This window comes from Pseudomonas sp. P4795 (assembly GCF_048822895.1).
Classification (GTDB): Bacteria; Pseudomonadota; Gammaproteobacteria; order Pseudomonadales; family Pseudomonadaceae; genus Aquipseudomonas.
The window spans coordinates 616823-674493 of the sequence record NZ_JBMFBT010000002.1 but is presented as its reverse complement, the minus strand read 5'-3'; the positions used below and the strand labels follow the sequence as shown (position 1 = coordinate 674493).

Below are 57671 nucleotides of genomic sequence, written 5' to 3'. Positions count from 1 at the left end.
ACATCATCACTGCCACCAACAGATCAAGGATTCGCCAGGTGCTCGGACGTGCCAGCCACGGCGCCAGCCACGCTGCGCCCAATGCCAGGGTGAAAAACCACAACAGCGAAGCACTCGCAGCACCGACAACATAAGCGCCGGGTACCGATTGTTGCGCGCCGAGCGAGCCAATCAACAGCACCGTGTCCAGATAGACGTGCGGATTGAGCAGGGTCACCGCCAGCGCGCTGAGCATCACTGCGCGCAGCGAACGCACGGTCTGATTCTCGCCCTGCTCAAGACTCTGTTGCGAAAACGCCCGACGCAACGCCTGACTGCCGTACCAGATCAAGAACACCGCGCCGCCCCAACGCGCGACCGCGAGTAATGTCGGGTTTTGCGCCAGCACCGTGGCGAGGCCAAATACTCCGGCGGCGACCAGCAGCGCATCGCACACCACGCACAACGCCGCGACTGGCAGGTGATGCTCCCGGCGCAGGCTCTGCGCCAGGACAAAAGCGTTCTGGGTGCCAATCGCCATGATCAGCCCCAAGGCCACCAGCAGGCCGTTCACATAGCTTTGCCACATAAAAGTGATCCTTGATAAAGAGTGCTTGCTGGCTATTCTGCGGTTTGGCGCGGTATAAGAAAAACCAATAGTGCTGATCGCTCATTAGGAAAACTGATGTTCGACTATAAATTACTTTCTGCCTTGGCCGCCGTGGTCGAGCAGGCCGGATTCGAACGGGCCGCGCAGGTGCTTGGGTTGTCGCAATCGGCGATCTCGCAGCGGATCAAACTGCTGGAAGCGCGGGTCGGTCAGCCGGTGCTGGTGCGCGCCACGCCGCCGGCGCCGACCGAGATTGGCCGGCGCCTGCTCAACCATGTGCAGCAGGTGCGTTTGCTCGAACGTGACCTGCAGAGTCTGGTGCCGGCGCTGGATGAGGAGGGCATGCCGGAACGTCTGCGCATTGCGCTGAACGCCGACAGCCTGGCGACTTGGTGGGCCGGCGCCGTGGCGGATTTTTGCGCCGAACAACATCTGTTGCTCGATCTGGTCGTCGAAGACCAGACCGTCGGCCTCAAACGCATGCGTGCCGGCGAAGTTGCCGCGTGTTTGTGCGCGAGCGAACGACCGGTAGCCGGGGCGCGAAGCGTGTTGCTCGGCGCGATGCGCTATCGGGCGCTGGCCAGCCCGGCGTTCATCGAGCGGCATTTCCCCGACGGGGTTCGCGCCGAACAACTGCCGCGCACCCCGGCGCTGGTGTTTGGTCCGGACGATTTCCTGCAGCATCGCTACCTGGCATCCCTCGGGGTCGACGGCGGTTTCGAGCATCACCTGTGCCCGTCGTCCGAAGGTTTTATCCGCCTGATTGAAGCGGGAATTGGCTGGGGACTGGTACCTGAACTGCAAGTGCGCGATCAGTTGCACAGCGGCTCGCTGCGTGAACTGTTGCCAGATAAACCGATCGACGTGCCGTTGTACTGGCATCATTGGCGCAATGGCGGTCAGTTGCTCGGGTTGTTGACCGAGCAATTGTTGCGTTCATCGGCACAATGGCTGGTGCCCTGGAAGCAGCCATAAGCGTCAAGCTGCAAGCGGCAAGTAAAGCGCTTGCACACTGTTTTTAACTTGCAGCTTGAAACTTGAAACTTGCTGCTGCGTTTGTTGGAGCTCTACATGAAAATTCTGGTCACCGGCGCGAGCGGCTTCATTGGCGGACGCTTTGCGCGATTCGCTCTGGAGCAAGGCCTGGACGTGCGGGTCAACGGTCGCCGGGCCGAAGGCGTCGAACATCTGGTGCGCCGTGGTGCGGAATTCGTGCAGGGCGATCTCAGCGATCCTGAACTGGTGCGTGACCTGTGCGCCGATGTCGAAGCCGTGGTGCACTGCGCCGGCGCGGTCGGCTTGTGGGGCCGCTATCAGGACTTTCATCAGGGCAATGTGCAGGTCACGGAAAACGTGGTTGAGGCTTGCCTGAAACAGCGGGTGCGGCGTCTGGTGCATTTGTCGTCGCCGTCGATCTACTTCGACGGCCGTGATCACCTCGGCCTGACCGAAGAGCAAGTGCCCAAGCGCTTCAAGCACCACTACGCCGCGACCAAATATCTGGCCGAGCAGAAAGTCTTCGGCGCCCAGGAATTCGGCCTCGAAACCATCGCCCTGCGCCCGCGCTTCGTGACTGGGGCCGGCGACATGAGCATCTTCCCGCGCCTGCTGAGAATGCAACGCAAGGGCCGTCTGGCGATCATCGGCAACGGTCTGAACAAGGTCGATTTCACCAGCGTGCACAACCTTAATGAGGCCTTGCTCAGCAGCCTGCTGGCGGCCGGTTCCGCGCTGGGCCAGGCCTACAACATCAGCAACGGCAACCCCGTGCCGTTGTGGGATGTGGTCAATTATGTGATGCGCAAAATGGAAGTCCCACAGGTCACCAAGTACCGTTCCTACGGACTGGCGTACAGCGCGGCGGCGATCAATGAAGGCGTGTGCAAGCTCTGGCCCGGTCGTCCCGAGCCGACCCTGTCGCGCCTTGGCATGCAAGTCATGAAGAAAAACTTCACCCTCGACATCAGCCGCGCCCGGCACTATCTGGATTACGATCCGAAAGTCAGTCTGTGGACTGCCCTCGATGAATTCTGTGGCTGGTGGAAAGCCCAGGACATACGTTGACACCATCAGTCAGCCGGCAATGAACCGGGTGGCGGGTTGAGGGTCAATGCCTGCGGCGGTTGGGGTTTATACTTCGCCGCAATCTGCCACCACCGTGTTTTACAAAGGTTGCCTCAATGTCCATGCGTAACGATGCCCACGACGATTTCGATGATGTACCGAGCTTGCGTGCCGACCCTCTCGATGACGACGACTTTCCGACCACCGCGCGCACCGCTGTGCACTCGCGCACGCCGCCGGTGGTCAAGGTCAAATCCGCCAGCACCGGGCCTTTGTGGGCGCTGGTCGGTGCGCTGTTCTTCGCTTTCATTGGTCTGGCTTGGTGGAGTTTTCAACAGATCTCGCTGATGGAGCAGCAACTGGTGGCAACCCAGGAAAGCTTCGCGCGGATCAGTGAGGAAGCAGCCGGGCGCTTGCAGGACATTTCCGGCAAGGTCGTGGCCAGTCAAAGCAACGTCAGCAGCGACAGCGAAGCCTTGAAGCTGCAAATCAAGCAACTGCAAAGCGCTCTGCAAGACCAGAGCAAACAGCAGCAGGGCGTAGCGGGGCAGGCAACTGATCTGGACAAGCGCCTGGCGCAGATGACCGCGCAGACCAGCGAGCAGCAGAAAGCCAACAGCGAATTGCAGGCGCAGCTCAAAGCCTTGAGCACTGAGCTTGCGACACTGAAAAGCGCACCGGCCGACACCAGCAAGGTCGACGCTCAGCTCAAAGCCTTTGACGCCCAGTTCAAGAGCCTCGGCGCTGACATCGCTGCGCTGAAAAAACAGGGCAACCCGAGCGCTGCGATTGATCGTCTGGAGCAGGATATCGTCGTGCTCAAAAGCCAGCAGGACAACCGCCCGGCCGCGCCGCAGGGTGGCACCAACACCGCCGAGTTCGACGCGTTCCGTGGCCAGATGACGCGCAACATCAACACACTGCAAGCGCAGATCCAGAACCTGCAACAACAGCTCAACGCCCGGCCGTAACTCATACTCACCCTGAGACGCGCTCCCTTGTGGCGAGGGGATTCATCCCCGTTGGGTGGCGAAGCCGCCCCAATCCAGACAACACGGTTTGACTGATTCATCGCGCTGGATGGATTTGGGGCTGCTCCGCAGCCCAACGGGGATGAATCCCCTCGCCACAAGAACTGTGCAATATCCAGAACCAACCTGAATATCCATACATAGCCCCAGGCCGTCTACGCTCTTGAAACATCAACAAGAACGAGGGATGCGTCATGGGGTTTTTGCATAAGCTGGCCTGGCTCGGCGCGGTACTGCTGTTGACTCTCGGCCAAGCCAGCGCCGCTACGGAGAAGGATGACAGCAAGGCCGCGATTGCCCTGCTGGAGAAAGCTCTGGCCTTTTACCACGACAATGGCGACAAGGCGTTCGCGGCGTTCAGTCGTCAGGGCGAGTTCGTCGACAAGGATCGCTACGTGTTCGTGGTCGACACCAAAGGCGTGATGCTCGCCAGCGGCGGGCCGTCGTCGGCGCTGATCGGTCGCGATGTCACAGAGGTGCTCGGGCCGGATCTGCAAAAGGCCTTCAAGGACGCCTTGAAAGTGCCGGAGGGCAACGGCATCCAGCAGGCCGAGTACCGCTGGCAGAATCAGGCCGACGGCAAGGTCGAGCGCAAACATGTGTTCTACCAACGCATCGGCCAGCGGATTCTGGCGGTCGGGTATTACTTGCCGCGCGCGTCTGCTGAACAGGCCAAATCCTTGCTCGACAAGGCTGCGACCGATCTCACCAAAGACGAGAAGGGCACGCTGACCGCAATCAATTCGCTGAAGGGCGGTTACTTGCAGGATGACCTGTATGTGTTCGTGGTCGATCTGGACACCCGGCGCTATGTCGCCCACGGCACCAACCTGCGGTTGATCAATACCGATTTCGGCAAGGTCAAGGACCCGGAAGGCAAACCGGTGGGCGAGCCGATTCTGGCGCTGATCGGCAAGCAGGATGAAGGCGAATACGAATACCGCTGGAAAAACCCGGTGACCGGCAAGGTCGAGGACAAACATGCGTACCTGAAAAAGGTCGGGCATTTTCTGGTGGCTGTCGGGTATTACAGTCCTTGAAGATTTTTGCTGCTAGCGGGCGGTGTGTTCCCGCCCGCGCAACAGTTGATTGGGCATCGCAATCGCCGCCGCCAGCCCCAGCAACGAAACCGCCGCGCTGACCATCAGCAAATGCCGGAACGTCACCAGCAACTCCGCGCGCAGTGCGTTCTGTGCGTCACCGGGCGCCGCATTCAAACCATCCAGCAACACATTCCCCGAATGCCCTTCGCTCATCAGCGAACTGCCCGCCAGATGCGCGAAATTCGAATCCTGCAATAACGCCAGCAACAGTGCCGACATCAACGCCACGCCGACTGCGCCGCCCAGCGAGCGGAACAGATTGGTGGTGCTGGTGGCGACGCCGATGTCCTTCTGCTCCACCGAATTCTGCGTACCCACCAGCGAAGTCGGGAACTGCATGCCGCCAGCGATACCACTGAGCAACATGCACAGACCGCTGACCAGCGTCGCATCAGGCGGGCTGAAGGCCATGCCGAGAATCGATATCGGCATCAGGATTGCGCCGGTGAGAATCTGCGGTTTGTAGCGCCCGGTGATCGAAGTACGACGCCCGGCGAAAAAGGCACCAATCGGCAGCCCCATTGCCAGTGGCAGCAAGTGCAGCGCAGCGCTATCGGCACCGGCGCCAGTGACAGTCTGGAAGCGCAGCGGCATAAGCACGATCAGCGAAATCGCCTGAAAACTGCAAAAGAAAATCGTGCACCAGCACAGCAATGCGCTGCGGTTGGCGAACAGGTGCATCGGCAGCAACGGCTCGCGGGTACGTCGCTCATGCCAGACAAATATCGCCAGTACAACGACCGCGCAAGCCAACAATCCCAGCACTTCGGTGCTGCGCCACGCATGGCCCTGGCCAACCTGAGTAATACCGAGCAACAACGCGGTCAGGCCAACGATCATCAGCACCGTGCCGAGGTAGTCGATCACCGGTTTGCGCTGCGGAATCGGCAGCCCGCGCAGATTGCGTCGCGCCACCCAGTACGCGCCAAGGCCCAGCGGCAGATTGATCAGGAACACCCAGCGCCACGACAAATATTCGGTCATGTAGCCACCGAGCACCGGCCCGGCGACGCTGGCCATCGCGTACATGCTGCTGAAGTAACCCTGATAACGCCCGCGTTCACGCGGCGGCACGATGTCGCCGATGATCGCCTGACTCACCGAAATCATCCCGCCAGCGCCAATGCCCTGAATGATCCGCGCCAGCACCAGTTGCTCCATGCTTTGCGCCATGCCGCACAACAGCGACGCCAGCGTAAACAGGCCCATGCCGAACAGCATCAGTTTGCGCCGCCCGTACAGATCGCCGAGCTTGCCGTAGATCGGCACCGCCACGGTCATCGCCACCATGTAGCCGGAAATCACCCAGGCCAGCAGGCTGACGTCCTTGAATTGTGCGGAGATCGCCGGCATCGACACGGCGACGATGGTTTGATCCAGTGCACCGAGAAAAATCGCCAGCATCAGCGCGACCAACACGCTGCGGATGGCCGGCTTGGAGGTTTCAGGCTGGTTGAGATTGGTCACGGGCGAACCTGCGGGCAGAGATGAATCCCGCCATGGCGAGCGGGTAAGTGCTCGCCAGTGTAAGTCGATAGCAAGCTATTCGATAGCCTCGTACGGGAGACCGACGTAATTTTCTGCAATGGTTTTTTGCCCGGCCTCCGAGCTGACAAAGTAGTCGAGTTCCGACGCGCAAATCCGCTGGCTGAAGTCGTCGTGCTCATCGAAACGGTGCAGCATCGACGTCATCCACCAGGAAAAGCGCTCGGCTTTCCAAACCCGACGCAGGCAGATTTCCGAGTACTTTTCCAACAGGTCGGTGCGCCCTTCGCGGTAAACCTTGAGCAGAATGCGGAACAGCGTGCTGACATCGCTGGCGGCCAGGTTCAACCCCTTGGCACCGGTCGGCGGCACAATGTGTGCGGCGTCGCCGACCAGAAACATCCGCCCGTATTGCATGGGTTCGACGACAAAACTGCGCAGCGGCGCGATGCTTTTTTCAATCGACGGGCCGGTCACCAGCTTGTCGGCGAGGCTCGCGGGCAGACGGCTTTTCAGTTCGTCCCAGAAGCGCTGATCGGACCAATCCTCGACGTTCGCCTCGGCCGGCACTTGCAGGTAATACCGCGTGCGCGTCGCCGAACGCATGCTGCACAGGGCGAAGCCACGTGCGTGGCGGGCGTAGACCAGTTCATCGTGGACCGGCGGGGTGTCGGCGAGAATACCCAGCCAGCCGAATGGATAAACCCGTTCAAAGACTTTCAGGCAGTCGGCAGGAATCGATTGCCGGGCCACGCCGTGGAAGCCGTCGCAACCGGCAATGTAATCGCAATCGACGCGCCAGGTTTCGCCGTCCTTTTCGAAGGTGACGAAAGCTTCGTCGCTTTTCATGCCGTGAGGAACGACATCGCTCGCGCCGTAAATCGTCTTTGCTCCAGTCTCCCGACGAGCGGCCATCAGGTCGCGGGTGACTTCGGTCTGGCCATAGACCATTACGGTTTTGCCGCCGGTCAAACCCTGCAGATCGATGTGCACCAGACGCCCGTCGAGCGCCAGTTCGAAACCACCATGCACCAGCCCTTCGGCATCCATGCGCTGACCCACGCCAGCCTCACGCAACAGCTCTGCCATGCCTTGTTCAAGCACACCGGCGCGGATGCGCCCGAGGACATAATCGGGTGTCTGGCGCTCGACAATCAGGGTGTCGACGCCGGCGTTGTGCAGCAGTTGACCGAGGAGCAATCCGGACGGACCGGCGCCAATGATGGCGACTTGGGTTTTCAGCGTTTTCATTGTTTTTATGACTCGCAAGCTTCACGCGAAACAGCTCGGTGAAAAATTTAAAGGATTCGAGTGCTTGCATTTTTCCCTTGCGGGTCTGTCAATTGAAGGTGAAAACTGAGCTGATACCTGTACATTCTGCCAATCGGTGCGATTATCGCCCGCAACCCCAGAGGCCTGGATTGAAGTGATGAACAAGCCTGACCTGCCTTCGATTCCGGTGTTCAAGCTCTACGGTGAAAGCCTGGACTGGCCGACCCCTGACTTGCTGCACTGTGAAACCATTTCCAAACGCAGCCGCGAACATCAATGGGAGATCAAACCCCACCGCCACGCCGATTTGTGCCAGTTGCTCTTCGTCTTCAAAGGTCAGGCAGAGCTTGAAATCGAAGGTCAACGCACAGAGCTCAACGAAGCAGCGATTCAGATCCTGCCGCCGTTATCGGTGCATGGTTTCCGTTTTTCCGAGGACGTCGAAGGGTTCGTCGTCACGCTGGCGACTCCGCTGATCAACCATTTGCAGGCGCAGCTGGGCAGCGCCGTGCATGCACTGGCGCAGGCCGGAAGTTATCCGGCGGGGAAGGACGCGGAGTACCTGAACAGTCTGTTTACCGCGTTGCAGGCCGAGTACACCGGCCATCAACCGGCGCGGGAAATGCTCATGCATTCGCTGGCCAGCGTGATCATGGTCTGGGTCAGCCGTCAGGCGATTCAGCGCCATAGCGCGTCGCAGCGTCCGCAACGTCAGCGCGAATACCTCAACGGCTTCATTCAACTGGTGGAGGAGACGTACCGCCAGCACGTCAAGGTCGAGGACCTGGCGCATCGGCTAGGGATTTCAGTGTCGCACCTCAACGGCACGTGCCGCGAACTGGCGGGGCAGCCGGCGTTGCAGATCATGCACGAGCGGCAGTTGCTGGAAGCCAAGCGTTTGCTGACCTACACCAGCATGACGATTTATGAGATGTCGGAAGTGTTGGGGTTTTCCGATCCGACCAACTTCACGCGGCTGTTCCGACGCCGAGTGGGGATATCGCCGAAGGCGTTTCGCGATCGACTCAAAACCGAGCAATAAGCCAACCCATGTGGGAGCAAGTCTGCTCCCACATTTTTTATGCCGGCTCAGCGCAATGCGTTGAGCGTGGCGTTATGCGGAATGCAGCGTTCGTAGTTGCAGCTCGCATATTCGCGTGGCAATTGTCGCGCCTGTTCGACCCGCCAGGCCGCGGTGCCGTAGAGCGCCAGCGTCGCTGCGCAGGTGATGAAAATCGCGAAATATCTTCTTGTTTTGATGTTCATGGCGTTGACCTCTGAACGAATACCCGTGGGTACTACATTCAGCATAGAACAAGATCAAAACTTGGCATCCCACTGCGGGTCTTCGGGAAATCTCAGCACCAGAAAATCCAGCATGCAGCGCAACGCCGCCGGCATGTGCTTGCGCGAGGCGTACACCGCGTAGATGTTCATCTGCCGAGGCTCGGCGTGCGGCAGCAAACGCACCAGCTCCCCGGCGTGAACATGCACTCCGGCCTGATAGGTCGGCAGCATCGCCACTCCGGCACCGGCCAAAGTCGCACGTAACAGGGTGCTAGCCTCATTGGCGCTGATGTTGCCCTGCACCGGCACCGAAACCGGCTCGCCGTCCTCCTCGAAATGCCACAGGCTCTTGCCGAAATACGAGTGGGTCAGGCAGTTGTGCCGGCTCAGATCTTCCACCCGTTTTGGCGCCGGGTACTCTTGCAGATACGCAGGCGCAGCACAGACCACAGAACGACACACGGTCAGGCGTCGGGCGATCAGATTCGGGTCGAGGTCGTTGCTGGTGCGGATCGCCAGATCGATCCGTTCATCCACCAGATTCACCGTGCGATCGAGCATTTGCATGTCGATGCTGACCCCTGGATACACTTTGACGAACGCCGCCATCGCATCAGCCAGTTGCGCCTGGCCAAACGAGGTGCTGACGCTGATGCGCAGTAAGCCGCGCGGTGCATCGGCCGGTTCACTGACCGCAGCCTGCATGTCGCCGGACAGTTCCAGCATCTGCCGACAGCGCGGGAGGATTTCGTTGCCAGCGGTGGTCAGGCTCAATTTACGCGTGGTGCGATGCATCAGGCGCGCGCCGATCCAGTCTTCCAGTTCCGCCAGATAGCGCGAAACTACTGGCCGCGACAGGTCCAGATGATCGGCCGCCGCCGACTGGCTGCCCAGATCTACCACGGTGACAAACACCCGCATTGCTTGGAGACGATCCATGATTTGCCCGCTTTCAGAAACAAACTATGTTCAAGCATCGCATTTTTTGTACTGAGTCTGGCAACTAAGCTCTGTCTCATCGCCAGACATGGCATTCAAACAGCGGAGCAACACATGATCGGCTTCACCACCCTCAAACGCGTTTTACTCGCCACCGCCACCCTCGGCTTTGCGGCCCACGCCGCTGCGGCCAATCTGACGCTGGATGTCTACAACCCAGGCACCCAGGCAATCTTCCCAGTGACCTCGGTGCTGGTCAGCGGCGAGAAAGAGGCAATTCTGGTCGATGCGCAATTTGGCAAATCCCAAGCCGAACAAGTCGTGGAAAAGATCCGCGCCAGCGGCAAGCAACTGACCACCATCTACATCAGCCACGGTGACCCGGATTACTACTTCGGCCTCGACACCCTGACCCAGGCCTTCCCCAACGCCAAGGTGCTGGCCTCGCAGCCGACCGTTGATCACATCAAAAAAACCGTTGAAGGAAAACTGGCGTTCTGGGGTCCAAAAATGGGCGCTGACGTGCCGGCCAAAACCATCGTGCCGGGCGTGCTCAAGGGCGACAGCCTGATGCTGGAAGGGCAGAAATTGCAGGTCGTCGGTCTGGACGGCAAGCAGCCGGATCGCAGCTTTGTGTGGATCCCGTCGATCAAAGCCGTGGTCGGTGGTGTAGTCGTCGCCGAGAACATCCATGTGTGGATGGCCGACACCCAGACTGCGCAATCGCATGCCGACTGGATCGAAACCCTGCACTCGATCGAGACCCTGAAACCGCAAACCGTGGTGCCGGGTCATTACCTCGGCGAGAGTGCGCGTTCCCTCGCAGCCGTGAAATTCACCGCCGACTACATCAAGGCGTTCGACGCAGAAACTGCAAAAGCCAAGGACTCTGCCGCACTGATCACAGCCATGAAAAAACGCTACCCGCAACTCGGCGAAGAAAGCTCGCTGGAACTGAGCGCCAAAGTCGCCAAGGGTGAGATGAAGTGGTAACCCGAATCTGAAGTCGCAACATTCTCAAGCCAACTGGAGAACGTCATGAGCAAGATCGCAATCATTGGTGCCACCGGTCGTGCCGGCAGCCAACTGCTGGAAGAAGCCCTGCGTCGCGGGCATAGCGTTACGGCCATTGCGCGGGATACGTCGAAGATCGGCGCGCGTGCCGGGGTGGTCAGCAAGAATGTCGACGTGCTGGATGCTGCGGCATTGCACGACGCGGTGGCCGGTCACGATGTGGTGATCAGCGCCGCGCATTTCGCCACAGTGCCGGCAGCGGCTGTGGTCGCTCCGCTGAAGCAGGCCGGGGTCAAGCGCTTGCTGGTGGTGGGTGGTGCAGGGTCGTTGTTGCTGCCCGATGGCACGCGGGTGATCGACAGTGCCGGGTTCCCGGACGAGTACAAAGCCGAGGCGAGTGCGGGGGCGGCGTTTCTTGATGCGTTGCGTCAGGAGCAGAATTTGGACTGGACGTTTGTTTCGCCGTCGGCAGAGTTTGTCGAGGGCGAGCGCAGTGGCTCGTTTCGCGTCGGCAAGGATGATTTGCTGGTGAGTGCAGAAGGCCGCAGCTGGATCACGTTTGCTGATTACGCGATTGCGATGATTGACGAAGTGGAAACGCCGAAGCATTCGCGGCAGAGATTTGCTGTGGGGTATTAAGTCAAAAGCCCCTCACCCTAGCCCTCCCGAAACGTCGGACCGCCCGAAGGGAGAGGGAGCAGACCGGGGTGTCTTGTGTCTGACATCGACCTGAAAGACCGAATCGATTATGGATACACTCAAAAACTTTCAGGTCGGCGTCATTTTCAAGCATCCCCGGATCGGTCCCCTCTCCCTTGGGAGAGGGCTAGGGTGAGGGGCAAAGCCTCACCGCCGATGAGCCTGCCCAACCAGCCAATCCATCAACTCCCGCAATTTCCCGGTAGGTTCAGAAGTCTGCGGCGTCACCAGGTAATACCCCAACCCCGTCCCGACCTTCAACTCAAACGGCATCACCAGCCGCCCCGCCTCCAGATCATCGCCAATCAACGACCAATCCCCAATCGCCACCCCCGTACCGTGCGACGCCATCGACATCGCCTGATCCAGCGTCTCGAAATGCTGACCGCTGGCGATATTGCTCAGCTGTAAATCCGCCGCCCTGAGCCACACCGTCCAGTCCTGAGCATCATGCGTGGGGTGCAGCAACAAATGCTGCTGCAGATCGGCCGGCGCCAGCAGCCCGGGCGACCCCTCAAGCAGTGAAGGCGAACACACCGGCGTCAGCTGTTCATCAAACAAATGCAGAGCACCCGCTGAATCCTCCGGCGCCGCACCATAAATCACCGCCGCATCAAACTGTTCGCGCGCAAAGTCCACCCCATGCGCCAGCGAGGTGGTGAGTTTCACCGGTACGTCCGGGCGTTCGCGTTGCCACTGCAACAGACGCGGCAGCAACCAGCGCATCACGCAACTTGGCGCCTTGAGTTGCAGGGTTTCGCGCTTGGCGCCGATCTGCTCCACCGAGTCACCAATCAGCGCAAATACCTGCTGCACCCGTGGCAACCACTCGCGCCCCTCGGCAGTGAGATCCAGACCGCGGGCCTGACGCATGAACAGCGGATAACCCAAATGCTCTTCCAGCCCGGCGATCTGCCGACTGACCGCGCCTTGAGTGATGTGCAACTGTTCGGCCGCGCGGGTGAAGTTGCAGCACTGCGCGGTGATCAGAAAAGTGTGCAGGGCGGGCAGGGGCGGCAGTCGTTTCATGTGGATCCAAGGTATGACGTAGGGACATGGCTAGTATGACTTTTTATCGATTGTTGCGGCTACACGCCGGCCGTTCCAATGGGCGCAAGCAAGTGTCTGATTTGAAGAACAAGAGGCGAACAACATGGCGACGTGTGGCGAAGTATTGGTCAAGTTACTCGAGGCTTATGGCGTCGAGCAGGTGTTCGGCATTCCCGGCGTGCACACCGTGGAGTTGTATCGCGGACTGGCGCGTTCGAGCATCCGCCATGTCACGCCGAGGCATGAGCAGGGCGCCGGTTTCATGGCCGACGGCTACGCGCGCACCCGCGGCAAACCCGGTGTGTGCTTCATCATCACCGGCCCGGGCATGACCAACATCACCACCGCCATGGGCCAGGCTTACGCCGATTCGATCCCGATGCTGGTGATCTCCAGCGTGCAATCGCGCAGCCAGTTGGGCGGTGGGCGCGGGCGGCTGCATGAACTGCCGAATCAGAGCGCTTTGGTCGGCGGTGTTGCGGCGTTCTCGCATACTTTGATGTCGGCGGCTGAGTTGCCAGCGGTGTTGGCGCGCGCGTTTGCGTTGTTCCAGGCCGGCCGACCGCGTCCGGTGCACATCGAGATTCCGCTGGATGTGCTGGTGGAAAATGCCGATGACTTGCTCGCCAGTGTGCCGGTGAAGATTGATCGCGCCGGCGCATCGCCGAGTGCGGTGAAACGCATGAGCGACCTGCTCGCTGAGGCCAAACGTCCGCTGATCCTCGCGGGTGGCGGCGCGATCGACGCAGCGCCTGAACTGACCAAACTGGCTGAACTGCTCGACGCTCCGGTGGCGCTCACGATCAATGCCAAAGGCATGCTGGCGTCGCACCATCCGCTGCTGATCGGCTCGACTCAAACGCTGGTCGCCACTCGCGCATTGGTGGCTGTTGCCGACGTGGTGCTGGCCATCGGCACCGAACTGGCGGAGACCGATTACGACGTTACGTTTGCTGGTGGTTTTGAAATTCCCGGCAAGCTGCTGCGCATCGATATCGACGCCGATCAGACCGTGCGCAACTACCCGCCGCACCTCGCGTTGGTGGCCGATTCGCGTAACGCCGCGCAAGCGTTGCTCAGTGCTTTGTCGCAACACAAACTCGCCGAGCGCAGCTGCGATTGGGGCAAGACACGTGCTGCAAGTCTGCGCACTGAACTGGCCGCAAGCTGGGACGCGCCGACTCTGGCGCAAACACTTTTTCTCGAAACAGTGCTCGATGAACTGCCGCAAGCCGTGTTCGTCGGCGATTCCACGCAGCCGGTGTACACCGGCAACCTGACCTTCAATCCGGACCATCCGCGCCGCTGGTTCAACGCCTCGACCGGCTACGGCACGCTCGGCTATGCCTTGCCAGCGGCAATTGGCGCGTGGCTTGGCGGCAGCGTTGCAGACGGCGCGCGACCGCCAGTGGTGTGTCTGATCGGCGACGGCGGCCTGCAATTCACCCTGCCGGAACTGGCCAGCGCCGTCGAAGCGCGGGTGCCGGTGATCGTGCTGTTGTGGAATAACCAGGGTTATGAAGAGATCAAGAAATACATGGTCAACCGCGCCATCGAACCGGTCGGCGTCGACATTTACACCCCGGACTTCATTGCGGTAGCCAAGGGCCTAGGTTGCGCCGCCGAAGCGATCAACAGCGTCGAGCAACTGCGCACAGCGTTACGTTGCGCGACCGATCGTCAGGGCCCGACCTTGATTGAAATCGACCAGAACCAGTGGATGCAGGCGGTGGCCCAATGAGCTTTGTAATGACGTTCCCTACCACGCTCGACGGCTTGTATATCAATGGCCAATGGTCTGCCGGTCGCGAACATCTGCGGGTGATCAACCCGGCAACCGAAGCGCTGCTGACCACGGTCAATGGCGGTGACGAACAGGCAGTCGATCAGGCCGTAGCGGCGGCCACCGATGCATTCAAAACCTGGTCAAAAACCACCGGTACCGAGCGCGGCGTGATCCTGCGCAACATCGCTAACGGAGTGCGCGCTGGTCGCGATCACTTGATGAAATTGCAGTCGAGCAACAACGGCAAACCTTTGTTCGAAGCGGCGATAGACGTCGACGATGTGATCGCCACGTTCGAGTATTACGCGGAACTCGCCGAAGGCCTCGACGCCAGCAACGACAGCAATGTGCCGCTGCCAAGCGACGATTTCAGTGCGCGTTTGCGCCGGGAACCGTGCGGCGTAGTTGGGCTGATCGTGCCGTGGAATTTCCCGATGGTCACCACCGCCTGGAAGCTTGCCCCGGCGCTGGCGGCCGGCTGCTGCGTGGTGCTCAAACCATCTGAAGTCACGCCGCTGCCGGAGCTGGAACTCGCGGCGATCATTGCTGAATCCGGGTTGCCGGATGGCGTGTTCAATCTGGTTTGCGGCACGGGTTTGGCAGTTGGCGCGCCGTTGTCGGCTGATCCGCGCATCGCGAAGATTTCCTTCACCGGCAGCAATGCTGTCGGCGTGCAAGTGATGCAGCGCGCGGCTGAAACCGTGAAGGGTGTGAGCCTGGAACTCGGCGGCAAATCCTCGCTGCTGGTACTGCAAGATGCCGACCTCGATCTGGCGGTGGAGCTGGCCTGCGGCGGTGGTTTTTTCAATGCCGGGCAGATGTGTTCAGCGACCAGTCGGGTGTTGGTGGCCGACGAAATCGCTGATGAATTCCTGATTCGCTTGAAGGCGCGCGCGGAAAAAATCCGCGTGGCGGAACCCTTCGATCCTGAAGTGGAAATGGGTGCGCTGGTCAATCAGGCGCAGTACCAGCGGGTGCTCGGTCACATTGATCGCGGCTTGAGTGCCGGGGCGAAACTGGTCTGCGGCGGCAATCGTCCGGCAGATCTGCCGCGCGGGTATTTCTTGCAGCCGACGGTATTTACCGAAGTACCGCTGGACAGCGCGTTGTGGTGCGAAGAGATTTTCGGCCCGGTGATTTGCGTGCGCAGTTTTGCTTCTGAAGCTGAGGCGATTGCGCTGGCCAATGACAGTCAGTTTGGGCTGGTGGCGAGCGTGGTGACGCGCGATGCCGTGAAGGCGGATCGCGTGGCCAATGCGTTGCAGGCGGGGCTGGTGTGGATCAATGCACCGCAAGTGATTTTCCCGCAGGCGGCCTGGGGTGGGTACAAACAGAGCAGTGTCGGGCGCGAGTTGGGTCCTTGGGGGATGGCGGCGTTTCAGGAGATCAAGCATGTGATTCGGGCAGTCTGAAGCTTAAGGTCAAGAGCCTACCCTCACCCCAGCCCTCCCGAAACGTCGGACCGCCCGGAGGGAGAGGGGGCCGACCGAGTTGTTTGTTCGAGATACATCGACCTGAAATTCCGCGTCAAACTCAGGTTCTGAAAAGCGTGAAGATCGGCTCCCTTTCCCCCTCGCCCCCTTGGGGGAGAGGGCTGGGGTGAGGGGGTGCTTTTAGACACTCAACCGCAACCGCGCCAGATCCCGCAGCGGCGGCGCCCCGAACAGCCGGCTATATTCGCGGCTGAACTGCGACGGACTCTCATACCCGACCCGATACCCCGCCGCCGAAGCCTCCAGTCCCTCAGCCAGCATCAAGCGCCGCGCCTCCTGCAAGCGCAGTTGCTTCTGATACTGCAACGGACTCATCGCCGTCATCGCCTTGAAGCGGTGATGCAAGGTCGACACACTCAGATTCACTTCCCTGGCCAAGTCATCAATGCGCAGCGGCTGCTCGAAATTGCCGTTAAGCCATTTGATCGCCTGGCTGATGCGATGGCTCTGACTGTTGGCAATCGCAATCTCATACAAGCGATGCCCCTGTGGACGGCGCAGCAGACGATAGAGAATCTCGCGGCGAATCAGCGGGGCGAGCATGGCGATGTCTTTTGGTGCGTCGAGCAGGCGTGCCAGGCGCAACACCGCGTCAAGCATGGCGCTGTCGATGCGTTCGACATACAAGCCACGCCCGGTCGGCCGGGTCGGCACGCCGAGTGGACCGGCGTCGGCGATCAGCGCGGTAATTTCTGCCGGATCAATGTCCAGGCGGATGGCGAGAATCGGCTCCTCGGGCGAGACATTCACCACCCGCCCGCTGAGCGGCATCGAAACCGAGACCACCAGATAATTCAGCGGATCGTAGTTGAAGAACTCATCGGCCAACCGCACTTCTTTGCGCCCCTGCGCCATGATGCAAAGCGCCGGTTGCGCGAGCACCGAGGCAAAATCATGCGACTGGGTGTGACGCGACATGACCAGCGAATCGATGGCAGTGGCGTAACTGCCATCCTCCGAGGTGTTGCGGCGGATAATCGTCGCCAGTTCTGCGCGCTGCTTTTCCATCTCGGCATCGGGCGGGGCTTGGGAGTGATCGAGTGACGGCATGCACGGCTTCCTCAGGGGAGGTGGAGTGGGGCAGAGCATATGTTTGTGCAAGCCGCAGCGGTAGACACATCCTGCGAGATGCTTGCCTGATTCTGCACGGCCGCCGTTTCCGCCCCGTCACCACTGTCACGTCGCAAACCCTGTAGGAGCTGCCGCAGGCTGCGATCTTTTGATCTTAAAGGCAAAATCAAAAGATCGCAGCCTGCGGCAGCTCCTACACAATGCTCGTATTACAGACGTGTTACCGGAGTTGCAGGATTTGGCAGCGCGTGAAACCACTCTCGCAGGATTGTGCAACGCACCGGCAGGAATCGACTAACGCCGCGTCGTGCCCGGCCCTTAACCTTGGATCCTGTCGCAGCCCGTCCCCCGGCTGCCACGCGACTCCCTGGGAGGGTTGAACAATGTCCAAGCAGATTCCCGTCAGTCATATGGCCTTCGTTCGTGCACGCGCCGGGCGCTCGGCGGAACTCGGTGTGCGCCTCAGCGCGCTGATCGAGCCATCGCGCGCCGCGGCCGGTTGCCTGAGCTTTGCCTTGCAGCATTCGCAGTGCGATTCCGAGTTGTGGCTGGTCTGCGGATTCTGGAGCAACCAGCAAGCGATGACCGCCTACTTCAACAGTCCGGCGATGCAGGTGTTCGGCGAACTGGTGCAAGAGCTGGTGGTTAACAGCCTCGATTTCCACACGTTTAAAGACGTGTCGGCGGCACAGGCACTGGGTCAATGCACGGCAGCGGTACACAAACTCGCCGGTTGAGGGTTTAATGGCCAGCCTATCTGACTGAGCCAGGAACTAAAAACATGGCACGTAAAGAGTTCGAACACTTCGAAGCGGTTTCTGCTGTAGTCCCCGTCGAGCTGGGCGGCAACAAGGGTTACCACGCGGCAATCGCCGTCAAAGCCCTGGTCGATGGCGGCGCACCACGGTTTCACAAACTGTTCGATGATCAGGTGTTCCCCGGTGCCATCGCCGCCGACGAAGCAGCGATCAATCAACTGGACAATCTCAAGGGCGTCACCGAAGACGCCGATCTGATCTGGTAAAGACTATTTCACAGCACCGGGGCGCCACATCTTGAACAGTGCCTCCGGCCCCAGCTGGAAATAATCCGCCGGCCCGCCGCCACGCAGAATCGGTTCTGCGGCGGCGGTGTCGTAGATGCCGTCCTTCAACAGCCACTTGGCGATATGCACGGCGACCACTTCGCCGAGGATCAGCCAGCTCGGCACCGTCTCGCCATCCGCGCGCTGCAACTGAATGATCTGCGTGACCTTGCATTCAAAGGACACCGGGCTTTCGGCGACCCGTGGTACGGCAATCACTTTCGACGCCACCGTGGTCAGCCCCGCCAGTTCAAACTCGTTGACCTCGGGCGCGACCATCGCGCAGCTCTGGTTCATCTGCTCGGCCAGCGGGCGGGTGGCGAGGTTCCAGACGAACTCGCCGGTCTGCTCGATGTTGTTCAGGCTGTCTTTGCGCCCGACACTGGAGAAACCAATGATCGGCGGAATGTAGTTGAACGCGTTGAAAAAGCTGTAGGGCGCCAGGTTTAACCGGCCCTCGGCATCCTGCGAAGAAATCCAGCCGATGGGGCGCGGGCCGACGATCGCGTTGAACGGATCGTGGGGCAGGCCGTGGCCGTTGGCGGGTTCGTAGAAATGGATGTCATCGGGCATGGCGGGTGATCCTGGCGGGCGGTTATAGACGCCCAATAGTGCAAGCGCGGCGCGGCAATTTCCAGTCTCCAGGAACAACTAAGCCCGGCCGAAGCCGGGCTGTGCGCTATGCGTCAGGCGATTAACTGATGGAGGCGGACTGAGTACGATCGTAGCCGTCTTCGGCAACGGTAGCGGAACCGGTGCGGTCATAGCCGTCAGCGGCGAAAGTAGCCGAGTTGGTACGGTCAAAACCATCCTCAGCGACAGTTGCGGAACCGGTGCGGTCGTAGCCATCAGCGGCAACTGTGGCAGAACCGGTGCGGTCATAACCATCAGCGGCGACCGCCGAACCGGTGCGGTCGAAACCGTCGGCAGCGAATGTGTTGGCGGCCAGTACGGACAGGGCGAAGGCGAGGATCAGTTTGGTTTTCATGGTGTGTACTCCGAATGGGTTGGCGTGTGTGTCTTGCATGGGTTTAATGCTACGCCAACTAAATTGATTAAAAAGCGCAAATTAATGTTGATAAGTATCGATTAAGTCGATGTTAAGGGCCGCAGGTTTAAGCTCAATTGGCATTCGGCGGGGCGTTCAACCTTGGTCGATTCAGACAGCTGCAGGATCGCGTCAGCCAATTAACCGGTGATTAATCAAATGACCGCTGATCGGCAGCCAACGAAAAAAGGGGCAGACCTTGCACAGGTCTGCCCCTTTTTCGTAAAGCGAGGAGCGAATCAGTCAGTGACGATTCGCGAGTGTTTCTGCGTGTCTTTCATGGTGATGTACACCAGCAACGACACCGCGATGCACGCGGTCACGTACCAGTAGTAACCGGTTTCCATGCCGATGCTCTTGAACCACAGCGCGATGTATTCGGCGGTGCCGCCGAAGATCGACACGGTCAGTGCGTACGGCAGGCCGACGCCCAGCGCGCGGATCTCGGTCGGGAACAGCTCGGCTTTGACCACGGCGTTGATCGAGGTGTAGCCGCTGACGATGATCAGCGCCGCCATGATCAGGAAGAACGCGCCCCACCAGCTCTGGATGGTGTGCAGGGTCATCAGGATCGGCACGGTGAAAATCGTCCCCAGCACGCCGAAGGCGATCAGGATCGGACGACGACCAATCTTGTCCGACAGGCCACCGATGATCGGTTGCAGGCACATGAACAGGAACAGCGTGGCCGCAGAAATGGTGGTCGAGTCGGAGATGCTCATGCCGACCGTGTTCACCAGGTATTTCTGCATGTAGGTGGTGTAGGTGTAGAACGCCAGCGTACCGCCCATGGTCAGGCCGACCACCGTTGCCAGCTCTTTCGGGTGACGCATCAAGGTGCGCATCGCGCTTTCCTTGGACTTCTCTTTCTTGGTGAACGACTCGGTTTCTTCCATGCCGCGACGCAAGTACAGCGCGACCACTGCGCACAGCGCGCCGATGGCAAACGGAATACGCCAGCCCCACGCGTACAACTGCTCGGTGGTGAGCGTCTGTTGCAGCACGATCAATACGCCAAGCGCTATGAGCTGGCCGGAGATCAGGGTCACGTACTGGAAACTGGAGAAGAAACCGCGACGTTCCTTGGTGGCCATTTCCGACAGATACGTGGCGGAGGTGCCGTACTCGCCGCCGACCGACAGACCTTGCAGCAAACGGGCGAAGATCAGCAGGATCGGTGCGCCGATGCCGATGGTGGCGTAGTTCGGGCTGAGGGCGATGATCAGAGAGCCGAAGCACATCAGATACACCGAAGCCATCAAGGCTTTCTTGCGCCCGACCTTGTCAGCGTACAAGCCCATCAGCCAGCCACCGATCGGACGCATCAAAAAGCCCACGGCGAAGATCGCGGCGGTGTTCATCAATTGTGCGGTGGAGGAACCGGCAGGGAAAAAACTCTTGGCGAAGTACAGCGAGAAGGCGGCGTAGACGTACCAGTCGTACCACTCGACCATGTTGCCGACGGAGCCGCTGAAGATCGATTTGATCCGGCTCGCGGTGGTTCTTTGTTTGACCGGCGCGGCGGCCGACCCAAGCGGCAGGGTATTGGAGTTATCCATTGAAGGATCCTTCGTTTAATTGTTTTTGTGGAGCGCGTTGAAACGCAGCCTGTGGGGGCTGTAGCAGGAGCTGTGCCAACGGGGGGAGGGGCGGTTTAGAGGGGGTAGCGCAAAGAGTTGAGCGGAAATCCGCTTATGAATTAGTAGTGGTGAGCGGAAAATTGCTTATGAGGGCGCAGATCAAGAGCCCCTCACCCTAGCCCTCTCCCGGAGGGAGAGGGGACTGACCGAGGTGTATGGCCTTAAGACATTGACCTGAAAGTTTTGAGTCGAGCTCAGGATCTGAAAAGCATGAAGAACGGCCCCCTTTCCCCCTCGCCCCCCTTGGGGGGAGAGGGTTGGGGTGAGGGGGGAAAAAATTTCAGCCACCCCAAAAATCTCCAGCCGAGCTCAATCAACCAAAAACATCTCCCGACTCAACCCATGCCGCTGCATCTTTTCATTAAACGTCCTGCGCGGCAGTTGCAGTTCTTCAAGCACCGCTTTCACATCACCCTTGTGCCGAGTCAACGCCGCACGCAAACACTGCGCCTCAAACGCTTCCTGCTGCGCCGCCAGCGACTGCCCCGGATCAATCCCCGGCGCCGGTTCATCCAGCCCCAGCACCTGGCGTTCAGCAGCGTTGGCCAACTCGCGCACATTGCCCGGCCAATCATGGCTGAGCAGGTGGCTCAACTGCGCACCACTCAACGGTGGGAAACTGCGTCCCAGGCGTTCGGCTGCATTGCGCGCAAAGGTCTCGAACAACAAAGGAATGTCCTCGCGGCGATCACGCAGCGGCGGCAGTCGCAGTTCGGCAACGTTCAGGCGATACGCCAGATCCTCACGAAAACGCCCGGCCCGCGCCTCGTCCAGCAGATCCGGTTTGGTCGCCGCGACGATGCGCAAGTCCACGCGAATGCTCTGGTTTGAACCGAGGCGCTCCAGCTTCTGCTCCTGCAACACGCGCAGCAGTTTCGCCTGTTGGGCCAGCGGCATGCTTTCGATTTCATCGAGAAACAGCGTGCCGCCGTCGGCGTATTCCAACTTGCCGATGCGCTTGCCGGATGCTCCGGTGAAGGCGCCGCTTTCATGCCCGAACAACTCGGCTTCAAACAGTTGCTCGGGGATCGCCGCGCAGTTCAGCGCCACGAAAGGCTTGTCTGCGCGCGGACCGAAATCGTGCAGACAACGCGCGACCAGTTCCTTGCCACTGCCGGTTTCGCCACGGATCAGCACGTTGACGGGCAGCGACGCCAGATCCAGCACTTGCCGGCGCAAGGTCTGCAAACCGCGCGACACACCGAGCAGCGTTGCATCCAGTTTGGCGCGGTTGTCAGCCTGTTCGTGCAACGCGCGGTTCTCCAACACCAGCCGACGCTTGTCCAGCGCGCGACGCAGGCTGCCGAGCAGGGTCTCGGGGCTGAAGGGTTTTTCCAGAAAATCGTAAGCACCGTCGCGCATCGCTTCGACCGCCATTGGCACATCGCCGTGGCCGGTCAGCAGAATCACTGGCAAGTCAGCATCGCGGCGTTGCACTTCGGCCAGCAACGCCAAGCCACTCAGTCCCGGCATACGCACGTCGCTGACGATCACCCCGGCAAAGTGCGCCGGCAGCGCGGCCAGACATTCTTCGGCACGACTGAACAGTTGCACCTCGAACCCGGACAGGCTCAGCCACTGTTCAACGGCAATGCGGATACTGCTTTCGTCATCGACCACCATCACCGAATTGAGCATCACAGGTGCGCCTCCAGATCGATCGGCAAAGTCAGGCTGAACACCGCGCCACTGGCACCGTTTTCCGCGCTCAGGCGGCCGCCGGATTCATGCACGATGGCGAACGATACCGCCAGTCCCAGGCCCAGACCATCGCCCACCGGTTTGGTGGTGAAGAACGGGTCGAACACTTGGCTCAAATGTTCTTCGGCTATCCCGCCGCCGTTGTCGCTGACGCTCAGGCACCACAATTGTTCATCGGCTTCGAGACGAATTTCCAGACGCTTGCACGGTTTGCCCTGCATCGCATCAAGGGCGTTGCGCAGCAGGTTGATCAGCACTTGCTCCAGACGAATCGCGTCCCCTCGCACCCACGCCGGCCGTGACAGATGCAACACCAGACTGACCTGTTCGTCACGCAGTCGCGCATCGAGCAACTGCAACGCCTGATCGACCACCGTCGCCAGGTCCAGCCGTTCGCGCAAGCCGCTGGGGCTTTTGCGCGCGAAGGTTTTCAGGTGGCCGGTGAGGGCGGCCATGCGCGTGAGCATGTCGTCCACCGGTTTCAACGCCTTGTACGCATCGTCGACGCGGCCGTGATCGAGCAGCAGACGCAGGGTCGCGAGTTGCATGCGCTGGGCTGTCAGTGGCTGATTGATTTCGTGAGCCAGCGCCGCCGACATTTGCCCGAGCGCCGCAAGTTTGGCTGACTGCACCAGACCGTCCTGCGCAGTGCGCAAGTCGCGGGTGCGTTCTTGTACCAGTTGTTCGAGTTCTTCGCGGCTGCGCTGGCGCAGTCTGGCCAGGCGCCAGCGCTGATTGAGGAACAGCAGCAGAAACACCAGCGCCAGCCACACTCCGGCAGCCGCCAACCCGGCGTTGCGCAGGTCTTCGAACGCCACTTGTGGATGTCGCAGCAGATGCAACGTCCAGCCTTCGGCGCTCAGCGGCAGCGATTCCCACAGATAATCCGCCGTGCCTTGCGGGCCTTCGACCCGGCGCAGGTCGCTGTTCTCATCGAAATTACGCACTGGCAAGTAAGTGAGCGGCACCAGCGTTTGTTTGTCGTACTGACGGGTGGTTTTGATTTCCGCGTGATCGCTGGCGCTCAGTGGTCGGAGCAGGCGATAACGCCAGCCGGGCTGATTGGCGATAAAGATGATCCCGCGCGCATCGCTGACCAGCAGGGTGTCGCTGCCCTGACTCCACTCGCGTTCAAGCTCGGGGAATTCCAGCTTGACCACCATCGCGCCGAGGAACTGGTTGTTGTCACCGAGCACCGCGCTGGAAAGGAAATAACCGGGAATGCCGCTGGTCACGCCGACCGCGTAAAAACGCCCCGTGCCTTGAATTCGGGTCTGGCTGAAGTACGGGCGAAAACCGTAATTGTGGCCGACATAACTGCTCGGCAAACGCCAGTTGCTGGCGGCCACCGCGAGGCCGGTGTGATCGAGCAGTTCAAGGGTCGAGGACTGTGCCGCGCCGTTGATTCTTTCCAGTTTCAGATTCAGCGCGGTTTGCTGTTCTGCGCTTACCGGACCTGCCAGCGCCGAACGCAACTGCGGGTCCAGCGCGAGCACGGCGGGCAGGGCGCGGTAGCGGTCGATCAGGGTGTGCAGCGACGTGGCGTACAGTGCCAGTTGTTGATTGGCGCGCGCGGCGTCTTCTTCCAGTGCCTGACGCTCGGCATGGCGAATCGCAAGCGTCGCGGCGAGGGCGGCGCCGGCGATGATCAGCAGGGTGTACAACGACAGACGCAAGGTACGGGAAGTCGCGAGCATTTGAAGTATCAGAGCAGGACGGGGCGAGCACGATAGCACGCACACTCACAGTTCTTGCTACGTGGCGCCTAGCGCACACGTCTGATCAAGGATTGGGTATGCCTCAACTGGGTGATGGTTGTGTCGGTAGCGCGTCTCACCGTTTCACGTGTGTCGCCTGCAGGTGCGCTGAAGATCTGGTTCGTAATCTTGCTGAGTGGCCTGTAAGTGTGGATTGAGTCGCGTCCAGCGGCGGCGAAATTCCGGTCCAGCTCACTGACCGAATCATTAAGCACGCCGATCATTGCCTCGATGTGCGCGTCAGCGTCATTGAGTTTCTTCTCGGTCAGATCGTCGCCCGCACCCGCGATTTCATGGAGTATTTCGACGGTGCCGGTCACGGTGCTCAACACTGCGCCGATTTCGCTGGAAAACGGGGTGTTAGCTGCTTTCATGCCTATGCCAGCTCCCACACTCACCACCTCCTTGCCTCCTTTGAGCCAACCTTTCTTGTTCATTTCAATGACACCCACGACGATTCCCCTGAATTTCTGGTAGGCATACGCGCCATAGTCCATGGACTTGTATTCCCCCCGAGCCACGATACGGCCGGGATCAAGTTTGCCGCTTTTGAACTTGACCGATGCACCTATGCTCGTGCGTTCCAAGGCGAAATCGGTCCCCAGACTCACGCCTTTTTTAACCGCCATTCCGAGAAAAACACCAAACGCGACGCCGACCGGACCTGCTGCGGTCCCCAGTGCTGCTGCACCTAAACCGACGCCAATACCGATTCCGTAGGCAGTGATTTGCGCAGCCAGGTGGCCCCCGGTTCTCAAGGCCGCAGATTTGGCGTGCGCCGAGGCGGATAGATGATTGCCGATCTGCGTCTCCGCTTCTTGAGCGCGGCGCGTGGTCAGTTCAAGGATTTTCGTATGTCGCTCAATTGCCCTGGATAACGTCACGTCCGCCTGACGTCCACGTTTGAAGGTGCCGCTCTGGGTTTGGGGCTGGCCTGCGCCGGTATTTCGGTCGATGAATTCGCCCAATCCTCGCCCGTCAGCGTCGATGTAAATGATGGGATTATTGCCAACAAACGCATACAGATTAGTCCCGTCTATATCCCCTGCCGGATCGGCACTGGTCCAGCGCCCCAGCCATGGCGCGTAGTATCGAGCGCCGTAGTAATACAACCCGCTGACATCCATTTCCTTGCCCGAGTAACGCAGGGTTTTATAGTCGACCTCGACGGCGGAGCGCGCGGTCAGGGACGCGGTGCGGCCGAATGGAAGGTAGACTTCCTCGCTGATCAATTGTGCCTGTGCATCCAGCTCTTTCACCGCCGATCCCAGATGATCGCTCAGCGTATAACGCACTTGATCGGCCGCGATACCCGACGGCTTCCCGCGCGCCCAATGCAGGCAGACCACGTTGCCCATTGTGCTGGCGAGGTTGATGCGATGGAGTTCTTCGCCGTTGTCCCGGGTGCAGATTTCCAGACCCTGCATATACCGCACTTCACTAAAGTGGATGACACTCGGCGTGTGGGTCTCGTGACGTTTATAGACCCGTTCGCCTTGGCTGTAGCGGTAAAACTCCTCGTCGTTCGCGCTGCTTCCGTTGCGATCGACCAAGGTGACGTTTGCCAGTTGACCGCGACTGTCCCAGTGCAATGGCATGCCTGGCTCCAAGGCCAGCATGTCACCGGCGGGGCTGAACAACTGGCTGAGGTCCGGCACCGGGTCTCCGGGTTTCCAGCGCACGCCGCGATTGCTGGCAGGGTCGATGTACATCTGCCGAGTATGGTTGGCGCCATCGCGCGCATGAATGGTCTTGATCAGGTTGTTGCCAGCGTCGTACTCGTAGGTTTCGGTGTAATTTTTTCGGTTATTCGGGTCAGTCGGCGAGGGGCGTCCGGGAGTGTCCGAGTGCGGGGTGTCTGCATGGCCGGTGGCACTGTGCAGGCGGTACAGCGAGTCATAGGTGAACACCCGCTCGCCATCGATGCGCTGATTGGCGAAAAAACGCGCAGTGAAGAGGTGGTCAGTGATGGCGGTAATGTTGCCTACCCGGTCGTAGCGGTATTCGAGATCCTGGTGCATCGTCGCCGGATCCGATTGCGCTATCTGGCGATGCAGGCGTCCGTTGGCCGGTTCGTACAGCCAGCGGCTGAGCACGCCATTGCCGGTCCGTTGCTCGGTGATCTGTCCGCTGGCGTTGTAGTGCGCATGCTCTAGCACCGTTTGCCATCCGGGGGCGCCGGCGAGTTGTAATTTGAGTTGTTGAATTTGTCCGGCAACGTCGTAGGTCGACTGTTGTGTATGGCCGCCGGCATCGAGCTGTTCGAGCATCGCACCGGTGGGGCTGAATGTTCGCTGGCTGACAAAGGCTTTACCGTCGTGGAAGGTGCGTGTGTCGCGCAGTCCGGGACCAGTCAGCGCATAGCTGTGAAAATCGACGCTGCCCGACGGGTCTGTCATTGCGATGATTTTCCCGCGCAGGTTGCCACCAGGGTCGGCCGTTACATCGGCATAGGTCAGGGTTTCAACTGCCGGCAATGCGTTCTCGTCGATACGCACCGGGCGCAACTGATCATCGTAAGTGCTGCGCCAGTGGTTGCCCTGTGCATCCCACCGCTGCCGTTCCTCTCCCGCCACTCCTGGCAGCACCAGACTCGATCCGGCATCGACGCTGTCGGCTTTGAGCGGCGCGCCGCGCAAATCGAAAAGACTCGCGATGTTGGGCACGGACAGACGCGGATCGCGCTGCTCGATCAAGCGCCCGGCCGCATCGTGGCGCAGGCGGCTGACCAGCCCTTGTACGGGATCGCCAGCGACAGTACGCAAATAGGCGACTTGTCTGACCGGCAGGCCCCGGCCGTCAGTGGCCGTGAGCGAGGGCGTGCGGTCATGGGCTGAGCTAGACACGTTTTGTTCCGGTGAGGTATTGGTAAATCCTGGAATGCTTTTGCGGGGGCTTACGTTGCTGCTGCAAATACCGGGCATCAGTAGTACTCGCATCCTTGTAAGCTGCGATAGAAGCCTTGGCCCGGCCGATATTGGCGAGTGTTTCGCGGGTTTGTTGTTGCAGGCCCGACCGGCTGATCGAGGCACTTCCATCCGGGTCCAGAACATCGCTGCCCAGTGCATCGAATGCACTGTCGGCCAAGGCGGAATAATTTTCGACGGCCGCTTGCCAGTCGGCGAGCATTGTCTCGATCTTGCCAATCTTCACTGGGTCGAGCCCGGTCTTGATGTCTTCGGCTTCCACTGCTCGAGCGAACATGGCTAAAGTGGCGGGGATTATTGAAATCCACGACGCCATCACGCGGGTCATAAGAAAATCAGGCATTTGGCGGACCATATCGTCCGAGAAATCCCGCATCGTTCGTCTTTGCTTCCCGGGATCAGTCACACCCAAACCGCGATTTATCTCACTGACCGACATCGCCGAGGTTTGCGGAATCTGCGGGCCGAGAATGACCCCGGTTCTGGAGGCGATTTCGTTTGTGAACGGGTCGATCATTGCGCCTGCGATGTCACCGCCGATGTTGCCCCCAATCAGGCCGCCACTTGTCGCGTAGGGAATAACCGACTGCACGCTCGGAACCACCATGTCCACCAGTCCTCCCCCGAAAACACCGGCTTCGTAGCCAGCAATTCCTTTACCCGTCTCGACCACGAGGTTCGCCGCCAGGTTGCGTTTGATGTTTTTCCGATGACTGATGTTGTGCAGCTGTTGGAGCAAGTGCTCGGAGTGTCCGGCGACAACGGAACTGAAGTCCGAATACTGTCTGATTGCGCTTTCTTCTCGTGAGTGGCCGCCGGAATCCACATAGCGCAGCGGATTGTTACCGACAAACGCATAACGATTCAGCCCGTCCACATCCCCCGCCGGGTCGCTGCTGACCCAGCGCTTCAGCCATGGCGCGTAATAGCGCGCGCCGTAGTAGCACAGCCCGGAGACATCCATTTCCTTGCCTGAATAGCGCTCGAACTTGTAATCCACCTCAATCAGCGAGCGCGCCGCCATCGACGCGGTGTCACCGAACGGGTAGTAGTCTTCCTGGCTGATCATCCGTGCGAGCTGATCCAGCTCCAGCACGCATGAACCCACATGATCCGTCTGGCTGAAGCGCAACTGATCGGCGTCGATGCCAGCGGGTTTCCCTGCCACCCAGTGCAGGCACTTCACATTGCTGACGCCGGTGTTGACGGTGATCAGGTGCAGTTCTTCGCCGTTGTCCTTGGTGCGAATTTCGAGGTTTCCCAGATAACGCGCTTGATGAAAATGGCTGAGTGACGACGTGTGGGTCTCGTGGCGTTTGTAGACCCGTACGCCCTGGCTGTAGCGATACTGTTCGGTGTCGTGCGGCCCGGTATCGTGTTCGGCGAGCGTCACCGATGCCAGCTGGTTTTGCGCGTTCCACTGCAATGGCTGACCGGGATGCAGGACCAGCAGGTTGCCGGCTGGGTCAAACAATGTGTCGAAGTCCGGAGCCGGGTCGCCGGGCTTCCAGCGCACGCCGCGGTTGCTGTCGGGGTCGATGAGCATTTCGCGGGTATGCGAGGCACCGTCGCGCACGTGGGTGAACTTGATCAGGTTGTTGCCGTCATCGTAGGTGTAGGTCCGGACGTAGTTGCGCCGGTCATTGGGGTCGGTCGGCTGCGGTCGCCCCGGGTTGTCTTCCTGCTTTCTGTTTTCGTCACTGCCGCTGGCGTGGCTCAGCCGGTAAAGCGAGTCATAGACAAACGTTCGCTGACCGTCGACTCGCTGGTTGCGGAAAAACTTCGGCGTGAAGGTGTGATCGACAATGCTCTGGATGTTACCCACGGAGTCGTAGGTGTACTCCAGATCCTGAAGCGGCGGATCCGCTGCATTCTGCGCAATTTGCCGGTGCAGACGGCCGTCGGCGGCGTGGTAATGCCAACGGCTGGTCACGCCGTTGCCGGCCAGTTGCTCGGTGATTTTTCCGTCGGCGCCGTACTGCGCGTCATTCAATATCGGTTGCGCCGCCTGACCGCTGAGTTGCAGCTGCACCTGCACCAGTTGCCCGGCGATGTCATGGATCAATTGTTGCCGGTGCCCGCCGGCATCGGTGCTTTCCAGCAGCGCACCGAGGGGGCTGAATAGCTGATGACTGGTGAAGGATTCGCCGTCGTGGAAAGTGCGGGTTTCGCTGCGCGCCTGACCGGACATGGCGAATCCCGTGATCTGGACTTTGCCCGATGAATCCATCACTTCAATCAGTTGCCCACGCCGGTTGTGACCGGCGTCTGCCGTGGCGCTGGCATAGATGAAATTTTCGATGCCCGGCACGCGGTTCTCTTCGACGGCCACCACGCGCAGATGATTATCGTAGCTCATGCGCCGATGAGTAGCGTGCGCGTCCCACGTTTGCAGCCGTTCGGCGGCCAGCCCCGGCAGGCTTGTGCTCTCGCCGGAATCGACGCTGCGAGTTTTCAATGGCTGGCCATTCAGCGTATGCACGGTGGTGGTGTTGGGTCGCGGCAGGCGCGGATCCCGCTGTGCCACAAGCTGGCCGGATGTGTCATGCAGCAGACGGGTGATGAGCGGCCGTACCGCGCCACCAGCGACACTGCGCAGGTATTCGATGTGTCTGACGGGCAGGCCGCGCCCATCTCTGGCATTTACCGAGGGTGTATTCACGTGCACCGAAGTATTCATGGCATGGCCTTCTTCGGTTGTTTCGCAGAGGTGCCAGTCCTGGCAGGTCTGGCCGGTGCCGGGGCAATCGTGTCATCGGTGTCGTTGAAGTCGTAGCTGCAGGTGAACCAGGGATGCAGGATGTCGTAGGCCAGATGCCCCAAGGCGTTGATCGTCTTGATCGGTCGCCCCAATGCGTCGTAGAACAGCTGGTCGTGATAGCCATGCTCGCGCATCGCGCTGTCGCTGATGTAGCGCCAGGTATTCAGGTAATACGCTCGGTAAACCCTGATCGTCTCGCCCTTGTGGTTGTACTCGACGCGCCCGCTGACGCGCCAGCGTGGGTCGGCCGCGGCTTCGATCAGTGTGCCATCCGGGCCAACCTCGAGATTGCCATCGGCCGTGGATACATACGCATCGCCCGCCGGTACCAATTGTTTGCTTTGCAGCTCGCGGCCGAAACCGTCGATATACCTGACAACGATCTGGATCAACTTCTGCGGATCATAGGGGTAGCGGTCGGCCATCAGCACGGCGCTGTGCACCGGCTGGCGTGCTGCGGTGTGGATCAGTTTAAGCAGGGTCTGTTCGCTGGCGGTGCGTTTTTTCAGTTTGCTCAGGTCGCGCAGGGCCGCAGCACGGACGTGGCCGCTGGGCAGTATCCAGCCCTTGGCGATCCATTGTTTGCGTTTGAGTCGCAGTGCCGCAGGAGGCAAAGACGCCATCCAGCTGAACAGTTCTGTGCGCACTGCACTGGCGGCGGACGCCACCACCCGTTCTGGATTGGCGATGGCGTAGGCCACGCTCAGATCGGTTTGTGGCGGGTAAAGGGTCAGCGGATCGAAACCGGCAGGCACTCCTTGTTCTGTGCCGTAAAAGCTGAGAACTGTGGGCTGACCGCCCGCATCGTAACGCGCCTCCTGAATATTCTCGTTGGGATCCCTGATCCTCACCGGCAAGAGGGTGTGCGGGTCGTACGTGATGTTGGTCACGCAGCCATCCGGCTGGGTGATGGCAATGGTGTGCAGGTGGTTGGCGTCGCGGGTTATTTCGGTCACGCCATGGCTGGCAGTGGGTTGCGCAGTGAGGGGCTGAAAGAAGCCCGCGGCATCGGCGAAAGTGAAAAAACCGCTCTGGGCCGACCACAGGTTTTCCAGAGGGTCTTGCAGCGGATCCTCCGGGAAAAACAGCTTCATCGGCTGGTATCCGATTGCTCTCAATTCTTCACGAATGACAATTGGCGGTTTGACCGAGCCGTAGGCCGCAAGCGCTTTTTCATCGAACACCGCCCGCTCTGTCGGGCCTGGCTGCGGCGGATACAGTTGTGTGCCGTCGGGGGCTTTCAGATACGTTTGCCGAGACAGTGCGGTCAGTTCGCGCAGCGCTGTCCATTCGGGGCTGGCGTGATGAGCGGCAAATTGTTCACAGCTGATCTGGTCCGGGGTCAGTCCACCGGGCAGCAAACCCTCGGGCATGATCCACGCATTGCCGCGCTGCCGCGAAGGCAGTCCGAGATGCCAGCGGGTCGGGTCAGTCTGGTGAATGAAATCAGCGAGCGTTTCTGTCAGGTAAAAGACTTCTTGCTGCGGGTCGAAGCTGTCTGCCCAGGCTTGTTTTTGATCTTCCTCTTCGAATGGGTCCTTGGCGCTGCGACGGCGTGGACAATCGACGGTGATGCTGTGCTCAGGCATCCCGAACTGATCCCACCCAAGATTGACCACGTGCCGGCAACTCGGGTCATCCATGAAGCGTTCGTATTGGTGACTGCGGGTTTCCTGTTCCAGCACCAGCAGGCTGGATGGAGTGTCGACGACTTGCCGAACCCGGTAGCGATGCTCGGTCAACGAGAACAGACGAGCCGGCGCCGGGTCATCGGCCTGGGTCACTTCGCTGCGCAGTGCCCTCCCCGCGAGGGCGTTGGCGATTTCGGCCTCATCGGCGACGGCCCGCTTGTGAATGCGCTCTGCGCCGCGTTTGGCATCGAACGCGGTAATGACGGTTGGACCGAGGGGGGAGATCTCATTGTCGAGGTCGCAAGTGTCCTTCAAGTCCTGATCAACGAATTGACCGACATGGAACCAGTTTTTTACCCGCATCGGGGCGGTATGGCCGCTCGCGGCCTTGCCCGGTTCCAGTTCACTGTCGGTCTGATAGACCCGCGCAAACCCGCGGAACTCTCGCTCGAGCCCGTCGTAATAGCCCTGAAAATACTCGAACGACTGCATCAGGTAATTGCCGGTAATTTCATCCTCCTGACGCAACCATTCGAGCACCATCTGCGAGAACGGCAGATAACACACGGGATGTCTGCGTGCGACCAGTTCCTGGCGTTTTTCATCCAGCCAGTACTGCGCGCTACTGCGGTATTGCAGCCTGGCGTTGTAGCCCATGTTGTTATTGCTGCCGATAAGCATGTAAGGACGGTTGCTGACGAAGTGATACACCCAGTGCTGCGGCTTCATGTGCGGCACGGTCAGCAGCAGGCTGGCGCAGCCCAGCCCTCGCAGATCGGCGAAGGTCACCTGGCAGAGATTGTCGTAGCGAACGCCGGCAGGCCATGCCACCCGGATCGGCGTCGGCGCCAGTCGATTGCCGCCATGGTTGAGCCATATCTCGAAATAGTCCGAGGACAGATAAATAAACGCGGGGGCACCGGAGCCGTCGATATCGGCGACCCGCACCCGTTCGGCATCGAATTCTTCATACCCGAAAGGCAAGTCGCTCAGCTTGAAACCCGTTTCAAACCGGCCATGGCCGAGGCTGGGCCAGCATCTGATTTCATCGTGACGGATGCGGCACAGCTCCGTGCCGCTGGCCCCCAGTCCGCTGAACATCACCAGTTCGTTGCGGGCGTCGCTGAACAGCGGCAGTCTGTCCGGGCCATGGGGTTGATTCTTGCCGGCAGCAAAGCCTTGCTCGCGCAGGTTGGCGTACACCCGCACGCTGTTCGGGCCGACCATCGCAACCGATTGCAGGCCGTCGCCGATCAAGTCCCCGAGTTGCGCCAAATGATGAAAGAACTCGACCGGAAATTGCGCAAACGGCTTGAACAGCGACCAACTGCCATCCGGGTTGAGGGTGTAATAACCGCTTAGCCCCGGTTGCGCGACAATCCAGTCCAGGCGCCCGTCGCCGGTCAGATCGGTGAGGACCTGCACCACCGGTTGGCTGCTGTCCGCATTCGGAATCAGCGGCAACAAGGCCCACGGGCCATAAATGACTTCATCAGTGCCGGGCGTGCCGCGCAAGGGTTCGCGGTAGTACCACGCGCCGTCGTACTGACAGAGGAATCCGGGCAAGCCTTCGCCTTTCAGGTCAACGCAGTGGTAAGGCTGGCCGTCGTTGAGACCGGGCATGTTATCGAGTTGCAAGAACGGCTGCGGCTGTGTGTCGAGCGCCGCGTCTTGATAGAACAACTCGATCGGTGGTGTGTGCTTGACCAGACCCGTTGCGTCGTAACTCATGGAGTGCGCCGCTTTCAACTGGCTGTACTGCTGCGGTGTTTCTTCGTGCTCCAGCAACAGACGGTTGACCAGCACCTTGGCGGTCCCGACGTTGTTGAACAGCAGGAACTGTTTGCAAAGGCGTCGGGTAGCAAGTTCGAAGCCATAGCGGTACATGCGAAAAGGGTCGGAGCGCACCGTCCAGGCGAATTCGTCGGCGGCATAGGCCGGAATATCGGTGAGCCCGCCGGCGCGTTCGCCGTAATCGACGATCAGCCGGAACAGCCAGTCGAGTAATTGCGGTTGCGCATGATCAAAGCAGTACAGGTCAGTACTGGCGGTTTTGTTGCAGTAGCACACTTGCTGCAGATAACGCTGGGCCTGGTAATCAAAATGGCGGTCAGCGACTTGGTCATCGCGCTTGTACTGATAGAAGACGTTTTCGCCCAGCGGGTTTCTGATTTCCGTCAGCAACCACTCGGCGATGTGGGTCGGCTCCTTGGGGTCGTAGATGCACGCATCATCGTTGTAGCCGTAGCAATAGCGCGTACCGTCGGCGCCGTAGACGATCCAGAACGGTTTGCCGACGTCGGGGGTCCACAGTTCGTAACGGTCGAACGACGTTTCCTGACGCGGAATGTAATTCACGATCGAAAATTTTCTGGCTTGTCGGCCTTTGCCGCGGGTTCGCCGGGTCGACTTGATCTTGCCGCGCGTGGTCACTTCGGGATGTAGATCGGTGCCACCAGCCTGCATGACGTCGTCCGCCAAGTATTGCGGCACACCTTTGCTGGTCTTGCGAATGATGGCGCCCGGATTGATCTGCCAGCTGAGGCCGCATTTGCCGTTGCCCGAACTGCCGTCATAGACCAGATCCAGTGCCGGCTTGAGCGATCGCGCATCGAGGAACGGCACCGGTATGGCGTATGACCGCCCGCCCGTCACGCCTATTTCTCCCCAACTGCGTCCACCCGTAGTCGTCGACGCAGATTTGGCGATGGACGGTGGGGTGATCAGCGCATCTGCATCAAGGGACATGGCAACGCAACCAGTGAATGCCGAGGTTGCACGCTAGCAGACTGCGTATAGCGCGACACCTGTCAGATCTGACAGGTGTCACGCGCTTCAATTTGTGGCAGGCAATAAAAAAACCGGGCGGTCATTGCTGATCGCCCGGTTTTTTCCTGCGGTTAAAGCCTTACTGCACTTCTACCGCCAGACTCTCGCTGATCTTTTTCTGCCAGATCGCGGGGCCGGTTATGTGTACCGATTCACCGTTGCTGTCCACCGCGACGGTGACCGGCATGTCCTTGACCTCAAATTCGTAGATCGCTTCCATGCCCAGCTCGGCAAACGCCAGCACTTTGGACTTCTTGATTGCCTGAGCAACCAGGTAAGCAGCGCCGCCGACAGCCATCAGGTACACGGCTTTGTTGTCCTTGATCGCTTCGATCGCGGTCGGGCCGCGCTCGGATTTGCCGATCATGCCCAACAGGCCGGTCTGCTCGAGGATCTGCCGGGTGAACTTGTCCATCCGCGTGGCGGTAGTCGGGCCGGCCGGGCCAACCACTTCGTCACCGACCGGATCAACCGGGCCGACGTAGTAGATGAAACGACCTTTCAGGTCTACCGGCAGGGTTTCACCCTTGTTCAGCATCTCGACCATGCGCTTGTGCGCAGCGTCGCGACCGGTGAGCATCTTGCCGTTGAGCAGCACGGTTTCGCCCGGCTTCCAGCTCTGCACGTCTTCCGGGGTCAGGGTGTCGAGGTTGACGCGACGGGCCGACGGGCCGGCTTCCCAGACGATTTCCGGGTAGGCGTCCAGCGGTGGCGCTTCCAGCGAAGCCGGGCCGGAACCGTCGAGCACGAAGTGGGCGTGACGGGTGGCGGCGCAGTTCGGGATCATGCACACCGGCAGCGAAGCTGCGTGGGTCGGGTAATCCATGATCTTCACGTCGAGCACGGTGGTCAGGCCACCGAGGCCCTGGGCGCCGATGCCCAACTGGTTGACCTTCTCGAACAGCTCCAGACGCATTTCTTCGATGCGGTTGGACGGGCCACGCTTCTTCAGCTCGTGAATGTCGATGGATTCCATCAACACTTCTTTCGCCATCACCGCGGCTTTCTCGGCGGTGCCGCCGATGCCGATGCCGAGCATGCCCGGTGGGCACCAGCCGGCGCCCATGGTCGGAACGGTCTTCAGTACCCAGTCGACGATCGAGTCGGACGGGTTGAGCATGGCCATTTTCGACTTGTTCTCGGAACCGCCGCCCTTGGCCGCCACGTCCACTTCCACGGTGTTACCCGGGACGATGGAGTAGTGGATCACGGCCGGGGTGTTGTCCTTGGTGTTCTTGCGAGCGCCCGCCGGGTCGGCGAGGATCGAGGCACGCAGGACGTTTTCCGGCAGGTTGTACGCCTGGCGCACGCCCTGGTTGATCATGTCGTCCAGGCTCATGGTCGCGCCATCCCAGCGCACGTCCATGCCCACGCGGACAAATACGGTGACGATGCCGGTGTCCTGGCAGATCGGCCGGTGGCCGGTGGCGCACATGCGCGAGTTGATCAGGATCTGCGCCATCGAGTCACGGGCCGCTGGCGATTCTTCGCGCAGGTAGGCTTCGTGCATCGCCTGGATGAAATCCACCGGGTGGTAATAGGAAATGAACTGCAGGGCGTCGGCAACGCTCTGAATCAGGTCGTCTTGCTTGATCACGGTCATGAGTCGCGCTCCTCTGTAAGACGGGAACATTCAATAAGGTGCCTGCGGTTTGGGTGCATCGGTCGACCGCAGACACCTTTCAAGGCACGCCGGGGTAGCTGGCGCGACGCTAAAAAGGCGCGGCAGTATAGCGCGCCTCGGGGGCAGGGGCATCTGCCGGGAGTCATTCGTTGGTCGCATGGTTGGCGGCGCATTTGCTGGTTGGGTTGCGAGTCAAAAGCTTACCCCCTCACCCCAACCCTCCCGAACGTCGGACCGCCCCCAAGGTGGCGAGGGGGAAAGGGAGCCGATTTGCGTCGTTTTCAGAACCTGAGTTCAACGCGGTGTTTCACGTCGGCGCGAGTCGAATAAACACCTCGGTCAGTCCCCTCTCCCTCCGGGAGTGGACTAGGGTGAGGGGCTTTTGGCGTTTTTCAGGCCACACTTTTGACGCCAATTATCCGGCCCGAAAATCAATGGTCATTTATCGACCGCGCCACTAAAGTGGCAGCCGGTCTGTAGAGTAGGACACTCAGTCAGCCTCCTATCGCACGGTGAGTCAACGATTGACCCATAACGCCATTCAACGCCTTTTGCTCAAACGCTTTGCCCTTGCAGCCGGCACTTATGGACTGGCATTGCTGCTGCTGTGGCTGGCGTTTTTCACCGGGCATTACAACCAGCCGCTGAGCACAGTGGCCATCGGCAGCGCCCTGGTCGTGATCAGCCAGGCGATTCTGTTTGCCGTATTTTTATCCGGCTGCAACCTGCGCTTCTCCGACCCGAGCCTGACCGAAGCCCAAGTGCTGCTCGGCATCGGCTGGCAGACCTGGCTGATCTCCCATGTGCACGAGGCCCGCGGCGAGTTTCTGGTGTTCTACGTGTTGATCTTGCTGTTCGGCCTGTTCCATCTGTCGCGGCGTGCCTTCACGCGGTGTGCGCTGCTGGTGTTCTGCAGTTTCTGCGCGATCACTCTGTGGGACGGTTACCACTTCCGCTTGCCCGACCCGGCGCTCGCCGCATTGCAGGTGAGCATTTTGTTCATGGTGCTGGCGTGGCTGGTGCTCTACGCACGCTTCGTGCAGACCTCACGTCAACGCATGCGTCAGCGGCGGTTTGCCTTGCAGGCGCATCAGGACACCCTGCGCGGGATGATGCGCCAGCTCGAAGACCTGGTGGCCACAGACGAATTGACCGGGCTGTTCAACCGCCGGCATTTCCTGCGTCTGGCCACGCGCGAGCTGGATGCGATGGAGGCCGACATGGTGCACGGTCTGGCGTTGATCGACCTCGACCACTTCAAACGCATCAACGATGTGCATGGCCATGCGGCGGGCGATCAGGTGTTGCAGGCATTCGCCGGGGTGGCCGGTGCCTGTCTGCGCGAGGGCGATGTGTTGGCGCGCTACGGCGGGGAAGAGTTCGTGGTGTTGCTGCCAGACTGCGACGCCGAGCGTCTGACCGCGTGTTGCGAACGTCTGCGCATCGCGTTCACCGATGTCGAACTGGTCGGCCTCAAGGTAAAAAACCTCAGCCTGTCAGCGGGCATGACGTTGCTTGAATTGGGCGATGATCTGGATGACGCCTTGCAGCGTGCCGATCAGGCGCTCTATCGCGCCAAACGCGACGGACGCAATCGCTGTGCGGCGGCGTGGGAGAACGTCGATGCCTGAACTGCGGGTCGGTGAACAGCAATGGTCAGTGGCGGCTGGCAGCAATCTGCTCGATACGCTGAACCAGAACGGCGTGGCCGTGCCCTATAGTTGCCGCGCCGGCAGTTGCCATGCGTGTCTGGTGCAATGTGTGCAAGGTCTGCCGGCCGACAGTCGCCCCGACGCGTTGAGCGCCGAACAGCGTCAGCAGGGTTGGCGGCTGGCCTGTCAGTGTCAGGTGATTGAAGATTTGCAGGTGCATACCTTTAATCCGCTCACCGACGGTCGCCCTGCAGTGGTCGAGGCGCTGGACTGGCTCGGCGACGGCGTGCTGCGTCTGCGCCTGACCCCGCAGCGGCCGTTGCGTTACAGCGCTGGTCAGCACTTGGTGTTATGGGCGGGCAATGTGGCGCGGCCGTATTCGTTGGCCAGCCTGCCGGAAGAAGATCGCTTCCTCGAGTTCCACCTCGATTGCCGCCAGCCCGGCGAATTCAGTGATGCCGCACGGCGCCTGCAGATTGGCGATCCGATCCGCCTCGGCGAACTGCGCGGCGGCGCACTGCATTACGATCCCGACTGGCACGAGCGACCGCTGTTGCTGCTCGCCGCCGGCACCGGGCTCGGCCCGTTGTTCGGCGTGTTGCGCGAAGCGTTGCGTCAGGATCACCAAGGCGCCATTCGCGTCATTCACCTGGCGCATGACGCCGACCAGCATTATCTGGCCAGACCGCTTGAGGCACTGGCGGCGCAGCGCGAAAACCTCAGCGTCGAGCTGTGGACGACGGCCGAGTTGCTCTCGGTTTTGAACGAACTGCGACTGCCTTCACGCCAAGCTGTTGCATTGCTGTGCGGGGGCGCGGCTAGCGTTGATGCGTTTGCCAAACGATTGTTTCTGGCGGGTTTGCCCCGCAACCAACTATTGGCAGACGTTTTCCTGTCGCGGGGTTGAATGCTTCTGTTGGTTATATGACGAAATCAGACGAACGGCATCAATGACTGTCAGATCTGACAGTAGATCCATGGGCGACTTTTGATGTTGGATGAAGAACCTGTCGACCCGCGTCGATATCATCGCAACGTCTGAAAGGATTTCGTCATGTCAGCCCAGTATCAGGCCTCCCCCATGCTTGACCCCGCTTGGGGTTCTCAAGGCATCGTTAACCCTGTCTTTCCAGCAGGTTCTGCACCATTCATGCAAAGCGTCGCCACTGGGCCGGGCGACAAAATCACCTACGGCGGGATTTTTTTTGACTCGTCTCATGATTTCAATTTTTTCGTCGGACAACTTAATGCTGACGGATCGGCTAACAAAAATTTCAACAACGGAGCGGTGGTCATCGACAGCTTTGGTCAAGCTGAAATTCCATATTGTCTTTGCGTTGCAGTCTGCGATGATCCGGTCAATCCGAAGATTTACTGGGCAGGGCAGAGCAGCGCACCGGGTCCCAATATGCGGGTCGCCCGCTTCAATAGTGACGGCAGTCTCGACCAGTCATTTGGCAATGCGGGCTATGTAAACCTCACACTTGATGTCAGCTTGAATGGAGTCTCTGTACGCGAGCCTTCGTTGCTTGGTAACTCGGCTAGCGCCTCCGGCTCTGTGCATTTGCTGCCCGACGGGAAATTAGTGTTATCCATCTATTACCTTACCGGCATTGGGGGGCCTGGGTGGGGATACATCGTGCGGTTGCACAGTGACGGTTCGTTAGACAAAAGTCTGAACGGCACGGGTTATTTTCAAGTTCGCCATTCCGGCTCCCATGCGACGCAACAGACTTGCACATTAATATCGAACGGCGGTGATTACCTAAGTGCTGGTGCCATGTTTGACCCAAGTGCTGACCCGAATCATGTACCCATGTTTGCCCGTCATCATCCCGATGGAACTCCCGATAAGGTATTCGGGGACAACGGCTTTTCAGTCATCGCGGATCCCGCGCTTGCCAAAACGCGCTTGGCGGCCATGGGGCAACTGAGTACTGGGGACTTCGTGGGAATGGGATCTGTCATACCCAGTTTTGAATCCGGGCTGCTGGTTGGGGTCGATCAAAGCGGTAATCGTTTGTGGAGTACCGTGAGCCGCTTTGGCGGAGAGAGTACGGCTTGGGCTAGCGGTGTAGTGGATGCCAACGACAGGATTTTGGTTGGCGGGGGGCAGCGACGCTCAGGTGGCGGCAAATTTGATGTCGTGGTCGCGCGCTTTCTCAAGGACGGGCAGATTGACCCTGCCTACAATCTTGCTGGCTATGTGATTATCCCGTCCGCTGATGAGACGGTCGTCTATGCGATGGCGATCCAGTCTGATCAGAAGGTACTCGTTGTAGTTGAAACCAGCGGACAACCGACCCTGTTGCGACTGTTGGCACCCGTTTAACGGCCTGCCCATTAGTCGATGAAGGCTGGACGGCGGCCGAGTTGCCGGGTGCTTTGGCGCAACTGCGCCTTGTTTCCCGGCAAACCCTGGCCTTAGTCTGCGGCTCGACCGCGAGCGAGACACGCCATGACCGACGCCATCCTGCTGCACCGCGAACGCGGATTGCTGACCCTGCGGATCAACCGCCCGGACAAGAAAAACGCCCTGACCCGCGCCATGTACAGCCAACTGGCCGCCGCGCTGAAACAGGCTGACAGCGACCCGGAAATCAACGCGGTACTGATCAGGGGCAGCGCCGAGTGCTTCACCGCCGGCAATGACATCGCCGACTTCATCCAGCAACCGCCGAGCGATCTCGACAGCCCGGTGTTTCATTTCATGCTGAATTTGCTGGAATGCCGTAAACCAGTGATCGCGGCGGTAGCGGGAGCGGCAGTAGGGATCGGCACGACGATGTTGCTGCATTGTGATTTGGTCTACGTCGCCCGCGACGCCCGTTTGCGCATGCCGTTCGTGAATCTGGGGTTGTGCCCGGAATTCGGTTCCAGCCTGATCCTGCCGCGGTTGCTTGGGCAGGCTAAAGCGTCGGAATTATTGCTGCTTGGTGAAAGCTTTACCGGCGAACAAGCGGCGGCGTGGGGGATTGCGACCGAAGCGTTGGGCAGTGGCGAAGCGGCGTTGGCCAAGGCGCGGGAGATGGCGCTGCGTTTTGACGAGTTACCGGCGGAGGCGGTGCGTATCAGCAAGCAGTTGATGCGCGCGCCGGATCGCGAACTGATCCGCAAAGTGATCGAGAAGGAGGGGGCGCTGTTTACCCAGCGGCTGCGCTCACCGGAAGCGTTGGCCGCGTTGACCGGGTTCATCAAACGGCATTGAATTTCCGCTGATTTAACCGGCCTCATCGAGGCCAGAGCAGGCAACACACCATTTGGATCAGAATGCAAAAAGCCCCGACACTCACATGCCGGGGCTTTTCATTTACAGCAGTCGATCACTCAGACCTGCGGATCACCCACGTGCAGGATCTTCATGCCGTTGGTGCCGCCAGTGGTGTGATAGCTGTCACCCTTGGTCAGAATCACCCAGTCACCCTTCTCGACAACGCCACGTTTGACCAGCTCGTCGATCGCCTTCTGGCTCACTTCATGCGGCGGCAGCGAGGCCGGGTCGAACGGTACGGTGTACACGCCACGGAACATGGCCGCGCGGGCCTGGGTTTCGCGGTGCGGAGAGAACGCGTAGATCGGCACCGAAGAACGGATGCGCGACATGATCAACGGCGTGTAGCCACTCTCGGTCAGCGCGATGATCGCCTTCACGCCCGGGAAGTGGTTGGCGGTGTACATGGCCGCCAGCGCGATACTCTGATCACAGCTTTCGAAGACTTTGCCAATGCGGTGGCTGGAAGTCTTGCCGGTCGGGTGCTTTTCAGCGCCGACGCAGATACGCGCCATTGCCTGCACAGCTTCCAGCGGATACAGACCGGCAGCCGATTCGGCGGACAACATCACGGCGTCGGTGTAGTCGAGCACGGCGTTGGCCACGTCGGACACTTCGGCGCGGGTCGGCATCGGGTTCTGGATCATCGACTCCATCATCTGGGTCGCTACGATCACAGCCTTGTTGTGGCGGCGTGCGTGCAGAATGATTTTCTTCTGAATGCCTACCAGCTCGGCGTCGCCGATTTCCACACCGAGGTCACCACGGGCAACCATCACCGCGTCGGAGGCCTGGATCAGACCATCGAGGGTTTCGTCGTCGGCCACGGCTTCGGCGCGTTCGATCTTCGCCACCAGCCAGGCAGTACCGCCGGCCTCGTCGCGCAGTTGACGGGCGTAGTTCATGTCGGCGGCGTCACGCGGGAAGGACACCGCGAGGTAGTCGACTTCCATTTCCGCGGCGAGCTTGATGTCGGCCTTGTCTTTTTCAGTCAGGGCCGGAGCGGTCAGGCCGCCACCGCGACGGTTGATGCCTTTGTGATCCGACAGCGGGCCGCCGATGGTCACGGTGCAATGCAGTGCATCGTCGGTTTGGGTGTCAACGCGCATTACTACGCGGCCGTCGTCGAGCAGCAGCTCGTCGCCCACGCCGCAGTCCTTGACCAGATCCGGGTAGTCGATGCCGACCACTTGCTGGTTGCCTTCGGTCAACGGATGGCTGGTGGAAAAGGTGAACTTGTCACCGATCTTCAGCTCGATCTTCTTGTTGGCGAATTTGGCGATACGGATTTTCGGGCCTTGCAGGTCACCCAGCAGGGCGACGAAGCGGCCGTGCTTGGCAGCGAGGTCACGCACCAGCTTCGCGCGAGCCTTGTGCTCGTCGGGGGTGCCGTGGGAGAAGTTCAGACGGGCGACGTCCAGACCAGCCAGAATCAGCTGTTCGAGAACTTCCGGCGAGTTACTGGCCGGGCCAAGGGTAGCGACGATTTTGGTACGACGGACGGACATGCAAAGACTCCTCAGGTTCAAGCGCTCGCAGAGGCTACTATGCTCGGAGGGTGTAGTCATTGTTCGTTTGCACTACTTATCGGTTTCTTTATTGAACATGGCAACTTTGGGACAAACGCACCTGAAGATTTTCGACCAAGGGTCGATACAGAGCACAAGACAGGAGAACACCCATGCGATTGTTGCCCATTGCCGCCCTTGCCCTTGCCGTTATCAGCGTCACGGGCTGCACCCGTTGGTCGATGAACCATCATTTGAATAACGCCTACAGCGCCTATGACCGCGGCAATTGCGAGCAGGTGATGCTCGAACTGTCCAAGGTCGAACGCTCCAGCCGTGCGCGGCCGTATGTATGGCCGGAAGTGTCGATGATGCGCGGCCAGTGCCTCGAGCGGCAGAAACTGTTCGTCGATGCGGCGCAGACCTATCAGTTCATCATTGCTTCGTACCCCAACAGCGAATACGCCTACCGCGCCCGCGCGCGTCTGGAAACCTTGCAGAGCCTAGGCCATTACCCGACGCGCAGCGCTGCCGCCGTGGTGCGTCCGACACGTTTCTGATCGCACTTGTCATACAAAAGCTGGCCGCTTGTACAGGCTCAGCTATAGTCCAGTGACACCGATTCAGAGTTGTGCTTTTGAGTCGGCGCAACACCTGCGACTGGCATGAGAAGTAAGTGACGGCGGATTGGCGACTGTCACACCGGAAGCGGGGAGAGCGGGGCCATTGCGAGCCACGTTCCGAAGCAAAGGTGCGGCTCTGTGACAGGGCCTTGCATGGCGAACTGCGCATGTTTACCGACCGTCGCATCGAACGGCACTTGCTGCCGTATTTTCTGCGGGTGTTCAACAGTGTCACCGACAAACCCATCGGCTTTCTGGGCAACGTGTCTGAAGACGGGTTGATGCTCATCAGTCAGTTGCCGATGATGATCGGTGCCGATTTCAATCTGCGTTTGAAAATCCCGCTGGGCGACGGCTACCAACAAGTAGTCGACCTCAGCGCGTGCTGCCTGTGGTGCCACGAAGATGCGACCCCCCAACATTACGACGCCGGTTTCAGCCTGCAACGGGCACCGCCGGAGTATGAGCAGTTGGTGGAGGCGTTGCGGCAGTACTTCAGTTTTCAGCCACTGCCTGCGTCTGCCTGAATTTAAAAATCAAAAGATCGCAGCCTTCGGCAGCTCCTACAGGTGGTATGTAATCCCATGTAGGAGCTGCGGCACGCTGCGATCTTTTGATCTTACTCCTTGATGGCAATCGCCCGCTCGTTATCCAGCGTCCTCTCCACCAGCAACAATCCCATCTCGCTCAGTTGATAAATCGCCATCGCCAGATGCCGCGGTTTGTCGTCGAGGCTGTCGGCCAGATCCAGCAGCAAGATACTCACTGAAGAAAACATTTCGTAAGTCTGGATGGCAACCGCTTCGGGATTGAACTCGGGGTCGACCTTGAACATCTGCATCCCGCGATCGACGGAGTTGCGCGGCTTTTCGTTTTCGGGCGGCGGATTGAGATAGAAATCGAGGGCTCGGTGGGCCGCGTCGTGGAGTTTCTTTGAATCGATGGAGGCGTAAGGGGAAGTCGGATCGGTTTGATCGGACGGTTCCGCTGGATCGGTGTCCAGCGGTGGATTTGGTGTTGGTTTGATCATTTTCGCAATTCCTGTTGATCGAGCCGCCACCGGTCGCGACTAAGCGAAAGGGTGGCGGCTGTGAGCAGGTTAGTCGACCGGGAGGAATCACGAAAAACCGGCGCGCCCGGAGGCGCCCTGCACACAGCCACCATCGAGTGCGGGGATAGGGATTACCCGACTTGATGACGCTTATGCACCTTCGCGATACCTCCCGAGCGACTAAACCCGGCCGCTGATTGGCAGCGACGGGACTCAAGTTACGGGGCAACGCCAAAGCGCACAAGCCGGCGGATTCTGAGTGATGTGTAGGCAACGGCGCAAGGCAATGTAGCCCGTTGTTACCACTTGCAGGACGCAGTCGGAGAGGGTTGTGGGAAGAGTTACCGTTGGTCGGGACTGTCAGATTTGTCAGGTGTGGCGTTCAAGCGTATCGGCATTCAATGGGCCTACATGCCTTCGCCGGCACAGCAGCCCTTGAACGATGACGGACTCCATCATGAAAAAAACAGACAAACCTGAAAAGAAGTCCCGCGCCAAGTTGCCAAAACAACCTGCAACTGCCGGCAGCCTTGAGCCTATCGCCGATTCCGTAACGTCTTCTGGCGAATCAGCCGTATTGGATCTGGAAAATATTCCGCGTCTGCCAGTGACTATCACGGCGAGTAAAGGTGGCTACTCTGCAACACTCAGAGCCGAGTGCTGGTGGAATTATGCAGCCACTGATTTTACGTTTAGAACACTTTGGTACAAGGCGACGGACAACGGCCGAGATGCGGGGAACGTACGAGTTCTTATCGAGGCAGGGGGGTCAGATAAATGGGAAGAAGAGCTAATTGACAACGCTGTCCAAGACGGGCAGGAAAAAACTCTGGTGATGGCAAGGACGATCGCGGCAAGAGGCACTACGGCGCGATGCGTCTTCGGGTATGAATACGACACTCCAGGTACCGATACCGACATGCATGACCAGGTAATTGTGAGTCTGCCGGCTCTTGCTTCGCCCGTCATGAACCCGATCAAAAATGTCAATAGATCAAGTTTTCCTGTGTCGGGAACTTCGGGAATACCCGGTGCTGAACTCCGGGTTTACAGGAATTTCGACTACATCACCGCACTTGCAACCATACATCCAGGTGGATCCTGGACGGCGACAGTCAATCTTCCTGACAACCTGAATGACATGACGATTGCTTCCCACCAAAAAATAGCAAATCGGCAATCTGCACCGTCGAATGGTTTCCGGGTCTACCGGGCAGCAATCACCTCACCGACGGAAAACGAGGTAGTACCCGAGAAAGAGCTAACGTTCAGGGGGATCGCCGCACCCAACACTGTGATGAGAGCCGTCCACTCCAATGTCGGAACAGCTTGGTCCAACCCCGTGAACACCGGTCAGGGAACGACATGGGCAGCGGCAATGTTGCCGAAACTTGGTTTGGGCAGCGGTCAGATACCGGTAATAGTAGAGATCGACGGAGATTCCCGACACTACACCGATCCGGTCACGTTCTGGCTCTTGGGTTATCCACGCATCACCAACACTGTCTTCGACGTAACGCGGGGCTTCACCCTCACCGGCAATAACCGTTTATCCGGCGCCACGGTGACGGCTTACATAGGTTCGTCGGAGACGGTAGTTGGAACGACACCGGCGGCGACAACCGCTGCTTTTTCGATCCTGACGGATACCAAACCGGGACTGATCGTTATCACGACGCAGGCAAATCATTCAGGCAAAAGCTCCGGTCGTAGTGACGGTGTGACCTTCAGAGTCGCGCCCCTCCAGCCCACCTTAAAATACAAAGTCGAAAATGATATCGGCACGCTGGAGGGCACTGGCTATGGCACTGCCAAGTTACAAGTGAAGGGCGACTATTCTTTCTTTCATGAAGTAACCGTCGCTGGAACCGATACATGGACTCTCTCCATCCCTGTGACCAGGATGCCTGGAAATTACAGGGTGAGCGCCATTCAATACGTTGACCCCGGGTCTATATGGTCCGCTCCCTCTTCAGAAATAGTCATCCAGGTTCCTGTTCCTGTGCCCACCGCAGTGGTAAGCAGTCAAAACAACCACCAACTGATATTTTCGGGCAGGGGGCATAATTGGGACGGAAAACAAGTGCAAATTGTTTTCTACAACAACGGCATAGACATGCAACCTGGAGTACCTGCCGTCACGGTGCCCCCAAGTTTGAACTGGTCCGTTTATTCTTCCGCCTATTTTGCTCCTGGAACTTACGACAAATTGACTGCCAAGATGTTGGTCAACACTCTCTTTTCACGGGCTGTACCTGTTCCACAAGTAATAATCCCCTCGCCCCAACCCGTGCTAGACCCCCACCCAGCCCCCACCGGCCAACGTCCAACGATCAGCGGCCGGGTGTGGCCTGGTTCGGTTGTCACTACCACCGTACCAGGGGGGTCAATCCCACCCGTGACTGCAGTGGGTGCGGAATTCAGTCAGGTCTCGACCACCGACTGGCCTCCGGGAACTCACACCGTGACGGTAACCGCGGCATTCGGCGGCCAGATTTCGCCAGTCGCGACCCAGACGCTCACCGTTCGCACGCCGCAGCCGCAGATCACCACCGCGCCAGGCCCGGTTCCCCTCATTGCAACCCTTGTCTGCAGTGGCTGGCAAGGCTGCCTGATCGAGGTCTTTACGACTGTCGGCAATGTGCGATTGGGTTCGGGCACGGTGCAGCCCAATGGCACGGTCGAGATCATCCTGTCAAAGCAAACTCCGGGTGAGCAGACCTTGTATGCCCTTCAATACGAGAAGGACAAGCCTGGGAATGTATCGGTCCAGAGTCCCCATGTAGCGATGAGGTTCGGCGTACCGACAGCGACCATCACTATGCCGCCAGAGGGCGGCACGACCACGCGTACATCGGATTTCAGCGGCACAACGACTGCGCTTGGCGATACCGTCGAGTTGTGGCGCGGGAACACGCTGCTTGCCAAAGATATTCGAATTACCAATGGAACCTGGATGGCGAAGGGGATAAAGCTGGACGTGGGGCTTGATCAAGAGATAGATGTTCTCGTTCGGCAGGACGCTCATCAGAGCGAAGCGATTACTCGCACCGTGAAGGTGGTCCCCGAGAAACTGATATTCGATGCGCCTCAGAACGGTCAGAACATCAGTGCTCAGATGTGGTTCTCAGGGTCGGGTGCGTTCCCGGGCGACAATGTCATTCTCAGGCGCGTAGGGGCGAATCACGACTTTGCTCCGGTGCTGGTGGATGCCTTCGGCCATTGGGCGACGAAGTTGCAACACAATATGGTCGCGACCGACAAGATCACCGCTTTTGCCCGAGCCGGTGCGGGGCTGGATTCTGCATTGGCTGACCAGATCACACCGAAATTGCTTTACGCCATCGCCCCCCACTTCACCGAACCTCAGGCCGGCGACAGGACTGGTACCAAGCCGATTTTCAAAGGGCTGGCCAGACCAAGATCGACGGTGACTATTTCTCAGTGGTACAACGGCGCGAGCGAGCTGGCGAAAATCGTGGCCGATGACGAGGGCCGTTGGGAGGTGCAAAGCACAGTGGCGTTGCTGGCTGGGGGGAATTGGGTGCAAGCGCGCGATGCGTTGGGCGGTCAACATTCCGAGTGGCGCAGGAGTGAGTATTTTGAGGTCAGGGCTGCTGTCACCGGTTTTACGCCACCTATAGTTGATTTCCCCAAGCAGGGAGAAGAGGTAGGCCTGAAGACGGCATTTTCCGGTAGAGGACTGGCGGGTGCCGACGTTCATGTCTACAAAAAAAGCGTCGGAGTGCCGTTGGCGACGTTTACAGTGGACCGCGACGGGCGCTGGAGCGGGTCTTTGGCCCAATCGCTGCAGATTGAAGATTTCACATTCTCCGTGAGGCAGGAGCGCGACACCGTAATTTCGGGATGGTTGGTGCCTGATCGGACAGTAAAAATTGTTCAGTTGCCTGCAGGTTTTGCGAAACCGGTCATCTCGTTACCTGTGGACGATCCGAATCAGACTCTTGAACCGAATCCGTGGGCCGCAGGTAAAGGCGTTCCCGGTGCTACGTTGAGGCTTTATGCTGATGGCGTTCCGGGCGTAGCCATAGCCGAGACACGTGTGCATGCCGACGGTAATTGGGCTACGCGGTTCAAAAATGTTCTGGCTGCAGGAGCCCACAAGATAACGGCACAACAGGAGCGCGACGGTAAACTATCCGCCTGGTCCGGCATCGTCATCGACTTCAATGTTGGTACCTTACCGCTGCCCCCAATCATCACCAATATCCACCCAGAAGATGACGTTCCGCATAATCTCGTACTGGAAGGTAAGGCCATGCCGTACGCCAGGGTTAATCTTTATAAACACGGAGTTAACAGCGTAATCGGAACCGGTATCGCCGATAAAGACGGAGTCTGGACGATAAAGTTGTATAACTTGCCGCTCGATGAATTCATATTCAACGGCAAGACGGTGCATGGCACAGTGGAGTCGGGGTGGATGGCACTGTTCACAGTTTATATCCACAACTTAGGCTGACCATCGAACCACCCACTAACAGGCCCTCCCTCGAGGGCCTTTTTTTTGTTCGGGCGCGACCATCAAATAATAAAAACCCGACCAGCGGTCATAAAACCTGTCAGATCTGACAGTAGCCCGCCTCTCAAAATCAGCGCTAAATCAACGTGAAACGACAAACGCCCAGGCTCGCATTCGTGGCCTTTGTTTTGCGTTCAAGAGGAAGTGTCTGAATGAAAGCATCGCAGAAGAGCGCCGTTGATCAATTGGTCAGGGCCGTATTGGGGCAAGGCAAAAAACGCCTGACGGTGCCGCGCAAGCTGGATGACTATCTCAAAACATCTCCCAGCGTGTTCGACGTGATCAAGCTCAGCGAAATCGAGCTGCAGAAATTCAATCTGACGCCCGCGCAAGCCAAGACCCTGTTGACCCGTGGCAGAGCGCTGGCGCTGAAGATCACCCGGATGTACCGCCAGCAGGAACTGCGTGCAGCACCGCAATCGAACGAAACACTGGTGGGGACACTGCCGACCTACGATCAGATGTTCAACCCCAATATCCACAAGGCGGCGTCACAAGGCAGCCCCGAGCACAAAGCCTCGACCACCGCTTATCTGCTCAGCCTGCGTGAATTTTTACGTGACTCGATCGAGTGCCACAAAGGTGATGGCGCCATTACGCTGGAGGAGCGCCGACCAGATGTTGATCAGCTGTTGATTGATACTGCGGCGATCAACGAGGTGAAGTCCCGCGTCGACATCCACACCGGGATACTTGAAAAAATCCTCAAGAGCCAACTGCCCGCGCAGTATTCCACGCTCAAGGAGTTTCTCGGGCTGACACGTGTGCCCATGAGCATGCCCTACGAAGTGGATGCGGTCGATATCTGGCATGTCGTGGCCCAAGTGGTGAAAAACGGCTCGCTAGGCACAATCCTTCGCTGGCTGGACTCCGATTTCCCTTATTTCACGCGTGCAGGTGGACGGGGCGCACGTGACCACATGGCCTGGCAACTGACCCTGAAAATGGGCACGGAAGCCGCAGCATTGCAGCTGGAAAGCCCAGTGTTTCCATTGACCGCTGACCAGGCGCAGAGGTCTTTGCAACGGGTCGATCCGCGCACAGGGTGCATTGATGCGGATCCGCAAAAAGCGCTCGACGACTTTTATCAACGTCACTATGGCAAGTCCATCATCGGTCTGCCGAGCCTGCAACGCTTGTGGCTGTTCAAGGGGGCCACGAACCTCGATCAAGAGGGGGTGGACCGAGCGTTTGCGTGGGGTAGATTTCAGCCAAAACGGTCGCCTAACGTTCCCTCGATTGGCAGCGCTGACGAGGTACTGACCGGTGAGACAGCCGGGGCACGTTACATCAATGGCGGAGAGAAACCGGCGATCGCGCACCAACTTGCAGTGATCGATGAAAAGCATTTGCTGACGAATATCGGTGAGGCCCCGGCGACTCGGCTTGAACATCGAACAGATCGTATCCAGCGCAAGCTGCGTATGGATGAGATCATGCAATCAGGCAGTCATGAGGTGGACAAGCTGATGATTGCCGCGATGAATGCCGAGCACCGCGGCGGGGCCAGTTCGTCCCTGTGGATCCGCCCCGGCACCCTGAGCTGCCTGGGACTGTTCTGGGAGCTGATCAACACTCACGGTTGCACCGCCGACGAGTGTGCCGGGCTGGTGGATGTGCTGTCGGTCTATGGCCAGAATGGAGAACGCCCATTCTTTGATCAGGTTTACAACAAGGATCCACTGGTTGATGACGCCCTGCTCATCAATGGCCGCCCGTTGGCGATTATTCCGGTCACCGCCGATGAGCAGCACATGGTGAACCTGATCCGCTCGGCGCTCACTATCAACGGTGAAACCTACCGCTATCTGAGCACCATCATCGCCGAGGCCAAAGGAAAAACCACTTTCCTGGATTGCGATCTGCCTACGCTCACGGCGTTGTGGCGGCTGGTGCGGCTGGCTCGCATCAGCGGCCTGACACCGATCGAATACACGGCGCTGGCGCAAACCCTGGGCCTGACGGTTCAACTGGCGGCGGAGCCGGTGGTGTCCAATGCGGGTACCACGAACGGTGCTGATGTGCTGAGCGCCATTGATGCGCTGATGAACTGCGCACAGTGGGCCAGTGACTACGGTTTGTCGGTGATGTGGTTGGTGCAGAACATCAATCCGCTTGTTGTCCCCACCGTATGGACCGAAAAACAGGAGCAGTTTCTTCGGCAGTTGGCGAGCCAGGCACAGTCGGTGCTGCTGCAATCGGCAACACTGCTGGCGGCAGGCGCACCCGCACGTCACCCCAAAACCGAACAGCTCATCGAATGGATGTCGCTGCTGAATGAGCTGGTGGACGATGACGGGGTGGTGAGCGGCGAGTACGACCAGACCGAAGCGCAATATCAGGCGTACGCCGGTGAAAAATGCGCCGCCATTGCATACGAGATTTATCCGGATCCTGATCCACCCGAGGATCCGAATCCCGTGACTACGGCGAGCAGGGAAGCTTTGACGGCGCTGCTGCTATCGATTGTTCTGCGTTGCCGGGATGAACAACGCGCACTGGTTAAGGAAAACCTGGCGCACTATCTGGGTATCAATTCACTTCTGACCGGTGAGGTCTTGGCCTGGGCTGAGGCACATCCCTACAGGTTTCTGGCACAGGCGCTGAGCATGCCCGAAGCGCGCGAGCGCTGGGCCGTCAGAGCGGCGATGGACGAACCGGATCAGTTCCTGCGAATGCTTGGCGAAGTCGAGCGCCGCGCGCGGATTGCCGACAGGCTCAACCTCAGTCCAACGCTGTTGGCAATGTTCCTGGCACGCGAAAACTATCAGTGGTTCAGCTGTGAAAATCGCTACGATATCTCGATCAACAGCCTCTATTACCTGGCGCTGTTCGGTCGTTTGGTGGAGCAGGCCGGAAAGTCCGAAGAAAACCTGCTCGACTATCTCCTTGCGGTGAATCTTATCGATCCGCGCCTGAGCGAGGATGCGCGCCGACTGGTGCGCGATGCGGCTGCCGACAAACTCGCGCGCTTCTTCGGCTGCGGCATCACGCACGTGCTGACAGTTGTGCGCCATCTCAAGGGCGACGTCCAGGACAGCGACCAGTTGCCACTGCTGCAAACGCTGCGAGAACTTGGTGTATTGCAGCGCACGCTTGATCTGGCGAGCAAGGGACTGGATGCCACAGCTTCGGTCAGCCTTGGCAATCTGAATTCGCTGGATAGCCAGGCGCAATACGCGAATGCCGCGAAGCATTCGCTGGAAAGCTACCAGCGTTTCACTGAGTCGAAAACGCAACCGGAAACGGGCGAGGCCGGCCAGAGCTACACAACGGTGTGCACGGTGGACAACCCGTATCTGATCGCCAAAATGCCCTTGGAAGTCGCAGAAATTAGGCTGCAGTTACGCGATTTCTTCGGCTTTCCCCTCAAGGGTGTTCCGATTCAGTTCAATACCGATCTGGGCGTCATCCTCACCCCCGAAGTCAAGACAGATGACCAGGGGCGGGCGGTCGCGCTTTTGCACGCCGGGAAAACGATGGGCGCGGCCCATGTGTTTTACAACTTGCTGCTCAGCGATCCGGTGCACGGCCCCACGGTAACAATCGGTCCTGATATGGATTCCCTGCGATTCAACCCCGAGGAGAGCTCGGCACTCAAGACAATTCCACCGCTTCGTGCAGGCAAGTTGGAAGAAGTCAGGTTGTTCGCCCTGTTAGAGGACGATTACAAAAACCTGGTCAGCAATTTTCCGGTGGAATGGCGGACCACGCGCGGGGAAATGCGACCACGCCAGACTGTCACGGACAAGGATGGGATAAGTTCCGTTTGGGTATCAAGCCTGTCTGCGGGCACAGCCGAGTATACCGTCGGCCTGATCGATCGCTCCCATGTCATGAGCTTTGCTGATGAGCTCACGTTCAAGGGCACACCACGGATTTTTGGTATTCCATATGCAAGCACTGCGGCAATGGCTGGCGAAGAGTTGCTGGTGAGGTGCAAGGTAGCCGGTCTCGATGGGGAGCCTGTGGAGGATGCGGTGGTTTCATGGTCGACGGACCCTGCGACGACGGAAGAAGATGTGCCCACCGATCCAGCAGGGGTCTCCTTGTTTACCGTGTCCAGTCCTGTAGCCGGCCCGCTGACAATCTTCGCCAGATTGGGCAGCGATCCCCGCGTCGAACTCACTGTCGAGGTGTTCGACCACGCAGTGATCAGCGCTTTCCTGGCTAAACCGCCGATTGCGGTAATCGGTGCAAGCAGCACCCTTGTGTGGCTGGATGTGGCGGATGAGTCTGGTCCGGATGGCACCCTCATCGAGCATTATCCGGTCCAGTGGAAAGACGACTCACGTCCCATTGTCATCGAGACCATCCCCACCGATAAGCAAGGTCGTTCGGTCTATCCATTCGAGGTGAAAAAGGTCGGTACGTACACCGTGACCGCGACCCTTCAATATCATCCGACCGAGGTGAAAACCTTCACGGTTGAAGCTATCGAAGCATTTGGCTGGATCGTCAATCTGTTCACTTTGAGACCCGGCGGTGGCGAGGACCGTATGCAGATCCTGCCTCTCGGGCCGGGCCGCCTCGATCTGCTCCGAGGCATGGAATACCGGATTGAATTCACGCCCGTTGATGCGGCCTATCTCCATGAAAGCATCGGCGCTGGGGGATGGAGTTCCCCGTACTCAACCAAAGCACTGGCCATGCTCTTCAATCCGGCAATGGCCCAGCGCTTTACTTACGATCAAGCCAAACCTCACGTCATGAACCTCGTGACGGGTGACGTGCGCGACGGCGATTTCCAGATCAGTTTGCATTTCGATCTGCTACCGCTCCCCCTGGTGCTTCCAGGAAGCCTGAGAAAGCGACCGCTCACGCGTCGCACACCGAAAAAATCTTGAGTTGACCCATTGCTCACCGCACCTGCGGTCGGATCACCATTGCGCGCCAGGGAGAAAACAATGCCTACGTCCGGTCGTTTTTCGTTGAAGGAAAGACATTTGAGGGTAATGGTCGATGTGGTAGTGGCCCATCAGATGGCGCCCGCCCTCATTGCTGCGACTACCAGGCAAGCGTTGAGCGACAGGCTGCTGACTGACGTTGAGGATACGGCGCAGACGCAGGCCTCCGAGTTGTCCGCGACGGTGCGCACTCTGCAGCGGTATATCCATGGCGCTCTCACCGGCCTGGAGAGCGGATACGCAAACGTCCATTTCAATCCGGACGACCGAAATTACTGGTGGACGATCCTGAGCAATTACAGTTCGTGGTCGGCCAATGTGCTACTCAAGGACCATGCGGCCAACTACATCGAGCCGGCATTGCGTCTGAACAAGACCCAGCTGTTTCGAAAAATGGAAGGCGAGTTGATGCAGAGGCGCCTGACGGATGCCTCGGTACAAAATGCGGTGCTGACCTATATCGGCAGCTTCGAAAAACTCAGCAATCCAGAGGTGCTGAGCAGTTACATCGACGGTATTGCAAACCGTGCTGCGCCTTACTACCTGGTTGCAAAAAGTCGCTCGCAGCCGTTCGAGTATTACCTGCGCAAGGTCAAGGTCGAGGTGGACGAGAACAGTAAAACGCTCAACCCGGCGCACTGGGACGAATGGGAACAGTGCAACATCAACACCGCTGGCAAGGTTATCGACATCCGCTGTGTGATATGGCTTGGCCAGGTGGCATTGGTCTGGTGTGAATGGATTGATCGTCAGGTTGATGGCAATGGTGTGGTGCAGTCAGCCTGGACATTGAAGATCAAACTGGCGTTCAAGTCGGTAGACAACATATGGTCCACCGCGCGCGAGCTGCACAGTCAACAGTTTGAATCGGACGTTTCGAATGGTTGGCTGATGGCTGTCTCTGATGGTGATGGCAGCCCGCGCAATGATCGGCTGCGGGTGTTTTATACCAACCATCTCAGTGCTGACGGGAGTGGTGCACCGGGCGGGGTTGAAATTCATAAAGTGCTCGATCATTTAGGGCGAGAGGTCGAGGGAGACATTTCCATCTCGTTGCTGATGGCGTTGGCACGTTTCAAGAACCGCAACGCTGTGCAACAGAAAGTGGTGCCCGACGATTATCCAAAAGTCGAAATTGTCCCCGCGACCCCTCCTGACGACACGATCGGCAAAAGTCAGTCGGTTGACGCCGTCTTCAGCCACGAACAGCTGGCGGACGGCAGGATGTCAGATGTGCTGCGAATTCGCGGAAGGTGCAGTGCGGTAGAGGAAACCGCACGGGTTTTGCAGCGTTTGTCGATCAAGTGGCAAGCGCGGCATGGTCTCACCTCTACCGATGTCAGTATTCAATACGCCGGTGACAAGCAAATCACGATCAGCCTGACGACGCGGCGCGAACCAGACAAGGCTCATACCGTACGGCTGCCCAAGGACAAAGCCGACTACATAGTCATCAAGACTATCGCCATTGCTGATTTCAAGGAGACATCGACAGGCAGCCGGGTCTGGGAGGCGCAAGCTGGTGCAGACCTTACTGACGCTGCAGTGCAATATCTGTTAGCAAGAACCGCGGAGGAGATTCGCGCCGGCGCCGGTTTTTCCGTCGACCCGCTCGGTGATGCGCTCGTCAACCACGACAACCTGGTTGCACAGAAAATTGTTTATAAGGCGGTGCCGTTCAGCATCGGCTGGACGAATGCGTCTCCTGAACACCCGCTCCCGACGACATTCACTGCTCCCCTGGACGGGAACGTGGCAACACCCTGGGTCACTTACCCGAGCGCTGCTTATACCGCTGACATTCCCTACCCGGTGGATTTCATCGCGGATGGAAAGACTCTGACGTTCAACGTGACGCTGAAGGGCCGGCCGAAAACCTACCTGACCCCGACCATCGGCGAAACCAATACCCAAGGTGCGCAATTTCTCAGCTTCAACGACAGCACTCAGGCGCTCAAGCATCTGCGCCTGAACTCCCAGATCGGTGCCGTTCTCACCAGTCGCGCAGCGATATCGATGGACGCGTTACTGGATTGGGACACTCAGCACACACCGGAACATCCCCTACCGGACGATACCCAAGAACGTAATGGCTCGTTTGACAGTTGCAACGGCCGGTATCTCTGGGAAGTGTTTTTTCATTTGCCGCAACTCGTGTCCTGGCGTCTGGCAGCAGAAGGCCGTTACCAGGAAGCCCAAAAGTGGCTTGGATATATTTTCGACCCGCTGGCACCGGCAGAGGTGAAAAGGGGCGGTGACCGCTCGCTGCTTGCAAGGCCGCGTTACTGGCGCTGCCGGCCGTTGAAAATCGAGGATCTCGATTGCGCATCTGAGCAGTTGGCGCCGAACGATCCGGACGCCATCGGTTATTGCGCCCCGATCCACTTCATGATCGCGATTTTTCTGCAATACATCCAAAGGCTGATCGAAGAGGGCGACGACCTGTTCCGACGGCTTGATTACGACAGCATGGTTCGCGCCGGGCTGGTGTACAGCATGGCTTTGCGCATGATCGGCGAACAAACCGCAACGCAAACGGCCAGTACCTGGACGCCGAAAACGCTGGAGCAGTTGCTGACGGCAACCAAAGGTCGGAATGCGCTCAGAGCGTTTGAGGCCGGGCTTGAGCTTTCATTGGCCGACATACCGTTATCGATGACAGGTCAGCTGCATCAGGATCTGACCGGCAGCGACGTGTTCAAGCCCGGGCTCAACCAACGCCCCGCAGAATTGTCGGCGTTGCTCAAATCGCGTCTGGATCACTTGCGCTCGAACCGCACGATAGAGGGTCACGAACTGACCCTGCCGATTTTCTCAAGGATGGGGGATCCGAAGGAACTGCTGATTGCGCAGGGTAACGGGACCTTGGGCACCTCGCGCGGCGTCGGTGGGCAGATACAAATAGTCCCCTACAGATTTCAAACGGTTTTCGACCTCGCGTTGGCCATCGTCGACTATCTGGCGCAGCTGGAGGACCAATTGCGCAATTGGCTGGACATGCGAGACCGCCACGAGCTCGAAGAATTAATGCAGAAACAGGCCATCGAGTTGGCCGACTATACCCGTTCGATACACCAGACAAGGATTGAAGAGCTCGAGAGCACGATTGCTTCCTTGCGTCAGAGCGAAGGCATGTTCAACGAACGAGTGCAGCATTACGAACGCTTGGTCAGGGAGGGAGTGTCGGCGGGCGAGAACAGGGTTATCGAGAAGAACCGTGATGCACGTCAGATTGCCAAGGGTGCTGCCGCTCTGGAGACCGTCGGAGCGGCATTGAGATTAATACCTACGATCTTCGGACCGTCGTTTGGTGGCGCTGATCCGTCGGCGCCTGTCTACACGGGCGCTCGCTTGCTGCAGATGATCGCCGAAGAATGGAGAGGTGAAGCCGAGGAGGCCGGCATCAACGAGGCGTACCGTCGGCGCGCCGAGGAGTGGGCGCTCGAGCACCGACAGTCTCAGGCACAGGTGCGGGTGTTGCGCGAGCAGGTGGCAGCTCAGGAGCACGCGATCAGGGCGGCCAGGACCAGCCTCGAGCAGGCCGACGTCGCCAATACCCAGGCCAAGGAAATTTACCGGTTCTACAAGGGCCGCGCGACTGGCCCGGATCTGAGCAACTGGGTCTTGGGGCAGTTGAAATCCTTGCTCTATCAGGCCTATGACCTTGCATTCGATCAATGCAAGCGCGCAGAACGGTCTTGGCAGTACGAGAAGGGCGACTTCGATGCCCGGTTCATCCGCCACGATACGTGGAATGACACCCGCCATGGCTTCACCTGCGCTGCTGCATTGAAACTGAGTCTGTTTCAGATGGCTGCCGCACGAATCCAGAGCAATGAACGTCAGATAGAACTGACGAAGACGTTTTCCCTCAAGCAGTATGTGCCGGCGGCCAATTGGGATGATTTCATCCGTAGCGGGATTTTGAAATTCGATCTGACGGAAACAGCCTTCGCTGAGGACTTTCCCGGCCTTTATTGCCGGCAGCTATTCGGGATCACATGCACCTTTCCCGGATTACTCGGCCCTTACGAAAATCTTCGCGCTACCCTGACGCAAATCAGCAGTTCGACAATGCTGACAGCGGACATCAATACCTTCCTGTACTTGCACGATGGAACCGGCACAGCCGGCTCCATGGTAGTGAACCTGCGCCCTCATCAGCAGATAGGTTTGTCTTCGGGATTGAACGATACCGGTGTTGTCGACCCGGTACCCAGTGACCGTCTTA

Annotated in this window: 38 protein-coding genes and 1 pseudogene (2 of these 39 running past the window's edge); 21 read left to right on the top strand and 18 right to left on the bottom strand. The window is 59.2% G+C overall.

What is annotated here, in order from left to right; all coding sequences use genetic code 11:
• Nucleotides 1–568 carry the 5' portion of a LysE/ArgO family amino acid transporter gene (locus ACOI8A_RS07565; RefSeq protein WP_420646240.1) on the bottom strand. It extends 35 nt beyond the left edge of the window, so 568 of the gene's 603 nt are visible here — the first part of the coding sequence; its start codon is at nt 566–568; its stop codon lies off the left edge, out of view.
• A gap of 96 nt (nt 569–664) precedes the next feature.
• Here ACOI8A_RS07565 and ACOI8A_RS07560 point away from each other — a divergent pair, with 96 nt between their 5' ends.
• From ACOI8A_RS07560 to ACOI8A_RS07545, 4 genes are all read left to right on the top strand, one after another.
• Complete coding sequence (locus ACOI8A_RS07560; protein ID WP_420646241.1) at nt 665–1564, top strand: LysR family transcriptional regulator ArgP; 900 nt, start codon at nt 665–667, stop codon at nt 1562–1564.
• 96 nt (nt 1565–1660) lie between these two features.
• Nucleotides 1661–2653 (top strand): NAD-dependent epimerase/dehydratase family protein, encoded by a 993-nt coding sequence (locus tag ACOI8A_RS07555; RefSeq protein ID WP_420646242.1) that lies wholly within the window; start codon nt 1661–1663, stop codon nt 2651–2653.
• Between the two features lie 116 nt (nt 2654–2769).
• Nucleotides 2770–3624, top strand: a complete 855-nt coding sequence (locus ACOI8A_RS07550) for an ATPase (protein ID WP_420646243.1) — start codon at nt 2770–2772, stop codon at nt 3622–3624.
• Between the two features lie 254 nt (nt 3625–3878).
• On the top strand, nt 3879–4724 hold the full coding sequence (locus tag ACOI8A_RS07545; RefSeq protein WP_420646244.1) for a cache domain-containing protein: 846 nt from the start codon (nt 3879–3881) through the stop codon (nt 4722–4724).
• Between the two features lie 12 nt (nt 4725–4736).
• On the opposite strand, the gene ACOI8A_RS07540 is transcribed toward ACOI8A_RS07545, so the two are convergent.
• Both ACOI8A_RS07540 and pobA read right to left on the bottom strand, forming a co-directional pair.
• Nucleotides 4737–6254 carry an MDR family MFS transporter gene (locus ACOI8A_RS07540; RefSeq protein ID WP_420646245.1) on the bottom strand — a complete coding sequence of 506 codons (1518 nt, stop codon included), beginning with the start codon at nt 6252–6254 and terminating at the stop codon, nt 4737–4739.
• 75 nt (nt 6255–6329) lie between these two features.
• On the bottom strand, nt 6330–7523 hold the full coding sequence (pobA, locus tag ACOI8A_RS07535) for a 4-hydroxybenzoate 3-monooxygenase (protein ID WP_420646246.1): 1194 nt from the start codon (nt 7521–7523) through the stop codon (nt 6330–6332).
• Nucleotides 7524–7701: 178 nt separating this feature from the next.
• On the opposite strand from pobA, the gene ACOI8A_RS07530 reads away from it, so the two are divergent.
• A complete protein-coding gene (locus ACOI8A_RS07530) occupies nt 7702–8586 on the top strand; it encodes a helix-turn-helix domain-containing protein (protein WP_420646247.1) in 885 nt (294 codons plus the stop codon).
• A 47-nt stretch (nt 8587–8633) separates the two neighbouring features.
• Here the strand turns inward: ACOI8A_RS07530 and ACOI8A_RS07525 are convergent, their stop codons facing one another.
• Nucleotides 8634–8810 carry a hypothetical protein gene (locus ACOI8A_RS07525; RefSeq protein WP_420646248.1) on the bottom strand — a complete coding sequence of 59 codons (177 nt, stop codon included), beginning with the start codon at nt 8808–8810 and terminating at the stop codon, nt 8634–8636.
• Nucleotides 8811–8864: 54 nt separating this feature from the next.
• The gene (locus ACOI8A_RS07520; RefSeq protein ID WP_420646249.1) at nt 8865–9770 is read right to left on the bottom strand and encodes a LysR family transcriptional regulator; all 906 of its coding nucleotides are present in this window, start codon (nt 9768–9770) and stop codon (nt 8865–8867) included.
• A gap of 114 nt (nt 9771–9884) precedes the next feature.
• Here ACOI8A_RS07520 and ACOI8A_RS07515 point away from each other — a divergent pair, with 114 nt between their 5' ends.
• Nucleotides 9885–10763 carry an MBL fold metallo-hydrolase gene (locus ACOI8A_RS07515; RefSeq protein WP_420646250.1) on the top strand — a complete coding sequence of 293 codons (879 nt, stop codon included), beginning with the start codon at nt 9885–9887 and terminating at the stop codon, nt 10761–10763.
• 45 nt (nt 10764–10808) lie between these two features.
• Entirely contained in the window at nt 10809–11423 is a 615-nt protein-coding gene (locus tag ACOI8A_RS07510; protein WP_420646251.1) for an NAD(P)-dependent oxidoreductase, read from the top strand.
• 207 nt (nt 11424–11630) lie between these two features.
• Here ACOI8A_RS07510 and ACOI8A_RS07505 read toward each other — a convergent pair whose 3' ends face one another.
• The gene (locus ACOI8A_RS07505; protein WP_420646252.1) at nt 11631–12512 is read right to left on the bottom strand and encodes a LysR substrate-binding domain-containing protein; all 882 of its coding nucleotides are present in this window, start codon (nt 12510–12512) and stop codon (nt 11631–11633) included.
• Between the two features lie 124 nt (nt 12513–12636).
• Between ACOI8A_RS07505 and ACOI8A_RS07500 the strand changes: the two genes are divergently transcribed.
• Nucleotides 12637–14274: a 5-guanidino-2-oxopentanoate decarboxylase gene (locus tag ACOI8A_RS07500; protein ID WP_420646253.1), complete on the top strand. Its 1638-nt coding sequence runs from the start codon at nt 12637–12639 to the stop codon at nt 14272–14274.
• A gap of 8 nt (nt 14275–14282) precedes the next feature.
• Complete coding sequence (locus ACOI8A_RS07495; protein ID WP_420646254.1) at nt 14283–15731, top strand: aldehyde dehydrogenase family protein; 1449 nt, start codon at nt 14283–14285, stop codon at nt 15729–15731.
• Between the two features lie 201 nt (nt 15732–15932).
• Here the strand turns inward: ACOI8A_RS07495 and ACOI8A_RS07490 are convergent, their stop codons facing one another.
• The gene (locus ACOI8A_RS07490; RefSeq protein ID WP_420651205.1) at nt 15933–16862 is read right to left on the bottom strand and encodes an AraC family transcriptional regulator N-terminal domain-containing protein; all 930 of its coding nucleotides are present in this window, start codon (nt 16860–16862) and stop codon (nt 15933–15935) included.
• Between the two features lie 404 nt (nt 16863–17266).
• Between ACOI8A_RS07490 and ACOI8A_RS07485 the strand changes: the two genes are divergently transcribed.
• Nucleotides 17267–17620, top strand: coding sequence for an antibiotic biosynthesis monooxygenase family protein (locus ACOI8A_RS07485; protein ID WP_420646256.1), 354 nt, complete (start codon nt 17267–17269; stop codon nt 17618–17620).
• Nucleotides 17621–17664: 44 nt separating this feature from the next.
• A complete protein-coding gene (locus tag ACOI8A_RS07480; RefSeq protein ID WP_420646257.1) occupies nt 17665–17907 on the top strand; it encodes a hypothetical protein in 243 nt (80 codons plus the stop codon).
• A gap of 3 nt (nt 17908–17910) precedes the next feature.
• Here the strand turns inward: ACOI8A_RS07480 and ACOI8A_RS07475 are convergent, their stop codons facing one another.
• The 9 genes from ACOI8A_RS07475 to ACOI8A_RS07435 all read right to left on the bottom strand — a co-directional run bounded on the left by ACOI8A_RS07475 (nt 17911) and on the right by ACOI8A_RS07435 (nt 35864).
• The gene (locus ACOI8A_RS07475; RefSeq protein WP_420646258.1) at nt 17911–18540 is read right to left on the bottom strand and encodes a flavin reductase family protein; all 630 of its coding nucleotides are present in this window, start codon (nt 18538–18540) and stop codon (nt 17911–17913) included.
• A 121-nt stretch (nt 18541–18661) separates the two neighbouring features.
• The gene (locus tag ACOI8A_RS07470) at nt 18662–18955 is read right to left on the bottom strand and encodes a hypothetical protein (protein WP_420651204.1); all 294 of its coding nucleotides are present in this window, start codon (nt 18953–18955) and stop codon (nt 18662–18664) included.
• Nucleotides 18956–19254: 299 nt separating this feature from the next.
• Nucleotides 19255–20574 carry an MFS transporter gene (locus ACOI8A_RS07465; protein WP_420646260.1) on the bottom strand — a complete coding sequence of 440 codons (1320 nt, stop codon included), beginning with the start codon at nt 20572–20574 and terminating at the stop codon, nt 19255–19257.
• A gap of 390 nt (nt 20575–20964) precedes the next feature.
• Nucleotides 20965–22293 carry a sigma-54-dependent transcriptional regulator gene (locus ACOI8A_RS07460; RefSeq protein WP_420646261.1) on the bottom strand — a complete coding sequence of 443 codons (1329 nt, stop codon included), beginning with the start codon at nt 22291–22293 and terminating at the stop codon, nt 20965–20967.
• Nucleotides 22293–24053, bottom strand: a complete 1761-nt coding sequence (locus ACOI8A_RS07455) for an ATP-binding protein (RefSeq protein WP_420646262.1) — start codon at nt 24051–24053, stop codon at nt 22293–22295. Before ACOI8A_RS07455 ends, ACOI8A_RS07460 begins: the two co-directional genes overlap by 1 nt.
• Nucleotides 24054–24121: 68 nt before the next feature.
• Nucleotides 24122–26959, bottom strand: a complete 2838-nt coding sequence (locus tag ACOI8A_RS07450; RefSeq protein ID WP_420646263.1) for an RHS repeat-associated core domain-containing protein — start codon at nt 26957–26959, stop codon at nt 24122–24124.
• Nucleotides 26952–29720 carry an RHS repeat domain-containing protein gene (locus ACOI8A_RS07445; RefSeq protein WP_420646264.1) on the bottom strand — a complete coding sequence of 923 codons (2769 nt, stop codon included), beginning with the start codon at nt 29718–29720 and terminating at the stop codon, nt 26952–26954. The genes ACOI8A_RS07450 and ACOI8A_RS07445 overlap by 8 nt, the downstream gene beginning before the upstream one ends.
• On the bottom strand, nt 29717–34180 hold the full coding sequence (locus ACOI8A_RS07440) for a SpvB/TcaC N-terminal domain-containing protein (RefSeq protein ID WP_420646265.1): 4464 nt from the start codon (nt 34178–34180) through the stop codon (nt 29717–29719). The genes ACOI8A_RS07445 and ACOI8A_RS07440 overlap by 4 nt, the downstream gene beginning before the upstream one ends.
• A 160-nt stretch (nt 34181–34340) precedes the next feature.
• The gene (locus tag ACOI8A_RS07435) at nt 34341–35864 is read right to left on the bottom strand and encodes a fumarate hydratase (protein WP_420646266.1); all 1524 of its coding nucleotides are present in this window, start codon (nt 35862–35864) and stop codon (nt 34341–34343) included.
• 545 nt (nt 35865–36409) lie between these two features.
• On the opposite strand from ACOI8A_RS07435, the gene ACOI8A_RS07430 reads away from it, so the two are divergent.
• From ACOI8A_RS07430 to ACOI8A_RS07410, 5 genes and pseudogenes are all read left to right on the top strand, one after another.
• On the top strand, nt 36410–37516 hold the full coding sequence (locus tag ACOI8A_RS07430; protein WP_420646267.1) for a GGDEF domain-containing protein: 1107 nt from the start codon (nt 36410–36412) through the stop codon (nt 37514–37516).
• Nucleotides 37509–38444, top strand: coding sequence for an iron-sulfur-binding ferredoxin reductase (locus ACOI8A_RS07425; protein WP_420646268.1), 936 nt, complete (start codon nt 37509–37511; stop codon nt 38442–38444). Before ACOI8A_RS07430 ends, ACOI8A_RS07425 begins: the two co-directional genes overlap by 8 nt.
• A gap of 147 nt (nt 38445–38591) precedes the next feature.
• Entirely contained in the window at nt 38592–39869 is a 1278-nt protein-coding gene (locus tag ACOI8A_RS07420) for a hypothetical protein (RefSeq protein ID WP_420646269.1), read from the top strand.
• A gap of 20 nt (nt 39870–39889) precedes the next feature.
• Nucleotides 39890–40123: pseudogene (locus ACOI8A_RS07415) on the top strand (hypothetical protein); the annotation flags it as partial.
• Nucleotides 40032–40745: an enoyl-CoA hydratase-related protein gene (locus ACOI8A_RS07410; protein ID WP_420646676.1), complete on the top strand. Its 714-nt coding sequence runs from the start codon at nt 40032–40034 to the stop codon at nt 40743–40745. The pseudogene ACOI8A_RS07415 and the gene ACOI8A_RS07410, both read left to right, overlap by 92 nt.
• 119 nt (nt 40746–40864) lie before the next feature.
• On the opposite strand, the gene pyk is transcribed toward ACOI8A_RS07410, so the two are convergent.
• A complete protein-coding gene (gene pyk / locus ACOI8A_RS07405) occupies nt 40865–42316 on the bottom strand; it encodes a pyruvate kinase (protein ID WP_420646270.1) in 1452 nt (483 codons plus the stop codon).
• A gap of 173 nt (nt 42317–42489) precedes the next feature.
• On the opposite strand from pyk, the gene ACOI8A_RS07400 reads away from it, so the two are divergent.
• Both ACOI8A_RS07400 and ACOI8A_RS07395 read left to right on the top strand, forming a co-directional pair.
• Nucleotides 42490–42876, top strand: coding sequence for a tetratricopeptide repeat protein (locus ACOI8A_RS07400; RefSeq protein ID WP_420646271.1), 387 nt, complete (start codon nt 42490–42492; stop codon nt 42874–42876).
• A 230-nt stretch (nt 42877–43106) separates the two neighbouring features.
• The gene (locus ACOI8A_RS07395; RefSeq protein ID WP_420646272.1) at nt 43107–43466 is read left to right on the top strand and encodes a PilZ domain-containing protein; all 360 of its coding nucleotides are present in this window, start codon (nt 43107–43109) and stop codon (nt 43464–43466) included.
• A 92-nt stretch (nt 43467–43558) separates the two neighbouring features.
• Here ACOI8A_RS07395 and ACOI8A_RS07390 read toward each other — a convergent pair whose 3' ends face one another.
• Nucleotides 43559–43969: a DUF6124 family protein gene (locus ACOI8A_RS07390; protein ID WP_420646273.1), complete on the bottom strand. Its 411-nt coding sequence runs from the start codon at nt 43967–43969 to the stop codon at nt 43559–43561.
• A 478-nt stretch (nt 43970–44447) separates the two neighbouring features.
• Between ACOI8A_RS07390 and ACOI8A_RS07385 the strand changes: the two genes are divergently transcribed.
• The 3 genes from ACOI8A_RS07385 to ACOI8A_RS07375 all read left to right on the top strand — a co-directional run.
• Nucleotides 44448–48473 (top strand): hypothetical protein, encoded by a 4026-nt coding sequence (locus tag ACOI8A_RS07385; protein ID WP_420646274.1) that lies wholly within the window; start codon nt 44448–44450, stop codon nt 48471–48473.
• Between the two features lie 212 nt (nt 48474–48685).
• Nucleotides 48686–53380 carry a Tc toxin subunit A gene (locus tag ACOI8A_RS07380; RefSeq protein ID WP_420646275.1) on the top strand — a complete coding sequence of 1565 codons (4695 nt, stop codon included), beginning with the start codon at nt 48686–48688 and terminating at the stop codon, nt 53378–53380.
• A 60-nt stretch (nt 53381–53440) separates the two neighbouring features.
• Nucleotides 53441–57671 carry the 5' portion of a neuraminidase-like domain-containing protein gene (locus ACOI8A_RS07375; RefSeq protein ID WP_420646276.1) on the top strand. Its footprint extends 236 nt past the window's final position, so the window shows 4231 of its 4467 coding nt (coding positions 1–4231); its start codon is at nt 53441–53443; its stop codon lies beyond the right edge, outside the window.

Excerpts from the sequence above, each read along its gene's own strand:
- ACOI8A_RS07390 (WP_420646273.1), bottom strand. The coding sequence starts at position 43,969 with ATGATCAAACCAACACCAAATCCACCGCTGGACACCGATCCAGCGGAA.
- pobA (WP_420646246.1), bottom strand. The coding sequence starts at position 7,523 with ATGAAAACGCTGAAAACCCAAGTCGCCATCATTGGCGCCGGTCCGTCC.
- ACOI8A_RS07465 (WP_420646260.1), bottom strand. The coding sequence starts at position 20,574 with ATGGATAACTCCAATACCCTGCCGCTTGGGTCGGCCGCCGCGCCGGTC.
- ACOI8A_RS07495 (WP_420646254.1), top strand. The coding sequence starts at position 14,283 with ATGACGTTCCCTACCACGCTCGACGGCTTGTATATCAATGGCCAATGG.
- ACOI8A_RS07480 (WP_420646257.1), top strand. The coding sequence starts at position 17,665 with ATGGCACGTAAAGAGTTCGAACACTTCGAAGCGGTTTCTGCTGTAGTC.
- ACOI8A_RS07445 (WP_420646264.1), bottom strand. The coding sequence starts at position 29,720 with ATGAATACTTCGGTGCACGTGAATACACCCTCGGTAAATGCCAGAGAT.
- ACOI8A_RS07395 (WP_420646272.1), top strand. The coding sequence starts at position 43,107 with ATGTTTACCGACCGTCGCATCGAACGGCACTTGCTGCCGTATTTTCTG.
- ACOI8A_RS07530 (WP_420646247.1), top strand. The coding sequence starts at position 7,702 with ATGAACAAGCCTGACCTGCCTTCGATTCCGGTGTTCAAGCTCTACGGT.
- ACOI8A_RS07440 (WP_420646265.1), bottom strand. The coding sequence starts at position 34,180 with ATGTCCCTTGATGCAGATGCGCTGATCACCCCACCGTCCATCGCCAAA.
- ACOI8A_RS07475 (WP_420646258.1), bottom strand. The coding sequence starts at position 18,540 with ATGCCCGATGACATCCATTTCTACGAACCCGCCAACGGCCACGGCCTG.
- ACOI8A_RS07500 (WP_420646253.1), top strand. The coding sequence starts at position 12,637 with ATGGCGACGTGTGGCGAAGTATTGGTCAAGTTACTCGAGGCTTATGGC.
- ACOI8A_RS07425 (WP_420646268.1), top strand. The coding sequence starts at position 37,509 with ATGCCTGAACTGCGGGTCGGTGAACAGCAATGGTCAGTGGCGGCTGGC.
- ACOI8A_RS07505 (WP_420646252.1), bottom strand. The coding sequence starts at position 12,512 with ATGAAACGACTGCCGCCCCTGCCCGCCCTGCACACTTTTCTGATCACC.
- ACOI8A_RS07490 (WP_420651205.1), bottom strand. The coding sequence starts at position 16,862 with ATGCCGTCACTCGATCACTCCCAAGCCCCGCCCGATGCCGAGATGGAA.
- ACOI8A_RS07485 (WP_420646256.1), top strand. The coding sequence starts at position 17,267 with ATGTCCAAGCAGATTCCCGTCAGTCATATGGCCTTCGTTCGTGCACGC.
- ACOI8A_RS07470 (WP_420651204.1), bottom strand. The coding sequence starts at position 18,955 with ATGAAAACCAAACTGATCCTCGCCTTCGCCCTGTCCGTACTGGCCGCC.
- ACOI8A_RS07525 (WP_420646248.1), bottom strand. The coding sequence starts at position 8,810 with ATGAACATCAAAACAAGAAGATATTTCGCGATTTTCATCACCTGCGCA.
- ACOI8A_RS07555 (WP_420646242.1), top strand. The coding sequence starts at position 1,661 with ATGAAAATTCTGGTCACCGGCGCGAGCGGCTTCATTGGCGGACGCTTT.
- ACOI8A_RS07510 (WP_420646251.1), top strand. The coding sequence starts at position 10,809 with ATGAGCAAGATCGCAATCATTGGTGCCACCGGTCGTGCCGGCAGCCAA.
- ACOI8A_RS07380 (WP_420646275.1), top strand. The coding sequence starts at position 48,686 with ATGAAAGCATCGCAGAAGAGCGCCGTTGATCAATTGGTCAGGGCCGTA.
- ACOI8A_RS07550 (WP_420646243.1), top strand. The coding sequence starts at position 2,770 with ATGTCCATGCGTAACGATGCCCACGACGATTTCGATGATGTACCGAGC.
- ACOI8A_RS07400 (WP_420646271.1), top strand. The coding sequence starts at position 42,490 with ATGCGATTGTTGCCCATTGCCGCCCTTGCCCTTGCCGTTATCAGCGTC.
- ACOI8A_RS07460 (WP_420646261.1), bottom strand. The coding sequence starts at position 22,293 with ATGCTCAATTCGGTGATGGTGGTCGATGACGAAAGCAGTATCCGCATT.
- ACOI8A_RS07560 (WP_420646241.1), top strand. The coding sequence starts at position 665 with ATGTTCGACTATAAATTACTTTCTGCCTTGGCCGCCGTGGTCGAGCAG.
- ACOI8A_RS07545 (WP_420646244.1), top strand. The coding sequence starts at position 3,879 with ATGGGGTTTTTGCATAAGCTGGCCTGGCTCGGCGCGGTACTGCTGTTG.
- ACOI8A_RS07435 (WP_420646266.1), bottom strand. The coding sequence starts at position 35,864 with ATGACCGTGATCAAGCAAGACGACCTGATTCAGAGCGTTGCCGACGCC.
- pyk (WP_420646270.1), bottom strand. The coding sequence starts at position 42,316 with ATGTCCGTCCGTCGTACCAAAATCGTCGCTACCCTTGGCCCGGCCAGT.
- ACOI8A_RS07385 (WP_420646274.1), top strand. The coding sequence starts at position 44,448 with ATGAAAAAAACAGACAAACCTGAAAAGAAGTCCCGCGCCAAGTTGCCA.
- ACOI8A_RS07520 (WP_420646249.1), bottom strand. The coding sequence starts at position 9,770 with ATGGATCGTCTCCAAGCAATGCGGGTGTTTGTCACCGTGGTAGATCTG.
- ACOI8A_RS07420 (WP_420646269.1), top strand. The coding sequence starts at position 38,592 with ATGTCAGCCCAGTATCAGGCCTCCCCCATGCTTGACCCCGCTTGGGGT.
- ACOI8A_RS07455 (WP_420646262.1), bottom strand. The coding sequence starts at position 24,053 with ATGCTCGCGACTTCCCGTACCTTGCGTCTGTCGTTGTACACCCTGCTG.
- ACOI8A_RS07515 (WP_420646250.1), top strand. The coding sequence starts at position 9,885 with ATGATCGGCTTCACCACCCTCAAACGCGTTTTACTCGCCACCGCCACC.